The sequence below is a fragment of the Amycolatopsis sp. NPDC057786 genome (assembly GCF_042797905.1).
In the GTDB taxonomy this organism is placed as follows: Bacteria; Actinomycetota; Actinomycetes; order Mycobacteriales; family Pseudonocardiaceae; genus Amycolatopsis.
Window position 1 is genome coordinate 1 of record NZ_JBHVKW010000074.1, and the last position, 43,117, is coordinate 43,117.

Below are 43,117 nucleotides of genomic sequence, written 5' to 3' on the forward strand. Positions count from 1 at the left end.
GTCCTTGCGCCTGGCGCAAGGAAGGGGGCCTTCATGTACTTGCACGCGACCAAGGGCGCCGGAACATCGCGGCTTGGGCTCACTTGCCCTTTTCGGCCCGCATCTCGTGCCACTTCGCGTACATGTCGTTGAGTTCCTTGATCATGAAGCTCAGGAAGTCCCGCATCTCGGCGACCCGCTCACCCGCCGGCGTGTCCTCGCCCAGCGCCGAAACGCCCTCGTCGGCCGCGTCACGCCACATGGTGATCATGCGGTCGCGTTTCATGAAGGTGGCGTACCAGAGGTCGTCGAAGAGCCGGTAGTGGTCGCGGCGCGAGCCGGGTTCGCGTTCCTTCGCGACCAGCCCGATCTGCTCCAGGTATCGCACGGCCCCCGAGATCGCGGCGGGGCTCACCGACAGCTGGTCGGCCAGCTCGGCCGCGGTGAGGCGGCCGGCGTCGGTGGTCATCAACGCGGCGAACACCCTGGCGGGCATCCGCTGCATCCCGATCTGGGAAAGCGTGAGGCCCAGGTGCTCCACGTAACGGCGGACGGCGTCCTCGTCTCTCTGGGTGCTCGAAGCACTCTCAGGCGTCGTCGTCATGAGCACATCCTCTCCTACGTCCCCCAGAGTGATCACACTATCCATACGTTTTCTTAACTTCACAACTTCGTGAAATCACTGTACCTTCAGACACATGGAAAACGCCATCTCCATCTCCGGCCTCCACAAATCCTTCGGCCGGACCAAGGCTTTGGACGGCCTTGACCTGCAGGTACCCGTTGGGGAGGTGCACGGCTTCCTCGGCCCGAACGGCGCGGGGAAGTCGACCACCGTCCGGGTCCTGCTCGGCTTGCTCCACGCGGATTCGGGCGACGTCCGCCTGCTCGGCGGCGACCCTTGGAAGGACGCGGCGAGCCTGCACCGGCGCCTCGCCTACGTCCCCGGCGACGTGAACCTCTGGCCCAACCTGTCCGGCGGCGAGGTGATCGATCTGCTGGGGCGGCTGCGGGGCGGGCTCGATCAGCGCCGCCGCAAGGATCTGATCGAGCGGTTCGACCTCGACCCCAGGAAGAAGGGGCGCACCTACTCCAAGGGCAACCGGCAGAAGGTCGCGATCGTGGCCGCGCTGGCCTCGCACGTGGACCTGCTGATCCTGGACGAGCCGACCTCCGGCCTCGACCCGCTGATGGAGGCCACCTTCCAGTACGCGATCCAGGAGGAACGCGAGCAGGGCCGCACGGTGCTGCTGTCGAGCCATATCCTCGCCGAGGTCGAGGCGCTCTGCGACAAGGTCAGCATCATCCGCAACGGGCACACCGTCGAGACCGGCACGCTGGCCGAACTCCGGCACCTCACCAGGACGTCGATCACCGCCGAGCTCGCCGGTCCGCCGAACGGGCTCACCGAACTCCAGAACATCCACGACCTCAAGGTCGAGGGCAACCGGGTCCGCTTCGACGTCGAAACCCGCTCCCTCGACGAAGCGCTGCGGCAGCTCACCCAGGTCGGCGTCCGTAGCCTGACCAGCCAGCCGCCGACGCTCGAAGAGCTCTTCCTCCGTCACTACACCACCGAAGCGAGCGCGAAATGACCGCGACGCTGGACCGTCCCCTGATCGCCGGACCGACGCACGGACTGGTCGGCACCTGGCACCTGACCAGGTTGGCGCTGCGGCGGGACCGGATCGTCCTGCCGATCTGGATCGTCCTGCTCGGGATCATGCCTTCGGCGTCCTCGGGGACGTTCGAAACGCTGTACCCGACGGCCGCCGAACGAGCCGGGCTCACCGCGAGCATGGGCGCGAACCCGTCGCTTTCGCTGATCTACGGCCCGGCCTTCGACCTCTCGACCGCGGGCGGGTTCACCGCTTGGCGGCTCGGCGGGTTCCTCGCGCTGGTCGTCGGGCTGATGGCGGTCTTCACCGTCACCCGGCACACCCGCGCCGAGGAGGACTCCGGCCGCGCGGAACTGCTGGCCTCCGCAGTGGTCGGCCGATACGCCCTGCTGACCGCGGGCGTGCTCGTGTCCGCCGGCGCGAGTGTCCTCATCGGACTCGTCGAGACCGGGCTGATGATCGGCGCGAAGCTGCCCGCCGGCGGCTCGCTCGCGCTCGGCGCCGCCACCACGGTGACCGGACTGGTCTTCACGGCGATCGCGGCGGTGGCCGTCCAGATCGCCGAGTATTCGAGGACGGCCAACGGGATCGGCGCCACCGCCGTCGGGGTCGCGTTCCTGCTGCGCGCCGTCGGCGACTCGACCTCGGACGCGACCTGGGTCTCCTGGCTGTCCCCGATCGGGTGGGCGCAGCAGATCCGGCCGTTCGCCGACGAGCGCTGGTGGGTGTTCCTGCTGCCGCTGGCCGCGACCGTGGTCGTCGGTGCCGCCGGGTACGCGCTGCTCCCACGGCGCGACGTCGGCACCGGCATCCTCCCGCCGCGTCCCGGGCCCGCCGAAGCGGCGGCGTCGCTGCGCAGCCCGTTCGCGCTGGCGTGGCGGCTGCACCGGGGCCCGTTGATCGGCTGGCTGATCGGCACCGCGGTCTGCGCCGCGGTGTTCGGCTCGGTGGCGAGCGGTATCGGCGACGTCGTCGGGGAAAGCCAGCAGGCCAAGGAGATCTTCCAACGCCTCGGCGGCACGGACGCGCTGATCGACGCCTTCATGGCGGCGATGACCGGCCTGTTCGCCATGATCATCGCGCTCTACGGCGTGCAGTCCGCGTTGCGGCTCCGCGCCGAGGAGACCGCCGTGCGGGTCGAGCCGCTGCTCGCGACGAGCGTGGGCAGGATGCGGCTGCTGGGAAGCCATCTCGTGTTCACGTTCGGCGGCACGGCGCTGATGATGGTCGTCAGCGGTGTCCTTTTAGGACTGTCGAACGGGATGCGGGCGGGCGGTGTCTCCGACTCGGTCGGGGACATGGTGGTCGCTTCGCTGGCGCAGCTTCCGGCGGTGTGGGTGATCACCGGCCTCGCCGTGGCGCTCTTCGGCCTGGCGCCGAAGTTTTCGACGGCGGCGTGGGCGATCGCCGGGCTGGCGTTGCTGCTCAGCCTGTTCGGCCCGGTGCTGAACCTGCCACAGGCGGCCGTGGACGCATCGCCGTTCTCGCACGTTCCGAAACTGCCCGCCGCGGAGTTCACCGCGACACCGCTGGTCTGGCTGGCCGCGGTCGCCGTGGTCGCGCTCGTGGCCGGGCTCATGGGCTGGCGGCGTCGCGACGTCGGCTAGCCACAGGGGATGACCGTGGAGGCCGTTCATCGGGGGCGGCCTTCACGGTCCTTGCCGTACTTCGCCGCCGGGCGTCACGACCAGCTGCGCGACCGGCACGCCGCCTCCGCACGCCTTGTTTATCGGATAGGCGATCGTCGGGGTCACGTCGAGGACTTGGGGCCTTCCCTCGTCGAGGGTCACCGTGGTCCGGACCGGCGTGGTCGGCAGGCCCCGGGTCGGGATGAAGACGCGCTCGCCGCCGGGCGCGGACTCGGTCACGCAGGCACCGGCCCAGCACAACTCCAGTGACACCCGGGTGACACCGGCGGCCACTTCCGGCGGGATGCGGAGAGAGACCCCCTCCTGCAGGCCGATGGCAGCACAGGCCGTCTCGCCGGGATGGCACGCGGTCAAGGACGCGAGCAGGAGCACGAAAACGGGGAGCCGTCGCATACCCGGACAGACGGCGCGAGGGCCGCCCACGTTGCCTCAGTCGCTGCGGAACCCCGAGGTCGTCGACGGCGGCAACTCCGTCGAGGTGGGTGAAGGCGTCACGGTCCTGGTCACCGTGCGCGGCGCCGGCGTCCTGGTGCGGGTGACGACGAGCGGTTCCGGCGCGCTGCCCGGCACGGTCACCGTGACCGGCCCGACCGAACGGGAGGTCGTGGTCGGCGACGGGGTCGTGCCGACTTCGTACCCGCGGCGCTGCGGCTCACGGGTTGCCACCAGGAGGGCGGCGACGAGCAGCCCGGTCGCGAGGCCGGCGATGGCCGCGACCGTGACGGAACCGGTGGTGGGACCCTGACCGAACATCCGGCACCTCCTCGCCACGCGAAGCGCAGGTACGAGGACTTCTCGGGTCGATCTTACGTTTCGTTACGCAGCGTGCGCAAACCGTCGACAATGATCCGCACGAGATGACGCTCTTCGAGTGAATACCGTTCCGCGGCCAGGCATCCGGCGATCAGGGCGCGCAGGTCGTCGCCGTCGATGTCCTCGCGGACCGCGCCCGCGTCCTGGGCCCTCGTCAACAGCGCCTGTGACGCCGCCCGGAAGTCGTTGCCCGCGCCCGCTTTGAAACCCAGCCCGGTCGTCTCGGCGAGCGCGTCGCAGAGTGCCCGGTTGCGCGACGCCTGCTGGACGACGCGTTTGAAGAAGTCGAAGAACGCTTCGCCGGGGTCTTCGGCGGTCAGCAGTTCCCGTGCTTCCCGCGCGAACTGCTCGAGCCGATCCACGACGACGGCCTGGAAAAGCGCTTCCTTGCTGGGGAAATGCCGGTAGACGGTGCCCGCGCCGACACCGGCGATCCTGGCGATCTCGTCGAGGGGGACGGAGAGGCCATCGACGGCGAAAGCCTCTTCGGCGGCCGCGAGCACCTTCGCTCGGTTGCGGCGCGCGTCGGCGCGCAGCACGGGCTTGTCCACTGTTCCCCTCCTCAACCGGGTCCGGCGTTCCGATTCAACGCCGCCGGAGACGAGGGCATTCCTCAGTGCACCGCGGTCTGCGTCCCGTCCGGCGTGAGCAGTCCTTGGACCGTCGTGAACAGGTACTCCCAGACGCCGGGGATCAGCACCACCGCGGCGACCGCGAACACCGGGAAGATCAGCCGGTTCTCCACGTTCTTGCCGGTGCGGAACCGCAGCGGCTTCGGCGGCCGGATCTCGTACCAGGTCTCGCCCGCGATCGGGATCGGGAACAGGAACGGGCAGCCGGACTCGGTCAGCGCGTCGCCGAGGCAGTGCACGAAACACCCGGCCGCGACGGCGATACCGAGCCAGCCGGAGATCTCCGCGAGTTGCGCCGCCTTGTCCGGCGGGGCGGTCCACACCCACCAGCCGACCGCGGCGCCGCTGACCGGCAGGAGCCAGTCGCCGAGCGCGCCCTCGGCGAGCAGCAGGCCGAGGACGACGACACCGAACACCGCCCACGGACCGCCCTCGGCGGTGCCCCAGGAGGTCAGGAAGCCGAGACCGACGGCGAACAGCACGGTGTGTGAGAGATGACGGTGCTTACCGGTGACCTTCTCGTCCCGCGGCCCCTTGGTCAGCGCGTACAGAGCCGCCGAAACCCGGCGGAGCAGCCAGGAGATCGCGCCGGTGAACCAGCCGAGCAGTTTCGACGCGCGGGCGCCCGGATGGTCGAGATCGGGCAGGAGGGCGAATCCGGCCGTGGTCGCGGCGAAGACGACCGCTTGGTGCACCGTGCCCGCCCCGACGACGGGTGCGAGCGCGAGGCCCGCGCACCAGCCGGTCAGGGCATGCGTCCGCCCCATCATCGTACTGCCCCCAGGTGTCGCGGATCACGAGCCCACGACCGTATCGGGGGATCAGGCGGGAGGCTCCTCCGACACGCTGAGGTGCTCGGCGACGCCGGTGAGCTCGATCACTCGGCTCACCTGCGGGCTGGGCACGAGTTCGAGCTCGACCTCCTTCTCGGCGGCCTGACGCTGTGCCTGGAGCACCACGTTCAAGGCCGAGGAGTCGAAAAACGTCACGCCGGTCAGGTCGGCGACCACCCGACCCGACGGTTTGTCCGTGATCAGGGCCCCGAGGGTCTCCTGAAGCTGCGGGCTCGTCAGCAGGTCGAGCTCACCGGTGACCACCACACGCGGTTCAGACGCGTCGGCGTCCAGCGTGATGCTGAAACCGGGCGGCGTGGTGTTCTGGTCCGCTGCGGGCATGCACATTCTCCTCATCAGGTGAGAACCGACGCTCAGCGCCGGAACGCGCCTGTGGTCTCAAGCGACGGCCGCGCCCAGTCCGGACACGGACGCACGCTCTTCTTCGGCGGGTAGGCGTGGCTGTCCCCGCAACGACAGTCCCAACCCTAACCCAGTACGGACGGGGCGCCACGATCGCCGTCGTGCGCGTCGCCGACCGGTGCCCGGGACGCGCTCAATGCGCGGTCAAGGCCTTGCGCCCGGCGCGGCGTTCCCGGAGGAACAGCTCGCGGCGCTCGATCTCGCCCAGTCCACCCCAGATGCCGTACGGCTCCTGCACCGCGAGCGCGTGCTTGCGGCACTGCGCCAGCACGGGACAGGTGTGGCAGATGGCCTTGGCCCGCGATTCGCGCCGCTCGCGGGCCGAACCGCGCTCGTTGTCCGTGTGGAAGAACAAGCTGCTGTCGGCGCCTCGGCACGACCCACGGAGCTGCCAGTCCCACTCTTCCGCCACCACGTTCGGCAGCCGGCTCACGTCAGCCATGTCGGTCCCCGCCTTCCCAGGAGATCGTTTGTCGCCGGTTACATGCCCGCCCCCTGCGCGGCTCAAACGTGGGTTTGGTTTGCTCACACCCAGGGCATCTGACGGATCGGCAGTGCAGCTGGAGAGAGGAACACACGTGGTGGACAACACCCCGCCCGACGGGGAGGGCGCTCAACTCATCGAGGTACGCACGGCCGCGGTACCGCACGTGGTGCCGACTCTCCGGACGATCGTCGCGGATATCGCGATGCGCCAGGACTTCGACCTGGACGCCGTCGAAGATCTCCGGATGGCCGTGGACGAAGCCTGCTCCATGCTGCTCCCCTCGGCCGCCGACGGGCATCTGACCTGCGTTTTCTCGTGGAAGGACGGGCGGATCGAGGTGACCGTCTCGGTGCTTTCGGACTCTCCGGAACCCGACGACGAGACCGGTCTGTCCTGGCAACTGCTCACCGCGCTGGCCACGTCCGCGCGGCGGAGCGTCACCCCGGCCGACGGCGGCTACCTCTCCAGGGTGGAGCTCATCCGGGAGAGCGAGGCGGCCCGGCCGTGACCGAACCCGTCGAGCAAGACGGCGCGAACGTCCCGGCCCTGTTCGAGCGCATGTGCGCGCTGCCCCAGGGCGCTCCCGAACGCGAAGCGCTGCGGGACGAGCTGGTGCGCGCGCACCTCGAACTCGCGCGCAATCTGGCGCGCAAGTTCCGCAACCGCGACGAGTCGATGGAGGATCTGGTCCAGATCGCGACGATCGGACTGATCCACGCCGTCGACCGGTTCGACCCCGGCCAGGGCAGCGACTTCCTGGCCTTCGCGGTCCCCACCATCTCCGGCGAGCTGCGGCACCACTTCCGCGACAACAGCTGGTCGGTGCGGGTGCCCCGGCGGCTCAAGGAGCTGAACGCGAACATCTCGGCCGTGCGCGAAGAGCTGACGATCCGGCTCTCCCGCGCCCCGAAGCCCAGTGAGATCGCCGCCCACCTCGGCGTCCCGATCGACGAGGTCTACGAAGGTCTCCGTGCCGGCCAGGGCCGGTACGGCGCTTCGCTGGACAACCTTCTGGAGAACTCCGCGCACACTCGCTTCGGCGAGGCCGACGCCAACCTGAGCCAGGCGGAGCTGCGCGAGGCGCTGCGGCCGATGCTGGAACGGCTGCCCGACCGTGAGCGCAAGATCGTCGCGCTGCGGTTCGGGTCCGGGATGAGCCAGTCGGACATCGCCCGCCGTGTCGGTGTTTCCCAGATGCAGGTGTCGAGATTGCTGGCCGCCACGCTCAAGAAACTGCGTGAAGGACTGACCGAGACCGAACTCACGGACGGGGCCTGATTCGACCACGGCCCTTGTGGGTATCTGGGAGGCGAACAGCGGATCTGGGAGTCTCTCGTGAGGGGAGGTGCGGAACCATGACGATGTCCAAGACCCGATCGGAGGGCTCGTTGCCGGTGGTCTCCCTCCCCTTGCCGGTCGATGTGACGGCGCCCGCCGTCGCGCGGCAGGCGGTGCGAGCGACTCTGGCCGGCTTCGGCCTCGACGGCCCGGCGGTCGACGACGTCCTCCTGGCGACCTCCGAGCTGGTCACGAACGCCTTCGAGCACGGCGAGAAGCCGGACAGGCTCGAAGTCGAGTACTCCGATGGCAGGCTCACCCTGCGGGTCTTCGATTCCGGATCGGCGCGGCCGAAGCTGAAGGAGCCGTCGCCGATGGCGGCGCGCAGCCGCGGTCTCCAGCTGGTGCACGCGTTGTCCGACGACTGGGGCCATGAGCTCTGCTCCGGCGGGAAGTACGTCTGGGCCGTGTTCAGTCTCGACCGGGCGGACGCTCCAGCTTGAGCGCGGCGTCCGTTTCGGCGATGCGTTCCCGGAGCGACTTCCGTTCCAAGGCCTCGACGGCGGCGACCAGCACCTCCCTGAGCGGGTACGGCAGTTCGGCTTCCAGCTGCGCGGCGGCGGCGCTGGTCGCGGCCCACTCCGCTTCGAGCGTCGGCATCAGCCGCCGTGTCTTCTCGGTCAGCGAAACGATCCGCTGCCGGGCGTCCGTCCCGGGCCGGAGCGAGACGAGGTCTTGACGCGCCATCTGCGCGATCGTCTGGCTGGCCGCCGAATGGGTCACGCCGACTTCGGCGGCCAGGTCGCGGATGGGCAGCGGCCCGTGCGTGACGATCGCGCGGACGAACGGCGTGAACCGCGGGCGGTAGTCACCCAGCCCGATGTCTTCGAAGAACGCGGCGACGTCCGCCTCGGTCACTTCGAGGACGTGCCGGAGCAAAGTGCCCATCCCTCGTTCGCGCGGCGGCCTCCCCACCAGCGGATCATAACGACATAATCGCCGGATGACGCCCGAAGAGCTGCTGACGACCACCCGGACCGTCCGCAAACGACTGGACCTGACCCGGCCGGTGCCTCTCGAACTGGTCAAACACGCCCTCCAGGTGGCGCTACAGGCGCCCAGCGGGTCGAACACGCAGCGCTGGCACTGGCTCGTGATCACCGATCCCGGGCAACGGGCCGAGCTCGGGAAGCTGTACCAGCGTGCGTGCCGGGAGTACCTGGATTCCCCACGGGCGGCGGGGAAACTGTTCGCGGACGACCCCGAACGGTCGAAGGTGCAGAAGCGCGTCGGCTCCAGTGTCGAGTACCTGGCCGACAAGATGGGCGAGGTGCCCGTGCACGTCATCCCGTGCCTGGAGACGAACAGCGCGGAGCTGCCCGCCGGCAACCAGGCGGGCCTGTGGGGGAACCTGCTGCCCGCGGTGTGGAGCTACATGCTCGCGGCGCGGGCCGTCACGCTCGGGACCGCGTGGACGACGCTGCACCTCGCGTACGAGAAGGAGGCCGCGGAGATCCTCGGTCTGCCGGAGAACGTGCACCAGGCCGCGCTCATCCCGACGGCGTTCTACACCGGTGACAGCTTCAAGCCCGCGGCGCGTCAGCCACTCGAAGAGGTCATGCGGCTGGACCGCTGGTGAGGTAGGACTCCAGCCGGTCCGCCAGTTCTTTCGGGTGACTCAAGGGCACGGAGTGGGAGCCGTCGATCTCGTCGGGGGCGAAGCCGAGCCTGTCCTGGACGACCCGGCGCTGGAACTCGGGCGTGAAGAAGCGGTCTTCGCGCCCGATGAGCACCTTCGTCGGGACGTCCGGCCACTCGTCCAGCGGCCACGGCTGTGCCCATTCGGCGCTGACCTGGTTCCGGCCGTGCGAGCCCGCCTCCGCGACGATGTCCGCGGGGACGCCGTTGTAGAACTTCTCCTCGTCGGTGAGGTCCTTCGCGTCCTCGAAACCCGTGTTGTCCCACCAATCCCCCGGTGTCTCGCCCGGTTTCGGGATCATCGGGGTCAGCATCACGAGCAGCCGCGCCGGAAGCTTCCCGGCGACGAGCGGCGCGGTGAAGCCGCCGTAGGAATGGCCCAGGATCACCAGGTCCTCGCGGTCGCCGATCGCGTTCACGACGGCGTCGACGTGCTCCGGGAAACCGGCCTTCTCGTCGTCGATCGGCAGGTTCACCGCGACGACGTCGTGCCCGCGGCCGGTCAGCTCCGCCTCGAGGAGGTGGAAGTCCCAGGCGCTGCCGCCACCGCCGTGGATCAGTACGAAGGTCGCCATCGCCCCAGCCAACCCGAAACCGGGCGGATCAGCAACGACCGAGCATGTCGCTGAGCGCGCTCTTCTCGGCGGTGGTGATCGTGAGGCCGTAGTAGTGCTTCACGGTGATCCAGTCGGTGGCGTAGGTGCACCAGAACGAGACGAGCGGCGGCTTCCACTGGTCCGGCGCCTTGTCGCTCTTCTCCTGGTTGACGTTGTCGGTGACGGCGAACAGCTGCGGGCGGGTCAGGTCGTTCGCGAACTGGCGCCGCTTCTCGTCGGTCCACGACTTCGCGCCGCTGACCCAGCTCTGCGCGAGCGGGACCATGTGGTCGATGTCGACGTCGGTCGGCTTCGTCCAGGTCTCGCCGTCGTAGATGCTCGTCCAGCTGCCGGAGGTCGGGGCGCAGTCCGAACCGGCCTTCACGTCCTTGCCGTCGCGTTTGAGCACGAACTCGCGGGTGTTGCAGTTGTTCCCCTGGTTGTCCCAGTGCGGGTACTTCTTGCGGTCGTAGCCGTCCATCGACCCGCGCGGCGCGACGGTGAGCTCGTCCAGCTGCTTGCGTGCGTCGGCGGCGCTCGCGGGGTTGGCCGGCTTCGGCTGCAGCGCGTCGCCCTTGCCGCTCACGAACCAGAAGACCGCGAGTACGACGGCGGCGAGGGTGATCAGCAGGAGCAGCCGCTGAGCCGTGGTCATCTGGCTGGTACGCGTTGCCACCGCGCGGTTCCTCTCGACGGGGTTGGGAGCGCCCGAGTATCACCTCGCGACGTGAGGGAACCGGGTGCGACACGACGATGACACCGAGCAACGTGATCCAGACCACTTCGCCGGATCGGCTACGGTCAGGCCGTGAACGAGGCACTGGTCGGCATCAAGACGGCGAATTGGGCGACCGTCGCGGTCCGCCGCCGAGTCCTCGTGATCGCGCACAACGTCACCACGGTGACCCGGCTGCTGGACGTGCTTCCCGCCTTCGAGAACGATTTCCGCGTCCAGGTGGTGTTCACCTGCGCCAAGGATCCGTTCCAGCACGGCCTGCGCGAACTTCTCGACACGGTGGGCGTGGCCGTCATTCCCTGGGCGGAGGCCGAACGGTACGAGTTCGACCTGGTCGTCACGGCGAGCCATCACGGCGGGATCGCCGATATGACCGGACCCAAGGTCATTCTTTCGCACGGAATCGGGTATACTAAATACTCGCCCGGAAACCGGAAACCGGAAACCGGAAACCGGAAACCGGAAACCGGAAACCGGAAACCGGAAACCGGAAACCGGCAAATCTTCGGCCTTTCGCCACAATGGTTGCTGTACGACGGCGAACCGATCGCCGAATCCTTCATCCTGTCCCACACCGCTCAGCTGGACCTGCTCACCGAGACGGTCCCCGCCGCCGCGGAGAAGGCCGTGGTCGCCGGAGACCCTTGCTACGACCGGATTCTCGCCGGCCTGCCGTACCGCGAACGGTATCGCGAAGCGCTGGGTTCCGGTGACCGCAAGGTCGTCCTGACCTCGTCCACCTGGTGGTCGAACGCCCTGCTCGGCTCCTGGCCGGATTTCCTCCGGACTCTGCTCGCCGCGCTGCCCATCGACGAGTTCCAGGTGCTCGCCGTCGTACACCCCAACGTCCGGCACGGGCACAGTCCGTGGCAGCTGAACACGTGGCTGGCCGACTGCGTCCGGTCCGGCCTGGTCGTTCTGTCCGAAGTGGACGATTGGCAGGCGGGGCTCGCCGCCGCCGACCTGATCGTCGGCGACCACGGGTCGGTGACGGGATACGGTGCGGCGCTGGGGAAACCGACGGCGCTGGCGGCTTTCGGCGATGACGACGTCGCGCCGGGAACGGCCATCTCCGCACTCGGCGAGACCGCGCCCCGTCTCGACCGGCGACGTCCGCTCCTCCCTCAGGTCCGGAGCATTCTCGACGAGTACCGCCCTGGCGATTTCGCGGGTGTCGCCGAGCTGGTCACCTCGGTGCCCGGCGAATCCCTCCAGCGGCTCCGCGGCGTCTTCTACCGAGTTCTCGGCCTTTCCGAGCCTACGAACGAGATCCCGCTCGGTCCGCCGCCCGCCCCTCGGCTCGCGATCCTGCCCTCGCACCGCGTCGCCGCCGAAGTCCACCACGAAACCGACCGTGCCGGGCGGCTCGTCCGGCTGACCCGGTATCCGGCCGAGCTTCGGCGTGGGGCCGAGGCCGATCCGCACCTGTCCTGCCCGGACGACCACCCGCTCCGCTCGATCCGCTCGGGCGCCTCGGTGCTGACCGGCACGAACGTCGTCGCCGGCCTGCGCGCAGGAGTGGTCGGCGCCGTCCTCGGCGAGGGGAAGAGCGTCGTGACGGCGCCGTCGGGGCGGCGTGTCGAACTCTCCGGCCCCGGCCCCGTCGAGGTGCACGCCTCCGTCGTCCGCGCTTGGCTGGACGACGGGCATCCTCTGGAGGAGCTCGCTCCGTCGATCACGGTCGAACTCGGCTCGGGCCGCTACGGTCTCGACGTCACTCTTCGCTGAGCACGGCGCGGATCTCCTCGGCCTGCTTCGCCATTCCCAATCGTTCGAAGAGGGCCAACGCGTGGACCAACAACTCCTCGGCGTCCTCGCCGAGTTCGCGCAGGATCATGCCGAGCCTGCCGCCCGAAAACGCCTTGTTGGCCTCTTCGCCCTCGGCGGCGCGGAAGAATTCCCAAGCCGCCGCCGCGGGCCCACGGGCGTCTTCGAATCGGCCGAGCTTGAACAATACCCGGCCCGTGTGCATGTCGAGCAACGCCAGCGCTCGCGGCTGCCGCGAGACCTCCATCGAGGCCACCGCTTCCCGCGACTTCCCGAAGAGTTCGAGCGCGAATTCGTGGTCGCCGCGGCCTTCCTGGGCCAGGGCGTACCAGTCGTAGGTGCTCTGCCGTCCCTGCGGGTAGTCGAGCACCAGGGCTTCCTTGACATACGCGTCGGTCCGGTCGAATTCTTCGGCCGCTTCGTGGAGCCCGGTGAGGTCACGGAGGACCTGCCAGCGATCCGGCGGTGCCGTCCAGCGGCCGAGGATCTCCTGATAGGCGTCGATGACGTCGTCGTGCCGCTTCGTCTGATAACCGAAGTACCACAAGGAGAACGGGAAGATCGCGCCGATCTCCTCGGTCGGCAGCGCGCGGGCCTCCTTGGCGGCGGCCACGATATTGGGCCATTCCTTCGTGAACTCCGCCCAGGCGTCGCCTTCGAAGGCCTCGATCTCGGCGTAGTGGCTTTCCGCCTGGAGCGGCGCGGGACGGTTCGACAGCGCCTTGTCCAGGGAAACGGCCAGCCGCCAGTTCCACTGGACGGCCTTCGTGGCGACGCCGACGAAATCGGACTCGTCGAACTCGGAAAGCGCCTTGTCCTTGGCGAATTCGCGAAGGAGGCTGTGGTAGCGGTACCTGCCGGGGCCGGTGCGTTCGATCAGGTTGCCCTTGGCGAGCCGTTCCAGCAGGCGTTTGGTGTGGGGTGCCACCAAACCGAGGACGGCCGCGGCGATGGCCGTCCCGAAATCGACGCCGGGGAGCAGGCTCAAGGCCTTGAACGCGAACCGCTCTTCCTCGGTCAGTTCGGTGTAGGCGAGGTCGAAGATCTTGAGGACCGGGTGCTCGTCGTCGATTTGGAGGGCGAACAAAGGGTTTCCGGCGCTCAGCTCGGCCACGTACTCGGCGGGGGTGCTCCCCGTGTCGCTCAGCCGTGTCGCGGCGACGGAAAGGGCGAGCGGCAGCCCTTCGCAGATCCGGTTGACGGCCTCGATCTCGCGAGCGCCGACCACGGTCCCGGTGCGCTTGACGACCAGTTCGGCGGCCGCCTCCGGCCCGAAGGTCGTGACCGTCGACGTGGTGAAACCGTTCATCCGCAGCTTGTCGAAGCTGCTTCGGCTGGTGACGACGACGGCGAGCTGGGGCGAACCGAACAGCAGCGGCAGCACCTGGTCGGCGGTGGCCACGTCGTCCAGGTACAGCAGCACCTTGCGTCCGGCGAGCCGGTTGCGCAGGGCCAGGATCCGGAGGTCGTCCTGGGCCGGGATGTCGTCTCGGGCCACGTGAAGCGCTTCGAGAAGACGCAAGGCGATCTGCGAGGCCTCCAGACGTCCGTTCGGGCCCTGTGAACCCAACGCGTCGCAGAAGAGCACGATCTCGTAGTGCTCGGCGATTTCGTGACAGGCCTCGGTGGCCAGCACGGTCTTCCCGACGCCTTGGGGGCCGGTGAACAAGATCAGATGAGGCTGCCCGGCGGAACGCGCCTCTTCGTTGCGCTGCCGGAATTCGGCGCGTTCGGGGCCTCGGTCCACGAAATACGGATGTCGCATCTCTGCGAGCACGGAGCCGCTCCTTCCCCCTCGGGCATCGGCACCGACCCTACCGCGAGGCGACCTCGAAGCGTGATGACTTCAGCACTTCCCGTTCGCGGCCTGGAGTGCGTCGGCGGCCAGCGACGCGGCCGGATACGTCGCCAGCCGCGACCGCATCGACGTCGTGTTCGCCAGGACCCGGCCGTCCCGGAGCAGGCGCTCGACGCCCGGCACGAGCGAGGTCGCCGGATCCCAGACATGGGCGAGGCCGAGTTCCGCGAGTCTGCGCGCGGTGGCGCGCTGCTCCCGGCTCCGGGGCGCGACCAGCATCCGCGCGCCGTGGGCCAGCGCCTCCTGGACGGAGTTCATCCCACCGTGGGTCAGGAACGCGTCGACCCTGGGCAGCAACTGCCGCTGCGGCAGCCATCGGCGCGCGATCACGTTGTCGGGCAGCGGCCCCAGCGCGGAGGGCGGGGTGTGCGAGGTCGCGATCAGCACGGTCCATTCCGTGCCCGAGAACGCCCGCGCGATCCGCCGGAAGAATTCCGGCGTTCTGGCGAAGACGGTGCCGGGCGACACCAGCAACGTCGGGCCGTCGGGCGCCGGGCAGTCCTCGGTGGTGACCGGTGCGATCAACGGCCCCACGAAGCTGAAGCGGTGCGCCCGCGGCTGGAGTTCGGGCAGGGCGTTGACCAGCGCCGGGCCGGAACCGGCCGCGGTGCCGGCGTGGGTCGTCCAGAACGTGACCACCGGCAGGGCGTGCCGCCGCGCGAGACGGCGCGCCCACGGGACCATCGGGTCCGCGATCACCAGGTCGGGCCGGGCGGCGGCGAACTCCCGCTCGCAGCGGCGGGCCGCCGCCGACCAGGCGAGCCGACGGTGCGTCCGGTTCCGGATCCACGCGGCGATCTCCGGCGGCCGCGCCGTCGGCGCCACCCGCACGACATGGTCCGGCGGCGAGACCACCGGTTCGGCGCCCGTCCGGCGTACGACGTCTTCGAATCGGGTGCCGGAGAGGACCACCCGCACCCGGTGTCCCCTGGCCACCAGTTCGCCCACGACCGGGAGCATCGGATTCACATGCCCGTGCGCGGTGTACGGCACGAAGACGCAGTCCATCATCGGTCGATCATCACTGTCCGCTCGAGCCCGGGTTCGCCGGGTAGTCGTTGCCGCGATGGTGTCACATCGGGGCCCTGAGCAGCGACTACCCCAGGGACGCTGCCGGAAGGAGCGGGCTTGTGGCCGACGGAAAACGTAAGTGGAACACCAGGGTCGACGACTATCTGAACCGGAAGGCCGCGGAACGCGGGCACGTGATCGCCATGGCGCGGATGGGATCGACCGCGTTGGAGCGCGGCGATCTCGACGAGGCGGAGACGTGGTTCCGGAAGGCCGCAGAGGGCGGGGACAGGGTCGCGATGGGCACCCTGGCGCGTCTCCTGACCGAGCGCGGCGCGCCGGAACAGGCCGAACGCTGGTACCGCGAAGCCGCGACGGCCGGTGATTCGTATGCCATGTCGCATCTGGGAAATCTCTGCGCGCGACGAGGTGATTCCGGCGCCGCCGAGGACTGGTGGCGCCGGGCCGCCGAAGAGGGCCGCGTCGAGGCGATGGTGGAACTGGCGCGGGCGCTGCACCGGCGCGGCGAACTCCAGGACGCCGAGTACTGGGCGGGCGAGGCCGCGGATGCGGGCAATGTCGAAGGGATGATCACGCTCGGCGCCCTGCTCTGTGACACCGGCCGGACGGCCGAAGCGGATCCTTGGTGGCGCAAGGCGAGCGAAGAGGCCGACGCGACGTCGCTGATCAAACTCGGCCACCAGGCCCAGCAACGGGGCGACCTCGCGCGTGCCGAAAGCTGCTACCACGCGGCCGCGGCCGCCGGTGCCCCCGACGCCGCCGTGCGCCTCGGCCTGGTGCTCCACCGGCGCGGCGAGCTCGACGCCGCCGAACGCTGGTACCTCAAGGCCGCCAAACGAGGCGACGCCGCCGCGATGACGAACCTGGGCGTGCTGGCCAACGACCGGAACGACCCCGGCGAGGCCACCGCCTGGTACCGGAAGGCCGCGGAGCTCGGCAGTGTCCCCGCGTACACCAACCTCGGCAGGCTCGCCGCCGACCACGGGAACTTCCAGGAGGCCGAGCACTGGTTCCGCGCGGCCGCGGACACCGGCGACCAGGCGGGGCGACGGGATCTGGAGGAGCTGTACCGCAACCGTCAGCGGTACTAGCTCTGCCAGTTCCGCATCGCCGCGAACCCCTCGCGCAGCCGCTGGAGTTTGCGGCTGCGGTACGGGTCCTCGCCGTCGTCGAGCCGCCACCGCTCCTCGACGCCGGCGCGGAACACCGCGAGCCCCTCGAAACCGAGGCCGGCGGTGAAGTCCGCGATGTTCACGTCGACCCGGCCCGAGCCGTCGAGGTCCAGCCGCAGCAGCCATTCCGCGAGCTCCTTGGGCTCCGGCGGCGAGTCCGCGCAGGCCTCCGCGTACAACGCGAGCGCGCCCGACACCTCTGAGCCGAGCGCGCCGAAGGAGTCCTCGACGAAGTCCAGCGCCTCCACCACCAGCTCGATGACGCGGCACAACAGCGGCCCGTCCATGAGTTCCCTGGCGGTGGCGAGCACCTCGCGCACCTTCTCGGTGTACGCGACCGTCCCCTGGAAACCGACGAAACCCCGCAACCGCAACGTTCCCTCGACATGACGCCGCAACGCGTCGAGGTCGCCGCGGCCCGCCTTGAGCGAGAGTTTGCGAAACAGGACCGGGTCCTCGTTCGCGTGCCCGACCAGCAGCTCGACCAGCTCGTCGCGGTCCAGGGACTCGACGTATCCGCGGATGTCGGCCGCGCCGCCGTCCGCCACGCCTTCGAGGACCAGCAGCCCGACGGCCACGCAGTGCTTGCAGAAGAAGCCGTCCGCCGCGTGCGGGCAGGAGCACTCGCCGACCAGCTCGCCGTCGATGTTGCGCAACCGGACCGTGTACCGGTCGGTGCCGCTGACCACCGCCGTGACCCCGCCCGCGACGTCGTCCAGCGTCTCGACCGACTCCAGGTACTTGGCACCGCGCGCGAAGGAGACGTCACCGGCCTGCCTGCGGAGTTCGTCCTCGCTGAACCACGTCACCGGCCTATTCTGCGCCTTGGCCCGGCGGCCCGAGGAACAACCCACCGCTCGCGTCGAGGACCTGCCCGGTCACCCACCGGGCGTCGTCGGAGGCGAGGAACGCGACGACGTCCGCTATGTCCTCTGCTGTGCCGAGCCTCTGGTGCGCGGTGAGACTTGCTATCGCGGTTGTCAACTCGGGCGTGAAGATCGCCCCGTTGTCCGCGGTCCTGGTGGCGCCCGGCGCGACGACGTTGACCGTGATGCCGCGGGGTCCGAGCTGGTGGGCGAGGGTGCGGCTCATCGTCTCGAGCGCGCCCTTGGTCATCGCGAAGGACGTCTGGGCGGGGTTGGCCATCCTGGTCGCGACCGACGAGACGTTGATGACGCGCCCGCCGTCGTTCAGCGGTGCTCGCTGGATGAGGAAGTACGGCGCCTTCACGTTCACCGCCATCAGGCGGTCGAAGTTCTCGGGCGTGTCCGTCTCGATCGGGCCCGCCGGCTGGGCGGCCGCGTTGTTGACCAGGATGTCCAGGCTGTCGATGCCTTCGAGGGCTCTGTCGACACCCTCCATGGTCGACAAGTCGGCCTGACTGCTGTCTTGTCTCTGGACGGTTATGCCGTCCTTCTCGAGCCTCCGGGCGATCGCCGCCCCGATCCCCCGCGACGCCCCGGTCACCAATGCCGTCTTCATTGCGCACCCCAGATGTTAGTGACTAACACTTTGATAGTGTCTACCACGTGAGCCTCCGAGACCGCCAGCGCGCCGAAACGCGGCTCCTTCTGCAGGAGCACGCGATCCGCCTCTTCACCGACGTCGGATACGACGCGACCACCGTCGCCGACGTCGCCGCGGCCGCGGGCGTCTCGGCGATGACGGTCTACCGGCACTTCCCGACGAAGGAGGACCTGGTCCTCTACGACGAGTACGACCCCGTGACGGCTTCTGCCGTGCTTGAGCAGCCTCCTGGGCCGTTGCCTCTTCGGATCGGGCGCGCGCTGGAGTCAACCGCCGCTTTGGGTTCTTCGCAGGAGAAGGCGTTCTTGCTGGCGCGGCTACGGCTGATGATCTCGGTGCCGGCGCTGCGGGCGCGGCATCTGGACAGCCAGTACGCGACGGCCGATGCCATCGTGGCCGCCCTCTGTCGTTCTTCGCCCTCGCCGGACGAGGAGTTTCAGGTGCGGGCTACGGCTATGGCATGCCTTGGGGCGGCGCATGTGGCGCTTGTGCGCTGGGCGGAGACGGACGGGGAGGCGGATCTGGCGGGGTTGATCCGCCAGGCGCTGACCAGCGTCTTTGACAATTGATTTTAAGTGTAGTGCTCCCGATGATAGTCGAGATGATCCTTATCAATGCGGTGATCTACATGCTGGCGCAGCTCGCTCACCACCTCGCCATGCACAACCACTTTCATATCCTCACTAATCACCATGGCTCCATAATCAAACAACACATGGCAATTAGGACATAGACAAAGGACGTTCGAGTAGACATCCGGGCCATTATGCGGGCGCCCAAGGCCACGAATATGAGCCCCTTCAGAATAGGCCTTGTCGCCAATTCTAAGTCGAACCCCACAAGTCTGACACACGTCGTCATGCACTTGTTTCACATAGTTGACCACCTGGGTGGACCTAATCAAGCGCTGAACCTTGGCCGCAAGCCGGACAGGAGCATCGTTACCTGCGGGAATCGGCAGCAATGCCTGAGTTGGCGGCTCCACAGCCACCACGGTCCCTACTGGCAGCTTTATCATACGGAACTGGCAGACCACGAAGCCGTCCGCACCAGGCTGACGCCACACCTCAGCAACCCGATAAAGACCGTCATAGCGAAGACCCGAATCTGGCGCATAGGAGGACTTCTTGTCAGCGCCACGAATTACCCGAACAGGCTCACCAGTTACACTGCTTCTCACCAATGCAGCGTTTCCACTGGCCTCGAAGCTTTGATCTTCAATCTGCTTACCCGACGGCCCCCGTCCGCCATGGCCGGTGTAGATGATCTCGTCACCAAAGTCTTTGTCGTCCGAGTATCCACCTGAGACAACGATGGACTTCGCTCCAGTGTCGCCTGTTCCAGAAATACCAGCCTGAAGCTGCTTGTGGACTCCACGATCAAAAGCGTCTCGCCTGTTGACGAACGTAGTCCCCTCAGGAATACCGGGGATCTCACCGAACCCTTCTCCGCCGACAGCTAGCCGGTGGGTTTCGACATTCCGGAACTCGAACCCGAGGCGCCCCACGCATGCAATCAGCTTTTCCTCAGCTGCCCCAAAGTCAGCCACACTAAGTTCCGCACCGACCGCCGAGCGGTGCGCTGACACCACAAGTGCTTTCGCGTCGTAGTCCGCCCCCTCGTGCATCACTACGTAGCGAGATGCACGCGTCACACCATGCAGGTACCTGAAGCGCTCGGCGCCAACGTCGTCGTGCTCAGCGATCGCCGCAAGCACCGCTTCTCGAGAGATATCTTTCAAGCCCACAACAAGACGTTAGGCCAAGTTGCGGCAGCGCAACACCCTCAACCGGACGAACATCAACTTCGTCCTCGTCTCGCGGCTGCACGCTCGCGGTCCTGCCGCCGCACATACCCCTTGCCCGAAGAGCAGGATTGAAAAATAGCATTGCACTACATTGACTCATCAGTCATAGTGAGTGCACTCGACCAATCTCAGGGGCAGCCATGATGAACATGCACGAGCGAAAGGCGCAGCGTCGGCATTCGGCCGCCGCGCCCATCGTCGTGTGTTCGTCGTCCTGTTCCTGGCGACGTTCACGACGCTACGACCAGCGAGTTCTGGTCGACAAGGGCTCCCCATCATGACGTCATAGCGCGCATGATGCCAGGGAGCCGCCCATCGGGAAACCGATCCGGGCGGCTTCTCTCTTTTTGCTGCGCGAAAGCAATTCCCTATCGGCGAGCTTGGGAAGCGGAACGGTCTCCAAAACCGTGCCCAGGGGGTTCGACTCCTCCCGCCGGTGCTCGACGCTGCCTATTCAGCGCGAACCTTGATAACAGAAGACTTTTCCCAAAGCTCGTCCCCGTCGCCGATAGAGGCGGCCAGGACGAGCGCCGGTGGAGGCGTGCACTCGTCTCCACCTCACCCCTGTAGCTCAGGTGGACAGAGCGCCGCACTACGAATGCGGAGGTCCCAGGTTCGAGTCCTGGCAGGGGTACTGGTCGGCGTATCGGAGGGGGATACGCCGGTCGACGGATGCGAGGGGCACTGGCGACCCCGCCTGATTTGGGATCAGGAGTCACCGCGTTCGACTCGCGGGCGTTCGACCAAGCTGCGCAGCAAGGAGGATTGGCCGAGTCCGGTAAGGCAACCGTCCCGAAAACGGTGGTCGACGCGTGAGCGTCGCGCAGGTTCGAATCCTGCATCCTCCGCAAGCCCTCGTGGTCCAACGGATACGACGCCGGCGTCCGAAGCCGGGAACGCAGGTTCGACTCCTGCCGAGGGCACGATGAGCGAAACTTTGGCCCACTTCACGACGGTCGTGCGGCGGCTTGCAAAGCCGTTGGACTCCGGGTTCGACTCCCGGGTGGGTCTCCACCACAGTTCGCCCCTTCTGGCGACACGGTCGTGTACGCGGCAAAAGAGTTCCACTCCCGCAAGCCCCTGCGCTACATTCGGACGTACGTTCGAATGGGGGTATCAAGGTGTCCTTGAAGGAGCTCACGAGTCGCGACGCGGTACTCAAGGCGGCACAGCAATGTGATGTCATCGACCTCGGGGCACCCGAGGCCGGGCCCTCCCGCGCGCTGGCCCTCGAACTCGACGGCAAGTACTACCACGCCCAGAAAGTTCTCAGTCTCGCCTACAACGTTCAGCACCCAGGCCGCGACAATCTCTCTGCCGCTGACCTCACTGAAAAAGCCACAGCACACAGCCTAAGCCGGCTTGGCTTTGCAAGTGCCACAACTGCCCAGTTGTGGCCGCCGCGTCTTGGCGCGGAGTACCCCAACCGAACCGCCATCCGGAAGATCTTCGGCGGTAACGGGGTTGCTGGGATCACCAGCTTTTCCGGCGACAGCGTCACCAACATCTTCTCGGATGAGGAGGGGCCATACGCCGATGAACCACCAGACGCGATAAACCCCTTCGAGTATCGCGGCGAGGGACGCAACGGCAACCAGAAGCTGACACGTGGGAACAAGGCACTCGATACCGCTCGTAGAAATCTTGAGGCGGTGCGGTACTGGTACCGCCCGGCAGGTGGCACCTTCAAGTTCACTACGTGGGTAGCAATCCTTAGCCGGACGCAAGTGTGGTCACCCGACAACAGCAAAGAACTCCGTCTCGAGTACGCGTTCCAAGTGATGGCGGTCCCCGGCCCCGAGCTAGACACTTGGCCGACTCGTGTTCGCAGGCTCATCGACGACGAAGACATCAAAGACGTACCTCTGCCGCAGCTCCCAGATAAGGACGCTACAAACAACCAGCGCAGGAAGACGTATCAGGAGTACCTTCGCCTTATCGACCGGTCGTCGAAGACTGGACAAGCTGGACGTAAGCCGGCCAAGGGGACCCGCAATCTCTATCCCCGCAGCCGCGCGGTGCGCGATGCGGTGCTCGTCCGCGCACACGGCAACTGCGAGAACGACAAGTGCACAGGCATGCCCTTCGACACCGCACCTGGTGGCGAGTCGATCCTTGAGGTGGACCACGTAGACGATCTCGCACTCAACGGGCTTGACCACCCGTCAGTCATGATCGCGCTCTGCCCTAACTGCCACGCAGCGAAAACTCGGGGGGCAAACCGAGCCGCTATCAAGCGCCGCTTTCGCGTCAGGGCTGCCGAACTGCATCACAAGGCCGACCAGTAACACTCCACCCAGGACAGACAAAAAGGCCCTCCCGCGAACGGGAGGGCCTTAGTGCTGTCTCAACCAGACGTGCGCCCGAAGGGATTCGAACCCCTGACCTTCTGATCCGTAGTCAGATGCTCTATCCAGCTGAGCTACGGGCGCTTGTTCAGTTATCAATCTAGCACCTGCCGGAACAGGTACCAGCGGAGGCTCCGGGATTTGAACCCGGGAGGGGGGGTTACCCCCAACCGCATTAGCAGTGCGGCGCCATAGACCAGACTAGGCGAAGCCTCCCAGGCCCAACGACCACTGCTCAAATAGGTTACACACCCCGCGGACCCCCTTGGAAGGCACCCCCCTTAGACGCGTTGCAGGGCTCTGAGCAGGGCATATGGACGCCCGCCGAGTCCTTCGGCTTCGAAGACGGCGACGCCGACTCGGGGGAGGTCCCGGGCCGCGGGGTAGGCCAGGTAGCGCGGGACCCAGCGCGGCTGGAACTTCGCGTTGAAGCGGTAGAGGGTCTCGATCTGGATCCAGCGTGAGAAGAATCGCAGTGCCCGCGCGGACAGGCGGGCGACGGGGCCGGCGCCGATGCGCTGCCCTTGTTCCAGGACGGCCCGGAAGGCGGCGAAGTTCAGTGAGACGTGCTGGGCCGGGGTCGTCAGGAGGAGTTCGGAGATCATCAGTTCGTTGACGCCGTTGTCGGCGGTCCGGTCGCGGCGCATGACGTCCAGGGAGAGGTCCTTCTCGCCCCACGGAACGAACTGGAGGACTCCGCGCACCCGTCCGTCGTGTTCGGCGGTCACCAGGATCGTGCCGGGGTCGCCGATGCGGCCGAGCGCCATCGAGAAGCCACGTTCCGTATCGGTGCCGCGCCAGGTGGCGGCGAGGGTGCGGAGTTCGTCGAGCTCCCCCGGCGATAGCTCTTCGGCTTTCCGGATGCGCGCGGTGTAGCCGGCGCGCTTCGTGCGCGAGACGGCTTGACGGACTCCGCGCATGACGCGGCCTTCGAGGGTGAAGGTCTCGGTGTCGACGACGGCCTCGTCACCGATCTCCAGCACCTCGAGTCCGAAGCGCGCCCAGACGGTCGCGCCCAGTTCCGAGCAGCCCATGGCCGCCGGGGTCCAGGCATACCTGCGGCAGACGTCCAGGTACTCCTCGATCGCGCCGGGCCACGCTTCCGGGTCACCGAGGGGGTCCGCCGAGCACAGCGCGACGCCGGCGATCACCCGATAGGTCACCGCGGCCTTCCCCGACTTCGAGAAGACCACGAACTTGTCCCGGCGCAGGGCGAAGTACCCCAGCGAGTCCCGCTCCCCCAGCAGCCTGCGGAGCCGCTCGACCTCGTCGTCGGTCAGCTCCGGCGCGGGTTCGGCCGAGCGAAGCAGGAAGTACGCCGCCAGCAGCACGGCGCCGATCCCGAACAGCAGGCCGACGGCGGCCGACAGGTCTTCCAGCCATAGCGCGGGGAACACGACCGGACCGCTCACGCCGATCAAGGCCAGCGTCGACTGCGCCAGGCGGTCGCCGGAATCCGCGACGACCGGTGCGACCGACAGCAGCACGAAGTTGATCGCGACCCCGGCCACCGTCAGCTGCAGGAAGACCCGGACCGCGCGCCACCGGCCGGTGACCGGATCGGGCAGCGCGATGAAGTGGCGCCGCGTCGCGACCAGGGCGATCAGCAGCGCGAGCGACACGAGCCCCGCGCCGAGGGCGTGCCGCAACCCGAGGTGCGACACGGTCAGCAGCGCGGCGGTGGCGACCGCCAGCTGCCAGGCCCGCCGCTTGCGCCGTTTGAGGCCGGTGGCGAGCAGCATCAGCAGCACACCGGTCACCAGCACGACCGTCGCCGCGCCGACCGTGGCCTCGTGCGGCAGTTCCAGCCATTCGGCGACGCGTCCGCGCAGGGTGCGCCCGGCCGGGACCAGCACCGAGACCAGGGCCAGCAGCCCGGCCAGCCGCGTCACCCAGGTGATCACCGCCACCGAGGTGGCCCCAGCCACCCGCCAAGCGCCCGCCAAGTCCCGTCCCTACGTTCAGCTCCTCGCCAGCTCCACGAACGGTACAAGGGCGTCGGGGTTCAGCAGGGCGTCCCGGCTGACGGCGCGGTCGGGGGAAACACCCGAAAGGATCTTCTTGACCGGAACCTCGCATTTCTTGCCGTTGAGCGTCCGGGGCACCTCGCTCACCTGGACGAACCGGTCGGGCACGTGCCGCGGCGACAGGGCACCGCGCAGTTCCTTGCGCAGGGCGGGCTCGACCTCGTCGAGCGACGCGCCCTCGGTCAGCACGAGGAAGCACAGCAGCTGCCCGTCCTCGTTGCCCGCCGCCGACGTGTCGATCACCAGCGAGTCCGCGACCTGGTCGAACGACTCCACGACGCGGTAGAACTCGGCCGTGCCCATCCGGACGCCGCCGCGGTTCAGCGTCGAATCGCTGCGCCCGTAGATGACGGCGGAGCCGCGTCCGGTGATCCGGATCCAGTCGCCGTGCCGCCAGATCCCGGGGTACATCTCGAAGTACGCCTCGCGCAGCCGCGACCCGTCCGGGTCGTTCCAGAAGAACACCGGCATCGACGGCATCGGCTCGGTGATCACCAGTTCGCCGACCGTCTCCACCACCGGCTTCCCTGCCTCGTCGAACGCGGCGACGGCGGCGCCGAGCGCGCGGACCGAGAGTTCGCCCAGCCAGACCGGGACGTCCGGGGCGGACGCGACGAACGCCGCGCACAGATCCGTGCCGCCGGACACCGAGCAGATCTGGACGCGTTTTCCGACCTCGTCGACGATCCACCGGAAGCCCTCGACGCTCAGCGGCGCGCCGGTGGAACCCAAGGCGCGCAACGCGGTGAGGTCGTACCGCTCGGCCGGTTTGATACCGGCCTTCAGACAGCTCTGGATATACGGCGCCGATGTCCCGAAATAGGTGACGCGGTGCTGCTCGGCCAAGTGCCACAACACGTTCAGGTCCGGATGTCCCGGGCTGCCGTCGAACAGCACGATCGTGGTGCCGGTCAGCAGGCCGGAGATGAGGAAGTTCCACATCATCCAGCCGGTGGTGGTGAACCAGAAGAACCGATCGCCGGGCCCGAGATCGCTTTGCAGCGCAAGGGCTTTGAGGTGTTCGAGGGTGATCCCGCCGTGTCCGTGGACGATCCCCTTCGGCAGGCCGGTGGTCCCCGAGGAGTACAGCACCCACAGCGGGTGGCCGAAGTCGACGGGCTCGAACGCCAGCTCCGCGCCGTCGTTGTCGGCGAGCAGCGTGTCCCAGTCGAGCGTGCCGTCGAGGCGGCCACCGGCGTAGTCGACGAGCACGGTGGCTTCGAGTGTGGAGATCTCGTCCCGCAGGGCGTTCACCGTCGACCGGCTGTCGAACCACCGTCCATTGTAGACGTAGCCGTTGACGGCGATCAGCACCTTCGGCTCGATCTGCGCGAAGCGGTCGGTGATCGCGCGGACGCCGAAGTCCGGCGAGCACGACGACCAGATCGCGCCGAGGCTCGCGGTGGCGAGGAAGGCGATCAGCGTCTGCGGGCAGTTCGGCGCCAGCGCGACGACCCGGTCCCCTTTGGACACTCCCAGCTTGCGCAGCCCCTCCCGCGCCGAGGCGACGGCGGACCGCAGAGCGCCGTACGTCAGCTGCGACGAGAGGCCGTCTTCGCGATGGAAGATCACGGCGACCTCGTCGTCGGCCTTCGCGGCGCCCGCGACACCGGGCATGAGCGAGTGCTCGGCGTAGTTCAGCGTGCCGCCTTCGAACCAGCGCGCGTCCGGCATCCCGCCGGTGAGCACCTCGCCGGGCTCGTCGTGCCAGCGCACGCCGAGGAAGTCGGCGACGGCGGACCAGAACTCCGGCACGCGCTGGACGGAGAACTCCCACAACGCGTTGTAGTCGTCGACTTCCACGCCGCGTTCGGTGCGCAGCCACTGGCGGAACGCGTCGATCTTGGTGTCGGACAGGCGGCTCGGCTCAGGGCGCCAGAGCACTTCTGGGGCGTCGGCGGTGTGCGTCACCCCGCGATGTTAACCCTCGTTAACCGCTCTGGCGAGCCCCCGTGAACAGCTCGTACGCCATCGACTTCAGCCGCGACGCGTCGAGCGGGGTGACGGTCAGCCAGCCTCGATCGCGGCGAAGCCCGTAGCGGCCGTCGGGGGTGTCCACCCAGGTCAACGTGCCTTCGCCGCGCACCCAGCGGCCCTCCCACGACTTCCTGGCCGCCCCGAGCCGTCCGCCGCCGATCCGCCGCGTCGCGATCCGGACCAGCACGATGACCTCGGGTTCCCGCAGGCCGGCGTCGCGCAGGACGTCGGAGAACGCCGGCTGCCCGCCGCGCTCCCCCGCCTCGCACGCGGCCGTGTAGTCGTCGACACGCAGGTTGACCGAGAGGCCCCGACCCTGCTCGCACGGCGGCAGCGCCTGCAGCAGGGTCGCGGCGACGAGCGGCTCCCGCAGCGCGGACAGCTCGACGTCGGTACCCGAAACGCCGATCGCGACCGCGCCGCGGTCGGACACGCAGCCGACGGCCCGGTACGCCGGTTCGCCGTCGAGCCGCAGGTCCAGCGTGAGTTCGCTGTTCGCGACGGTGTGCAGCAGGCGCACCAGCTCGGGCGCGGGCGACTCGACCGTGCCGAGGCCGCGTTCGGACAGCGTCGCGCTCGCCGTGGCCACCAGTTCCGCCCGGAACTCGGGTGTCCGCCCGACGTGCGGGACCTCCAGTACCGCGGGCAGCTCGTCGCGTCCGTGCGCCGACCAGAGCAGGAAGAGTTCGCCGACGTGCAGCCGGATCCAGTCCATCAGCGGTCGGTCCTCGGATCTTCGCCGATGACCGGCGGGGTCACGTGCCCGCTGAGCCCCCAGACGTCGGAATCCTCGACGAGATAGCCCGGGGACTTGCGGCCTTCGCCGCCCTGCTGCCCTGGCGGCGGCATCATGCCCATCGGCATCCCGCCGACGCCGCCGATCCCCGCGGCAGCGGCCCTGGTCCCGGCGATCTGACCGGGCTGCTGCCCCGACGGACCGAACCCGCCGACACCGGATCGGTTGCCCTGCCCGAGCTGCTCCTGGGTCCCACCGGAGGTGCCGGGTGGCGGTGGCACGGAGACCCCGCTGCTCGCGCCGGGCTGACGCGGCGCCTCGACGACCGGCTCCCGCACCTGGATCGGACCGGCGTCGTCGGCGCCGCTGCTGCGCGTGGAATCGTCCGGCGGCGCCTCCGGTTTCGGGTCGGGTTCGGGATCCGGCTTCGGTTCTTCGGGCTTCTCGAGAATCTTCGGCTGTTCGCCGTACGAGACGAACTGAGGGACGTTCTCGTAGACCTCGCCGGAGCTCCGCTGCATCCGTGTCATCACGTCGGCGGCCTGACGGTGCAGGTCCTGCGCGTTCTCGTCGGTGGGTTCGGCGACGATCCGCCCGGCTTCGGCGAAACCGCCTCCCGACGGCGGCGAAGCGGACATGGCCTGCGTCGAATCCGAATCCGCGACCGGAATCGGACGAGGTGTCGGCCGCTCCGGCAGCTTCGGGCGCGGGGAATATCCCGGCGGCTCGGGCATGGTGCGCCGCGCGGTTTCGGCGATATCCGCCTGGCGGCGCACGCAGTTCGCGACGTTGTCCGCCCGCAGGCTCGTCTCACTCGCCCAGTCGACGAGCTTGATCGCGACGTCACGCGCCCGCTCGGCGCCCTCGCCCGTCCAGCCGTCGGCGGTCGCGACGATGGCCGCCCTCAGCTCGGAACCGATCCGGTCGAGGACCACCCCGATGGTCGCCCACTGCCCGGCCGCGGCTTCCGCGCTCGCGAGGTCCAGCTCGTTGTGGACCATCTCGTAGAGCTCACGGTGCGGGATGGTCATGTAGTCGATGTCGGCGTAGAGACTGTCGGGGCCGGGCTCCGGATCGGGCTCGCGCGGCGGCCACGGCATCGGCAGGATCCGCATCAGCGCTCTTCCTTCCGCTCGTGGTCGACGACGTCCTCCATGTCGAACCGGCGGGCGATCCGCTCGATGCGTTCCTGCCCCTCCTCGTCCGCGGCGACGTACAACTTCCGCGCCGCCTTCACGGTGAGCTGGAAGTCTTCGAGGACACCGGCGAAGTCCTTGAGGACGGGCACGGCGGCTTCGGTCCCCTTGGTCGCGGCGCCCTGGAAACGCTCGCTCATCGTGTGCCCGACGAAGTTGTCTCCCAGTTTCAAGGGTGCTTTGAACTCCGTCGAACCCTTGATCAGGGCGTCGAGCTCCTGACGTGCCTTCAGCAGCGCGTCGATGAGCTTCTTGGCGGCGTCCTCGGTGACCTTGACGGTCCCCTTCTTGGCATCGGTCTTGGCCGCCCGGACCTTGCTCGCCAGCGGCACCAAGGCGGGCGCCGAAGCGCCGAACGCGGCTTGTGCCGTCACGCGCGTCTCGGGTGTCTGTGCCATCGGACCCTCCCCTGTCACATCTCAGGGGAATGCTAGCGCGAACGGAGTCATCGCAGGTGGGCGTCGAACCAATTCAGCGTGCGCTGCCAGGCCTCCGCGGCCGCGTCCGGGTCGGCGTCGAAACGGTGGTTGGCGCCCGGGTAGTGGACGACGTTCGTCGCGACGTTCGCCGTCGCCGCCGCGTCGCGAAGCTGCTCGACTTCGGCGCCTCCGGCCTCGTCGCCCGCGTCGCCGTACATGCCGAGCCAGGGGCTGGTGAGCCGTCCCGCGATCTCGATCAGGACCGGCAGCCCGGTGACGCCCTGCCCGCCCACGCTCACCGCCGCGCCCAGCCTGCGGTTCGACGCCACGACCAGCGCGGCGGTCCCGCCGAGGTCGAAACCGACCACACCGACGAGATCCGCCTGGACACCGCGCTCGGCGAGCCAGGAGAGCGTCGCGTCGGTGGCTTCGAGCAGGTCCTGCTGCGTGAGATCGTCCCGGTCGAGATGCGGGGTGACGGTGAGCCAGCCTTCGCCGGCGAGCCCGGCCAGGAGCAGGCCCAGACCCTCTTCGACCTCCTCGGCCTCCTCGTGCAGCACCACGAGCCCGCCGCGGACGACACCATCCGGTTCGGCGAAGGTCAGGCGCAGCGTGTGGCCGTCGGCGTGCTGGTGTTCCACGGTGGTCGTCAGGGTCATTCCTCCATCAGACCACTCTTAGGTAAATATTCGGAGCTTGCGCTCGCGCGGGAGGATACGGTGTCGGAGCCGTCCCCCAGACGTAGGAGCGCCGAAGATGTCACCTGTTTCGCCGCGTGCGGATCTCGAATCGTTGCCGAAGTACGTCCCTGGCCGGACAATCCAGGGCGCGATCAAGCTGGCGAGTAACGAGGTTCCCGGTGGGCCGCTGCCGAGTGTGGCGCAGGCCATAGCCGAGACGGCGCAGGGCATCAACCGGTACCCGGACATCACCGCTTCCGCACTCGTCGAGCGGCTGGCCCGCGAGCTGAACGAGCCGGTCGAGCGGATCGCCGTCGGCTGCGGTTCGGTTTCCCTTTGCCAGCAAATGATCCAGGCCCTGTGCGGCCCTGGCGACGAGGTCGTCTTCCCGTGGCGTTCGTTCGAGGCGTACCCGATCGTCACGCAGGTGGCGAACGCCGTCAGCGTGAAGGTGCCGCTGACAGGTGGACATGGGTTGGACCTGGACGCGATGCTGGCCGCCATCACGCCGAAGACGCGGCTGGTCTTCGTGTGCAACCCCAACAACCCGACCGGGACGGTCGTGCGGCGAGCGGAACTGGAGCGCTTCCTCGACGCCGTGCCCGCAGGTGTGCTCGTCGTGCTCGACGAGGCGTACAAGGAGTTCGTGACCGACGCCGAGGTGCCGGACGGCGTCGAACTCGCGCGCGGCAGGGACAACGTCGCGGTACTGCGGACTTTCTCGAAGGCGTACGGCCTCGCCGGTCTTCGCGTGGGTTACGCGGTGGCCCCGGAAGCGATCACCGTCGCGCTGAAGCAGGTCTACGTCGCGTTCTCGGTGAACATGATCGCCCAGGCGGCGGCCATCGCCTCGCTCGACGCGGCCGATGAGCTGCTGGAACGCTGCAAGGAGATCGTCTCGGAGCGCACGCGTGTCCGGGATGCCTTGGTGGCCAAGGGTTACGAGGTGCCGGAGACGCAGGCGAACTTCGTCTGGCTGCCGCTGGGCGAGCGGACGACCGAGTTCGCGGAGCACGCACTGGAGCGCAAGCTGATCGTGCGTCCCTTCGCGGGCGAAGGCGCGCGAGTGACCATCGGGACGCCTGAGGAGAACGATCTCTTCCTCGAAGCGGCCGGGGATTTCCCGCGCTGAGCACGCTTTTGGCCGGCCCGCGCTTCGTCGACCCGCGTTTAGTCGGCTGAGTGCGGGCCGTTCCCTACTTGAGGAGCAGCTGCACCATCGCGGCCAGGCCGATCACGACGATGACGCCGCGCAGCACCTTCGGCGAGAGCTTGCGGCCGATCTTCGCGCCGATCTGGCCGCCGATCGTCGACCCGACCGCGAGCAGCGCGACCACGGGCCAGCTGACCGGCGCGATGAAGGCGTAGATCGCGCCGGCGACGATGTTCACGACCGCCGACAGGGCGTTCTTGACGCCGTTGAGCCGCTGCAGCGACTCCGACATCAGCATCCCCATCACGGCCATCATCATCACGCCCTGCGCGGCCGTGAAGTACCCGCCGTAGATGCCGATCAGGAAGATCAGGAACAACAGGAGCGGCCCGATCTTGTGGACCGTCCCGTTCTCCTCACGGCGTTTCGCCACCCAGGCGCCCACTCGCGGCTGGACGATCACGAGCACCACCGCGAGGCCGACCAGTGCGGGGACGACGGTCTCGAAAGCGTCCTTCGGCAGCGAGAGCAGCAGGATCGTCCCGCAGATCGCGCCGAGGAACGACGCCACGGCGAGTTTGGCGACCTGGGGCCAGTAGCCCTTGAGCTCCGCCCGGTAGCCGATCGCCCCGCTGACCGTGCCGGGGGCGAGGCCGATCGCGTTGGACGTCGTCGCCGTCAGCGGCGAGTAGCCGAGGGCGACCAGAACCGGGAAGGTCACCAGCGTGCCCGAACCGACGACCGTGTTGATGGTGCCCGCCCAGAGCCCCGCGACGAAGATCACTACCGCGTGCCACCACGTCATAAAGCGCTCACGTCCGCACCCTAAGCACCGTTACCTCCTTTCGCGCTCCGGATGTGTCTAGTCGAACATTCAACGAGCCCGTTATGTCTCGTTCGGTGCGAAGACGCAGAACTCGTTGCCCTCGGGGTCCCCGGCCGCGGCACCGAAGACGTCGATGTGCATACGGTTCTTCACGGTCTTCGCTTCGGGCACCGGGTCGATCCAGATCAGCGGGCCGCGACCGGCCGCTCGTCCCGGTGGCGGCGGACGTACCCCAGCGCGGCGCACCACCAGTCGGCGAGGGCCATTCAGTTCCCTTCCGGTAGATGAGCCGCGGTGATCTCCGCGGCGACCGTCCAGCCGAGCGTCAGGTACAACGCCCTGCCCTCCTCCGTCGCGACCAGGACCGCGCGCTCCGCCCCGGCGGCGACCGCCACCTCGTCGAGCCTGCGCATGACGAATCTGCCCAGGCCTCGCCGCTGATGCTCGGGCTCCGTCACGACCTGATCGATCACCGCTGTACCGCCCGCTATCGCGACCCGGCCGGTGGCCGCGCGTGAGCCGTCCGGCGCGCGCACCACCACGTCGGTGACCACGCCGTCGCCGACCAGCTCCGCCCGGTACGGCTCCGGCGCGGCCATCACGGGCCGCAGCGCTATCGGGGCGCTCATCAGATACTCCGGCGGGCCGACCTCCCACTCCGGCGGCACCGTCTTCGCCACCTCGTCCCGTGAGCCGCTCACCTTCAGCCAGGTTCCGGGCTCGGTCAGCGCACGCGCCCGGCGCGCGACCGCTCCGGCGTCCGCCAGCACATATCTCACGCGGTGCCCGGGACGCCCGACGTCGAGCCGGTAGCCGTCCGGCTCGGCGACCGGGAGCCCGACGCCGCGCGAAAGCGCCCAGCCGTGCACCCATGCCTTGATCAGCCCTGCCACCCCAGTCATCTTCGGATGATGACACCCCTCACCGACAATTCCGGGCGTTCCGCCGAACCTGCGAGGATGGCACCGTGGCGGGCGACGAGCGCGAACAGGTGTGGAGTGCGACGGTCGATCATCTGCGCACGATGATCGACTCCGGCAGGCTCCCCGCCGGGTCGAGACTGCCCGCCGAACGGGCGCTCTGCGAGCAGCTCGGCATCAGCCGCGGTTCGTTGCGGCAGGCGTTGCGGGTGCTGGATTCCATCGGTTACGTGCAGGTGCGGCCGGGGTCTGGCACGTATGTCCGAGAGAAGCTCGACGAGCGGCCCCTGCGCGGCTGGTTCTCCGAGCACGAGCAACTGGTCGAGAAGCTGTTCGACCTGCGGACCACCGTCGAGCCGACGCTGGCCGAGCGGCTCGCGCTCGACCACACGCCACGGGTGCTCGAGCGACTGGAGGGCACCGTCGACGAGATGGACCGGGCCGCGGCCGACGACGACATGCTGCGCGTGATCGCTGCCGACGCCGAATTCCACCGGGTGATCGCGGAGAACGCGGGCAACGACGACGTCACCGATCTGCTGCGTTCGGTGCTGTCGCTGGTCGGCGAGGAGCGGCGGGCGGCGTTGCGGCTTCCGGGGCAGATCAGGAAGGCCGTCGACGAGCATCGCGCGATCCTCGAGGCGATCCGCGGTTCGGACGCGGCGGCCGCGCGGGAGATCACCCTGCGGCATCTGCTCGACGCCAAGACCTACGTCCACGACTACACGGCCCGGGATTGACGCTTCCTTGATGGCGCTCGCGGGTCCGCGCGAGTAGAGTTTTCAGAAGGTTGTGAAACTTCTGACGGGGGTGTGCGGTGGAGAAGGTCCGGTTCACCGAAGAGAAGGCGACGATGCTCGCCACGCTGTACGGCCGGGCGCTCGACGCCCGCGGCGACCGGCCGATCCTCGGCGACAAGGCCGCCGACGAGGCCGTCGGGCAGATCGACTACGACTTCGCTTCGCTGGGCGTGAACGCCGACATGGGCTTGACCGTCGCGATGCGCGCCAAGCCGATGGACGACTGGGCGGCGGCGTTCCTGCGGGAGCATCCGGACGCGACCGTCGTCCAGCTCGGCTGCGGGATGGACAGCCGTGTGTACCGCGTCGACCCGCCGCCTTCGGTGCGGTGGTTCGACGTCGACTACCCGGAGGTCGTCGACCTGCGCGCCCGGATCTACCCCGCGCGGGACGGCTACCGGACCATCGGCTCGTCCGTGACCGACTTCGGCTGGCTCGACGAGATCCCGTCGGACAAACCCGGCCTGGTGATCGCGGAGGGGCTGACGATGTACCTGCGGCCGTCCGAAGGCGAGGAATTGCTGCGGCGGCTGATCGCGCATTTCCCGCAGGGCGGCGAAATGGTCTTCGACGTCTTCAGCAGGTTGGGGATCAAGCTGCAGAAGTTGAATCCCGTGGTCCGCAAGGCCAAGGCGACGCTGTACTGGGGTATCGACGAGATCTCCGAACTGGAACGGCTCGGCCTGACGCTGGTGTCGAAACTGGACTCCACGGATTACGCGACGCCCGAGGTGAAGGCGCGGATTTCGCCGTCGATGCGGGCGCAGTTGTGGTTCGCGGGGCTGTTCCCGGCGTTCAAGAAGATGGGGCGGATCCTGCGGTTCCGGTTCTGAGGCAGGGTCCGGCTCGGTTTCGGGTGGGGTTTCGGGTGTTGCGCGAGCGGACGGACATCCGCGCCCCTGCCGTGGCCGCCGATGCAGAAGAGCCACATCTTGTGCCGAGCTGCCATGGCACGAAGGGGACACGACTCGCGTGATTGAGCGCGTAACTCGCGTGCTGGGAGGCGATACGCCTCTGATCACGCGAGTTACGCTTCCCATCACGCGAGTTACGTCTCTGATCACGCGAGTTCCCCATGCCACAGCGGCCGGCGGGCGTCAGCGTGACTCCAGCACCCGCTCGACGAACCGGTGCAGCTTGTCCTCCAGCCGGAAGACACGCTCCTCCAGCGTCAGCGACTCGAACGGCTGCGGCACGTCCGACGTCAGCTCACCGCGGATGTACTGGCTGCATGCCAGATTCGCGCACGCGTAGATGCCGAGCGTGTTCCCTTCCCGCCCGGGTTTCCCGGCGCGGCGCCCGGAGAACAGCGCGATGTCCGACAGCGGATGTGTCGTGCTGCACAGGCCGCACATGTTGCTCAGCAGGACACGGCCCTTCGGCCGGGGAGCGGCGCGAAGGGACAGTCCGATGGTCTCCCCGCGGTAAGGCAGCACGAGATACGCCCGTGAGGCGGCCTTCGGATCACGCCAGCCGAGAAATTCCCTGTTCTCCCAAGGGATCTCGTCGGGCCGGGCGGGCAGCGTGACCCCCTTGGCCTCGCCTCGGGTGCAGTTCACGAAGGACGCTCTGATCTCGTCCTGGCCCAGCGGTTCCATACCCGCACGGTAACCATCGCACCGGAGAACGGGCGAACCGTTTTCCGCCGGAGGTCATACGATCACCGGGTGCGCGGGAAGACGATGTCGAGCCGGTTCCGGCTGGTGCTCCGGACCAGTCTCGGCTTCGCCGCGCTCGGCGTCGGATCCAGTGTGTGCGGTGCCGGCGTGGTCGCGTTGCTGCTGCTCCTGCAGGGCCTGCCGAGCGAGGTCGGCGATCGCGGCTGGATCCTCGGTGTCACCGCGGCGGGCATCGTCGCGCTGTCGCTGATCGTCGGCACCTTGTGGACGGCGTGGCTCCAGCGGCGCACGGCGGTCTGGTTCGTGTTCGGCCGCCCGCCGACGAAGGCCGAGGCCGAGCTGGCGCTCCGGCTCCCGGTCGACATGGGGATCGTCAGCGGGACCCTGTGGCTGATCGGCACGATCGTGCTCGGCGCGCTCGCGCGGGTGCTCGGGTCCTGGATGGACGCGCTCGGGATGGCGCTGGTGATCGGGCTCGGCGGGCTGACCACGGTCGGCCTCACCTATCTAGCCGCCGAATGGGTCGCGCGGCCGGTGATGACGATCGCGCTCAAGGTGACCCCGCCCAAGGGGTCGCTCAGGGTCACCGTGCGGACCAGGGTGGTCGTCACCTGGTCGCTGGCGAGCGGCGTGCCGTTCCTCGGGGTGCTGCTGGTCGCCGCCCCACCGGACCTCGGCCAAGGCGACCACGTCGCGAGCCTGATCATGCTCTCGGCGATCGGCCTCGGGGTCGGCGCGATCGGGACGGTCCTGCTCGCGAAGGCCGTCGCGACGCCGCTGCACCGGCTGCGGGTCGCCCTCGACGAGATCGCGCGCGGCAACAAGGAGATCGTGGTCGAGGTCGACGACTCCAGCGAGATCGGCCTGCTCCAGACGTCGGTCAACGACCTGGCCGCCGGGCTCCGCGAGCAGGAACGGATGCGGGATCTCTTCGGCAGGCACGTCGGGGACGAGGTGGCGCGGCACGCGCTCGAGTACGGCGCCTCCCTTTCGGGTGACGTGCGCGAGGTGACGGCGCTCTTCGTCGACGTCGTCGATTCGACGGCCTTGGCGAGCCGCACCCCGCCCGAAGACCTCGTGAAGACGCTCAACCGGTTCTTCACCAGCGTGGTGCACGCGGTCGGGGCACGCGGCGGGCTGGTCAACAAGTTCCAGGGTGACGCCGCGCTCTGCGTGTTCGGCGCCCCGACCCGGCTCGCGGACGCGGCCACGGCGGCGCTTTCGGCCGCGCGGGCCATCCGGGACGCCGTCCAGGAGACCGGTGAGCTCGACCTTGGCATCGGCGTCGCGAGCGGGCGGGTCTTCGCCGGTCAGCTGGGGACCAGCAGCCGGTTCGAGTACACCGTCATCGGCGACGCGGTGAACGAGGCCGCGCGCCTGACCGAGGACGCGAAATCCGCCGACGGCCGGATCCTGGCGAGCGAGACGGTGCTCAAGGCCGCGTTGGAGAGCGAGCGCGCGCACTGGAAGCCGTACGCGGAACTCGAGCTGCGCGGACGCCAGGAACCGACGTACGCCTGGGAGGCGAGCGTGCTCAGCCCGGAATGACGTCCGGCCAGCGCAGCAGCGTCGAGCCCCAGGTCAGCCCGGCCCCGAAGGCCCCCATCACGACACGGTGCCCCGGCTGGAGCGCGCCTTCCTTGGCCGCGTCGGCCAGCGCGATCGGGATCGACGCCGCGCTCGTGTTGCCCACCTTCTCGATGTTCGAATACATCACGTCCTCCGCGAGCCCGAGCTGCTTCGCGCAGGTCTGCAGGATGCGGATGTTCGCCTGGTGCCCGATGAACCGGTCGATGTCGCCGACCGCCCAGCCCGCGGAGTCCAGCACCGCGCGCGCGGATTCGGCCATGCGGGCGCAGGCGTGCCGGAAGACGGTCTGGCCCTGCATCACCAGATAGTGGTCACGGGGGTCGTCCGAACGGCGGTTCTTCGCGCCACCCGCCTCGACCCAGAGCAGTTCCGCGAGCGCGCCTTCGCTGTGCAGGTCGAACGAGCCGAGCGCGCCGAGCTCGTCCGGGTCGCCCGCGCGCAGCAGGACGGCGCCCGCGCCGTCGCCGAAGATCGGCACGGTGCCGCGGTCTTCGGGGTCGACGAGCGAGGTGAAGACGTCGGCGCCGATCACCAGCACCCGCCGCGCGATCCCGGCGGCGATCAGCCCGGCGCCGGTGGCGAGCCCGTAGACGAACCCGCTGCACACGGCGTTGACGTCGAACGCGGCGACACCGTTCAGCCCGAGCCCGGTCGCGACCTGCGGCGCGCTGGCCGGGCACAACTGGTCGGCCGTGGACGTCGCGAGCACGACGGCCTCCGCCGCGGTCTCCCCGGCCGACGCCAGCGCCCGGCGCCCCGCCTCGACCGCGAGGTCCACAGTGGACGTTCCGGGATCGACGACCCGGCGTTCGGCGATGCCGGTCCGCGAGCGGATCCACTCATCGGAGGTGTCCAGCCGCTGGGCGATCTCCTCGTTGCCCACCACGCGCGGAGGCAGCCATGAGCCGAGACCGGCGAGAACGGCGGCCTGAGATGAGGGCACCAAGGAATCCTTTCGCGGGGGAAATGAGAGGTCTGCCATTCACTTGTAAGCGCTACCATTCAGTAGACCCGTCAGTTGTGTTCCGGGTCACAATTCAAAGAATTCTCATCTTCTCCCCGGAGTGACCGGGCACACGGCCCGAGCACCCGAATGGGTGACGCACACCGCGTCGAGGCACGAGCGGAGAACAGGCGTCCCGGAGAGCAGTCCGGCTAGCCTGACCTGGTGCACACACCCGACCTCGACCGCATGGACGTCGCCATCCTCGCCTGCCTCCAGTCCGACGCCCGCACGATCGCCGAGCACATCGGCGCGAAGGTGGGCCTGTCGGCGGCCGCCGTGCAGCGGCGGATCAAGCGGCTGCGGGAGACCGGGGTGATCGAACGCGAGGTGGCGGTGCTGTCGCCGCGGGCGCTCGGGCTGTCGATGACGTTCGTGGTGATGGTCGAGATGGAACGCGAGAACCTCGCGGTCCTCGACGGGTTCCGGCGTCAGGTGCTCGCGGACGACAACGTCCAGCAGTGTTACTACGTCACCGGCAACGCGGATTTCGTGCTCGTGGTCACCTGCCGGGACATGGCGGATTTCGAGACGTTCACGCGGCGGATGTTCTTCGACAACCCGAACGTGCGGCACTTCACGACGTCGGTGGCGATGGACCGGGTCAAGACCGGACTGACCCTGCCGCTGGAGCACTGAGGATCCAAAGAGGACAGTCTCGGTCACCACGGGTGTCCGTCCGAACGCAAGGGGTCTGTGCCCGGCGTTACACCACTATGGACATATGCAGCCGATAGCGTGAACGTCGTCGCAGTCGCGTCATCCGGCGTACGTCCGGGCATCTCCTCCCCGAGACGAAAAGTTCGCGCCGCGCGAACCACGAGCACCGAGGAGTGGCCGTGCACACCGACGCAATTCACCAGAGCCAGTTCGTTCTGCTGAACAACAGCAGCACGCCCGTTCTTTCCCGCCTGTCCTTCCACGCCGGCGAACCGTTCGCGGTCACCGTGTCGTTCCGGACTGAGCGCGGCCGGTGGGTCGAGTGGACCTTCGCGCGTGAGCTGCTCGTCACCGGCCTCACCGACCCCGCCGGGCTCGGCGACGTCCGCGTCCGCCCCGACCTCTCGGAGGACGAGGCGCTGCTGACGCTCGAAATCGAGTCGCCCGACGGTTATGCGTCGTTCGAGCTCGAGCGCGAGGACGTCGAGTCGTTCCTCGAGTCCACGTACGACCTCGTCCCGCTCGGCTCCGAGAGCGAGCACTTCGACGTCGAGGCGCTGATCGAGGAGATCAGCAACGTCTGAGACTTTCCCGCGGCACGAAGACGAAGGGCGGCCCGAGTGCGCTGGAGGCACTCGGTCCGCCCTTCGTCCTGTTCACGGTCCCCCGATGACCGGGGCTGAGGTCAGCCGAGGACCAGGGAGGTCCCGGTCGCGGACAACGCCGGCCGCACCGGGAAGAAGTACGTCACCGAGCTGTTGCCGCCGGACAACATGCCCTGTGCCTGGTTGCCCGCGATGAACGAACCGCCGGAGTCGCCCGCCTGCGAGCGGACGTTGGTGGCGGTCATGCCGTAGACCGTGCCCTCGGCGTAGCGGACGGTCTGGTTCTTGGCGCCGACGGTGCCGCAGGTCCAGCCGGTGGTCGAACCCGACTTGCAGACCGACGCGCCGGTGGCGGCCTCGGTCGAACCGCTCACGCGGGTGCCGTTGTTGATGACCCCGCGCGGCACCCAGTTGCTGTTGACCCGGACGTGGCCGTAGTCGTTCCCGGGGAAGCTGGCGCGGGCGAACGAGCCCATCGCGACCCGGTTGTAGCCGGTCACCGTGCCGGGACCGCAGTGGCCGGCGGTGAGGAAGCCGCCGTTGACCGAGAAGCCGATCGAGCAGCGCGAAGAACTGTTGATGTAGTAGGCGTCCCCACCGCGGACGTCGTACTTCAGGGTCGGCACCGAAGTGGTCTCGACCACCGCGACGGCGCTCTTGTCCACCTTGACCTTCTCGAGGTACGAGTCGACGACGCCGCTCTTGCCCGGCAGGACGTTCACCGTCACGCGGTTGGTCTTGGTGTCGACACCCCAGCCGGTGATCGCGCCGTCCGCAGCGCGCTCACCGGCGTTCAGTTTGTCCACAGTGGAATCCAGCTCGGCGGCCGAGAAGCGCACGAGTTCCGCTTCCGCGCCGCTGGCGAGGACCTGCCCCAGCTTCGCCGCGTCCGTGACGCCGACGCGGAGCTTGCCGGTGGCCTCGTTGTAGCTGGCACCGCCGAAGCTGCCGGCGAGCGCCGAAGCGAGCGACTGTTCGAGCGTGCCGGCGGCGGTCTCGCTCTGAATCCTGGCGAGTGCCTGGTCGGCGGTCAGGCCGAGGTCCCGTTGCAGGGCGGGAATCATCTCGGCGTTGAGCGGAGTTTCCGAGGTCGCTGCCGCGGGGGTACCCGTGACGAGCGCGCCGGTGGCCAGTGCTGCCGTGGCGGCCACACCGAGGAGCTTCGTGATCTTCATGCTTCTCCCTCGTCATCACGCACGGCTCCGGTTCGCCATGCGATGTCCCTCCCCTGACGGGTGAGCGTTCTGGACTCGGACGAAGGCCGCAATCCGGGTCGGCGCGGGATAGGTATACCCATTCTTCGGACCCCGGATCCCCTGCTCCAGGGGCGGCCACCTAGTGCAGGCACCCGGACGGGCACGTCCGTAAGTAGGGTTTCGAAGCAAATACCTTGCGTAGTCATGGCCACCCCCTGAACGTGGGATGAATCGCTGAATCGGGTTTGTCGCCGACGTTTCGGGTGTCCGGTGATTTTCCAACCGACGATCCATCAGGCAACCGGTGACACTGCGTCCGCGAACGGCCCCGGCGGGTGCCCGGGGTGTCCGTGTTGGGTGGTTTACGACCCGGTAGGCAGTGCTTAGGCTCCGCAGGACAACGCACAAGATCGTGTCGGGCTCAGCGGGAACTCCCCACCGAGGAGCGCATGATGTGGCTTGCCACCCCTCGCCCGACCTCGGTTTCGGTCCGCGCCGGATCGACGGCGCTCGTGGGCCGCGACGTCGAGGTCTCGGCGATCGTGAAGATCCTGCTGCGCCGTCCCGCCGCCGTGCTGATCGAAGGCGAACCCGGGATGGGCCGCAGCAGGCTGCTCGAAGAGCTGGCCGGACGCCGTGAATTCGCGGCCACCCGGGTGCTCCGGGGTGCCTGCCAGCCGATGCGCGAACCGTTCCCGTTCGGACCGGTGCTCGAAGCGCTGCGTTCGGCGGGCGACCGGCCGCTCGGTCCGCTCAGCCCGGTGGCCGGAGTGCTGAGACCCTTGCTGCCCGAACTCGCGGAAATCCTTCCGTCCCAACCGGAACCACTCGCCGACCCGTGCGCTGAACGGCACCGCCAGTTCCGCGCCGTCCGCGAGCTCCTGATCGCCTGCGGGCCCGCCCTCGTCCTGATCGACGACCTCCAGTGGGCCGACGAGGGCACCCGTGACCTCATGCGGTTCCTCGCCGCGACCATGCCCCCCGAACTGGCCGTCGTCGCGGCGTACCGGACCGGCTCGCCGTCGGGACACGGAAGCGCGGGGATCCCGTTCCGCACCCCGCCGAACGTCCAGACCGCCCGCGTGACGCTGGGCCCGCTCGACGTCGAAGCCGTCGGGAAGCTGGCCGAGGAACTGCTGGACCTGCCGCGGGTGTCCGCGCCGTTCACCGCGAAGCTCCACGAAAGCACCGCCGGGATCCCGTTCGTGGTCGAGGAGACCCTGCGGGCGCTGCGCGACGCGGCCGGCCGTCTGCCGATCGGGGAAGTGCTGAGCGACCGGCTGCTGGAAAGCCTCGAAGTCCCGATCTCCCTGCGCGAGGCCATCACCGAACGGCTCGACGCGCTGCCAGAGCCCGCCGTCCGGCTTGCCCGAGCGGCGGCGGTGCTCGCCGTCCCGTCCGAGCCGTCGGTGATCGGCGAACTCGCCCGTCTCGACGGCGACGCGCTGCGCGCGGCCCTTCTGTCCACTTTGGATGGCGGTGTGCTCGGCGAACTCGGCGGTGACCGCTACGGCTTCCGGCATCCGTTGGCTCGCAAGGCCGTCTACGACACGGTGAGCGGGCCGGAGCGCACCCTGCTGCATTCGCGCGCCATCCAGGTACTCGCCGGTCAGCCGGCCCCGCCGCTCACCCTGCTGGCGAACCACTCGCGCGCGGCGGGGCGGACGGAGCAGTGGCGCCACTACGCCGAAGCCGCCGCCGACGAGGCCATCGCCCACGGTGACACGTCACGGGCCATCGACCTGCTCCAGTCCGTCCTCACCGAGGCGGGGCTCGGTGAGGACGACATCGCCCGGCTGGCCACGAAGCTCAGCCAGGTCGCGCTGCGCGGGTTCCGCCCGGACGTCATCGAGACACTGGAGCGGATTCTCGAAGACCTCACCGATCTGCGGCCGAGCGTGCGCGGGACGATCCGGCTCAGCCTCGGGATGCTGCTGGTCCGCACGATCGGGCGACTCGGCCGCGGCCGGGTCGAGGTGGAGAAGGCGATCACCGAACTGGTCGACGAGCCGGAGCTGGCCGCCCGCGGGATCAACCTGCTCGCCCAGCCGATCGACGGGCTGACGCCGTTGTCCTGGCACGAGGTCTGGATGGAGCGGGCCCGCGAGGTCTTCGGCCGGATCGAAGACCCGGAACTGCGGCTCGCCCTCCTCGGCGACCGGATCTCCACCCAGGCGCATATCGGCGACGGGTCGGCCTGGACCGAGTTCACCGAGCTGCCGGAGCAGGGGAGCGGAGTCGCCGAGCGGGTCCAGCTCGCGCGGCTGTGGTGCAACCTCGCCGACGCGCAGTCCTGGGCCGGTCATCTGTCCAGGGCGGAAAAGCTGGTCACGGAAGGCATCCGCCGCGCGACCGACGCCGGCGCGCTCTATGCCGCCGGGCTCGCGCAGGGCACTCGCGTCCGGCTCGACTGGGTGCGCGGCGACTGGTCCGGCCTCGCGGAAACCACCGAACAGCTGCGCGACGCCTATCCCGATCTGGGCCCGATCGTCATGGAGTGCTCGCTCGTCCTCGGCGGTTTGTCCGCCGTTCGCGGGGAATTCGCCGCCGCGCAACGACATCTGGCCGCGGCGAGCGTCCACGCCCCGGAACACGGGCCGATCCCCGTCGTCCTCTCGGCCGCGGGTGTCCTGATCAGGGTGCTCCTCGCGACGGACGACGTCGACGGCGCGTGCGCGGCGGCCGACAACGCCGTCGCGGCGGCCCGCCGGAAGGGTGTCTGGGTGTGGGCGGCGGCGCTGATCCCGGCCGCGGCCGAGGCCTACACGCGGGCCGGGCGCTGGTCGGAGGCGGACGCCGTGGTCGAGGAGTTCGCCCGAGGGATCGACGGCAAGGATTCGCCGGTCTCCCGGGTCGCGCTGCTCGCCGGCCAGGCGATCCTGCTCGACGCGCGCGGCAAACATCCCGCCGCGGCAACGGTTTTCGACGAGGCCGCGGCGGGCTACGAGGCGCTGCCGATGCCGTACCAGGCGATCGGCGCGCGGGAGCGGGCGGCCCTGTCCCGGCTCAACGCGGGCCGTCACACCGCGGGCGACCGCAAGGCGATCGAGGAACTCGCGGCGGCCGCGGAGGCCTACGAGCGGCTCGGCGCGACCAGGGACGCCGGCCGCTGCCGCCACCAGCTGCGGGAACACGGCGCGTGGGCCCCTTCGCAGCGCGGGCGGCGCGGCTACGGCCAGGAGCTTTCGCCCCGTGAGCTGGAGGTCGCGCGAATGCTTTCCGACGGCCGGACGAACCGGGAGATAGCGGACGGCCTGTTCCTTTCCCCACGTACGGTCGAGCAGCATGTCGCGAAGGTGCTGCGGAAACTCGGGGCGCGTTCGCGGACGGACGTGGCTCGCCGGATGACGACCTACGCGCCCGCTTCCGCCGACCGCTGACAGCGGCCCCCGAGGTGTCCTGCCTCCACGTGAGGTACATGAAGGCCCCCTTCCTTGCGCCTGGCGCAAGGAAGGG

At 68.8% G+C, this 43,117-nt stretch carries 43 protein-coding genes and 7 tRNA genes; 22 read left to right on the forward strand and 28 right to left on the reverse strand.

Features of this window, described 5'->3' with window-relative positions; translation table 11 throughout:
* Nucleotides 1–79: 79 nt before the first annotated feature.
* On the reverse strand, nt 80–583 hold the full coding sequence (locus ACFVM3_RS29685; protein WP_192747577.1) for a GbsR/MarR family transcriptional regulator: 504 nt from the start codon (nt 581–583) through the stop codon (nt 80–82).
* Nucleotides 584–677: 94 nt separating this feature from the next.
* Between ACFVM3_RS29685 and ACFVM3_RS29690 the strand changes: the two genes are divergently transcribed.
* Together ACFVM3_RS29690 and ACFVM3_RS29695 are read left to right on the forward strand one after the other, a co-directional pair.
* A complete protein-coding gene (locus ACFVM3_RS29690; RefSeq protein ID WP_378443250.1) occupies nt 678–1,574 on the forward strand; it encodes an ATP-binding cassette domain-containing protein in 897 nt (298 codons plus the stop codon).
* Complete coding sequence (locus tag ACFVM3_RS29695; RefSeq protein WP_378443251.1) at nt 1,571–3,205, forward strand: ABC transporter permease; 1,635 nt, start codon at nt 1,571–1,573, stop codon at nt 3,203–3,205. Before ACFVM3_RS29690 ends, ACFVM3_RS29695 begins: the two co-directional genes overlap by 4 nt.
* Before the next feature lie 42 nt (nt 3,206–3,247).
* On the opposite strand, the gene ACFVM3_RS29700 is transcribed toward ACFVM3_RS29695, so the two are convergent.
* From ACFVM3_RS29700 to ACFVM3_RS29725, 6 genes are all read right to left on the reverse strand, one after another.
* Complete coding sequence (locus ACFVM3_RS29700; RefSeq protein ID WP_378443252.1) at nt 3,248–3,640, reverse strand: hypothetical protein; 393 nt, start codon at nt 3,638–3,640, stop codon at nt 3,248–3,250.
* Between the two features lie 36 nt (nt 3,641–3,676).
* Nucleotides 3,677–4,000 carry a hypothetical protein gene (locus ACFVM3_RS29705; protein WP_378443253.1) on the reverse strand — a complete coding sequence of 108 codons (324 nt, stop codon included), beginning with the start codon at nt 3,998–4,000 and terminating at the stop codon, nt 3,677–3,679.
* 53 nt (nt 4,001–4,053) lie between these two features.
* Complete coding sequence (locus ACFVM3_RS29710; RefSeq protein WP_378443254.1) at nt 4,054–4,611, reverse strand: TetR/AcrR family transcriptional regulator; 558 nt, start codon at nt 4,609–4,611, stop codon at nt 4,054–4,056.
* A 62-nt stretch (nt 4,612–4,673) separates the two neighbouring features.
* Nucleotides 4,674–5,459 (reverse strand): metal-dependent hydrolase, encoded by a 786-nt coding sequence (locus ACFVM3_RS29715; protein ID WP_125679801.1) that lies wholly within the window; start codon nt 5,457–5,459, stop codon nt 4,674–4,676.
* A gap of 54 nt (nt 5,460–5,513) precedes the next feature.
* Entirely contained in the window at nt 5,514–5,867 is a 354-nt protein-coding gene (locus ACFVM3_RS29720; RefSeq protein WP_126732363.1) for an STAS domain-containing protein, read from the reverse strand.
* A 214-nt stretch (nt 5,868–6,081) separates the two neighbouring features.
* On the reverse strand, nt 6,082–6,390 hold the full coding sequence (locus ACFVM3_RS29725) for a WhiB family transcriptional regulator (protein ID WP_016330769.1): 309 nt from the start codon (nt 6,388–6,390) through the stop codon (nt 6,082–6,084).
* A 136-nt stretch (nt 6,391–6,526) separates the two neighbouring features.
* On the opposite strand from ACFVM3_RS29725, the gene ACFVM3_RS29730 reads away from it, so the two are divergent.
* The 3 genes from ACFVM3_RS29730 to ACFVM3_RS29740 all read left to right on the forward strand — a co-directional run bounded on the left by ACFVM3_RS29730 (nt 6,527) and on the right by ACFVM3_RS29740 (nt 8,216).
* Nucleotides 6,527–6,943 (forward strand): ATP-binding protein, encoded by a 417-nt coding sequence (locus tag ACFVM3_RS29730; protein WP_378443255.1) that lies wholly within the window; start codon nt 6,527–6,529, stop codon nt 6,941–6,943.
* Entirely contained in the window at nt 6,940–7,713 is a 774-nt protein-coding gene (locus ACFVM3_RS29735) for a SigB/SigF/SigG family RNA polymerase sigma factor (protein ID WP_378443256.1), read from the forward strand. The genes ACFVM3_RS29730 and ACFVM3_RS29735 overlap by 4 nt, the downstream gene beginning before the upstream one ends.
* 77 nt (nt 7,714–7,790) lie before the next feature.
* Nucleotides 7,791–8,216 carry an ATP-binding protein gene (locus ACFVM3_RS29740; protein ID WP_378443257.1) on the forward strand — a complete coding sequence of 142 codons (426 nt, stop codon included), beginning with the start codon at nt 7,791–7,793 and terminating at the stop codon, nt 8,214–8,216.
* On the opposite strand, the gene ACFVM3_RS29745 is transcribed toward ACFVM3_RS29740, so the two are convergent.
* Complete coding sequence (locus ACFVM3_RS29745) at nt 8,185–8,661, reverse strand: MarR family transcriptional regulator (RefSeq protein ID WP_378443284.1); 477 nt, start codon at nt 8,659–8,661, stop codon at nt 8,185–8,187. The genes ACFVM3_RS29740 and ACFVM3_RS29745 overlap by 32 nt on opposite strands.
* A 55-nt stretch (nt 8,662–8,716) precedes the next feature.
* Between ACFVM3_RS29745 and ACFVM3_RS29750 the strand changes: the two genes are divergently transcribed.
* A complete protein-coding gene (locus tag ACFVM3_RS29750) occupies nt 8,717–9,352 on the forward strand; it encodes a nitroreductase family protein (protein ID WP_378443258.1) in 636 nt (211 codons plus the stop codon).
* On the opposite strand, the gene ACFVM3_RS29755 is transcribed toward ACFVM3_RS29750, so the two are convergent.
* On the reverse strand, nt 9,330–9,986 hold the full coding sequence (locus ACFVM3_RS29755; RefSeq protein WP_378443259.1) for an alpha/beta fold hydrolase: 657 nt from the start codon (nt 9,984–9,986) through the stop codon (nt 9,330–9,332). The genes ACFVM3_RS29750 and ACFVM3_RS29755 overlap by 23 nt on opposite strands.
* Nucleotides 9,987–10,014: 28 nt before the next feature.
* Nucleotides 10,015–10,683, reverse strand: coding sequence for an HNH endonuclease family protein (locus tag ACFVM3_RS29760; RefSeq protein ID WP_038507695.1), 669 nt, complete (start codon nt 10,681–10,683; stop codon nt 10,015–10,017).
* A gap of 132 nt (nt 10,684–10,815) precedes the next feature.
* Here ACFVM3_RS29760 and ACFVM3_RS29765 point away from each other — a divergent pair, with 132 nt between their 5' ends.
* Complete coding sequence (locus ACFVM3_RS29765; protein WP_378443260.1) at nt 10,816–12,471, forward strand: hypothetical protein; 1,656 nt, start codon at nt 10,816–10,818, stop codon at nt 12,469–12,471.
* Here ACFVM3_RS29765 and ACFVM3_RS29770 read toward each other — a convergent pair.
* Nucleotides 12,458–14,287, reverse strand: a complete 1,830-nt coding sequence (locus ACFVM3_RS29770; RefSeq protein ID WP_378443261.1) for an NB-ARC domain-containing protein — start codon at nt 14,285–14,287, stop codon at nt 12,458–12,460. The genes ACFVM3_RS29765 and ACFVM3_RS29770 overlap by 14 nt on opposite strands.
* A 69-nt stretch (nt 14,288–14,356) precedes the next feature.
* On the reverse strand, nt 14,357–15,379 hold the full coding sequence (locus tag ACFVM3_RS29775; RefSeq protein WP_378443262.1) for a nucleotide disphospho-sugar-binding domain-containing protein: 1,023 nt from the start codon (nt 15,377–15,379) through the stop codon (nt 14,357–14,359).
* A gap of 119 nt (nt 15,380–15,498) precedes the next feature.
* On the opposite strand from ACFVM3_RS29775, the gene ACFVM3_RS29780 reads away from it, so the two are divergent.
* Nucleotides 15,499–16,491 carry a tetratricopeptide repeat protein gene (locus tag ACFVM3_RS29780; RefSeq protein WP_378443263.1) on the forward strand — a complete coding sequence of 331 codons (993 nt, stop codon included), beginning with the start codon at nt 15,499–15,501 and terminating at the stop codon, nt 16,489–16,491.
* Here the strand turns inward: ACFVM3_RS29780 and ACFVM3_RS29785 are convergent.
* Nucleotides 16,488–17,381 (reverse strand): SWIM zinc finger domain-containing protein, encoded by an 894-nt coding sequence (locus ACFVM3_RS29785; RefSeq protein WP_378443264.1) that lies wholly within the window; start codon nt 17,379–17,381, stop codon nt 16,488–16,490. The genes ACFVM3_RS29780 and ACFVM3_RS29785 overlap by 4 nt on opposite strands.
* Nucleotides 17,382–17,385: 4 nt before the next feature.
* Complete coding sequence (locus ACFVM3_RS29790) at nt 17,386–18,054, reverse strand: SDR family oxidoreductase (protein WP_378443265.1); 669 nt, start codon at nt 18,052–18,054, stop codon at nt 17,386–17,388.
* 47 nt (nt 18,055–18,101) lie between these two features.
* On the opposite strand from ACFVM3_RS29790, the gene ACFVM3_RS29795 reads away from it, so the two are divergent.
* Nucleotides 18,102–18,668 (forward strand): TetR/AcrR family transcriptional regulator, encoded by a 567-nt coding sequence (locus tag ACFVM3_RS29795; protein ID WP_378443266.1) that lies wholly within the window; start codon nt 18,102–18,104, stop codon nt 18,666–18,668.
* Nucleotides 18,669–18,670: 2 nt separating this feature from the next.
* Here ACFVM3_RS29795 and ACFVM3_RS29800 read toward each other — a convergent pair whose 3' ends face one another.
* Complete coding sequence (locus ACFVM3_RS29800) at nt 18,671–19,846, reverse strand: YDG/SRA domain-containing protein (RefSeq protein WP_378443267.1); 1,176 nt, start codon at nt 19,844–19,846, stop codon at nt 18,671–18,673.
* A 620-nt stretch (nt 19,847–20,466) separates the two neighbouring features.
* On the opposite strand from ACFVM3_RS29800, the gene ACFVM3_RS29805 reads away from it, so the two are divergent.
* From ACFVM3_RS29805 to ACFVM3_RS29830, 6 genes are all read left to right on the forward strand, one after another.
* Nucleotides 20,467–20,540 (forward strand) — tRNA-Arg (locus ACFVM3_RS29805).
* 35 nt (nt 20,541–20,575) lie between these two features.
* Nucleotides 20,576–20,652: transfer RNA gene (locus ACFVM3_RS29810), tRNA-Pro, on the forward strand.
* A gap of 13 nt (nt 20,653–20,665) precedes the next feature.
* A tRNA-Ser gene (locus ACFVM3_RS29815) sits at nt 20,666–20,754 on the forward strand.
* 3 nt (nt 20,755–20,757) lie between these two features.
* A tRNA-Arg gene (locus ACFVM3_RS29820) sits at nt 20,758–20,829 on the forward strand.
* Nucleotides 20,830–20,845: 16 nt separating this feature from the next.
* Nucleotides 20,846–20,920: transfer RNA gene (locus ACFVM3_RS29825), tRNA-Cys, on the forward strand.
* Nucleotides 20,921–21,033: 113 nt separating this feature from the next.
* The gene (locus ACFVM3_RS29830) at nt 21,034–22,194 is read left to right on the forward strand and encodes a hypothetical protein (protein WP_378443268.1); all 1,161 of its coding nucleotides are present in this window, start codon (nt 21,034–21,036) and stop codon (nt 22,192–22,194) included.
* Between the two features lie 70 nt (nt 22,195–22,264).
* Here ACFVM3_RS29830 and ACFVM3_RS29835 read toward each other — a convergent pair.
* From ACFVM3_RS29835 to ACFVM3_RS29870, 8 genes are all read right to left on the reverse strand, one after another.
* Nucleotides 22,265–22,338, reverse strand: a tRNA-Arg gene (locus ACFVM3_RS29835).
* Between the two features lie 42 nt (nt 22,339–22,380).
* Nucleotides 22,381–22,470: transfer RNA gene (locus ACFVM3_RS29840), tRNA-Ser, on the reverse strand.
* A gap of 65 nt (nt 22,471–22,535) precedes the next feature.
* Complete coding sequence (locus tag ACFVM3_RS29845) at nt 22,536–24,182, reverse strand: phosphatidylglycerol lysyltransferase domain-containing protein (protein ID WP_378443269.1); 1,647 nt, start codon at nt 24,180–24,182, stop codon at nt 22,536–22,538.
* A gap of 33 nt (nt 24,183–24,215) precedes the next feature.
* Nucleotides 24,216–26,192, reverse strand: a complete 1,977-nt coding sequence (locus ACFVM3_RS29850) for an acetoacetate--CoA ligase (RefSeq protein ID WP_378443270.1) — start codon at nt 26,190–26,192, stop codon at nt 24,216–24,218.
* A gap of 19 nt (nt 26,193–26,211) precedes the next feature.
* A complete protein-coding gene (locus ACFVM3_RS29855; RefSeq protein WP_378443271.1) occupies nt 26,212–26,973 on the reverse strand; it encodes an ESX secretion-associated protein EspG in 762 nt (253 codons plus the stop codon).
* On the reverse strand, nt 26,973–28,109 hold the full coding sequence (locus tag ACFVM3_RS29860; protein ID WP_378443272.1) for a PPE domain-containing protein: 1,137 nt from the start codon (nt 28,107–28,109) through the stop codon (nt 26,973–26,975). The genes ACFVM3_RS29855 and ACFVM3_RS29860 overlap by 1 nt, the downstream gene beginning before the upstream one ends.
* Nucleotides 28,109–28,588, reverse strand: a complete 480-nt coding sequence (locus ACFVM3_RS29865) for a hypothetical protein (protein WP_378443273.1) — start codon at nt 28,586–28,588, stop codon at nt 28,109–28,111. The genes ACFVM3_RS29860 and ACFVM3_RS29865 overlap by 1 nt, the downstream gene beginning before the upstream one ends.
* A gap of 47 nt (nt 28,589–28,635) precedes the next feature.
* Entirely contained in the window at nt 28,636–29,268 is a 633-nt protein-coding gene (locus tag ACFVM3_RS29870) for a dienelactone hydrolase family protein (RefSeq protein WP_378443274.1), read from the reverse strand.
* Nucleotides 29,269–29,365: 97 nt separating this feature from the next.
* Between ACFVM3_RS29870 and hisC the strand changes: the two genes are divergently transcribed.
* The gene (hisC, locus tag ACFVM3_RS29875; protein WP_378443275.1) at nt 29,366–30,421 is read left to right on the forward strand and encodes a histidinol-phosphate transaminase; all 1,056 of its coding nucleotides are present in this window, start codon (nt 29,366–29,368) and stop codon (nt 30,419–30,421) included.
* A 64-nt stretch (nt 30,422–30,485) separates the two neighbouring features.
* On the opposite strand, the gene ACFVM3_RS29880 is transcribed toward hisC, so the two are convergent.
* Together ACFVM3_RS29880 and ACFVM3_RS29885 are read right to left on the reverse strand one after the other, a co-directional pair.
* The gene (locus ACFVM3_RS29880) at nt 30,486–31,247 is read right to left on the reverse strand and encodes a sulfite exporter TauE/SafE family protein (RefSeq protein ID WP_378443276.1); all 762 of its coding nucleotides are present in this window, start codon (nt 31,245–31,247) and stop codon (nt 30,486–30,488) included.
* Between the two features lie 287 nt (nt 31,248–31,534).
* Nucleotides 31,535–32,161: a GNAT family N-acetyltransferase gene (locus ACFVM3_RS29885; protein ID WP_378443285.1), complete on the reverse strand. Its 627-nt coding sequence runs from the start codon at nt 32,159–32,161 to the stop codon at nt 31,535–31,537.
* 74 nt (nt 32,162–32,235) lie between these two features.
* Here ACFVM3_RS29885 and ACFVM3_RS29890 point away from each other — a divergent pair, with 74 nt between their 5' ends.
* Nucleotides 32,236–32,928: a FadR/GntR family transcriptional regulator gene (locus ACFVM3_RS29890; RefSeq protein WP_378443277.1), complete on the forward strand. Its 693-nt coding sequence runs from the start codon at nt 32,236–32,238 to the stop codon at nt 32,926–32,928.
* A gap of 77 nt (nt 32,929–33,005) precedes the next feature.
* Nucleotides 33,006–33,821 carry a class I SAM-dependent methyltransferase gene (locus ACFVM3_RS29895; RefSeq protein ID WP_378443278.1) on the forward strand — a complete coding sequence of 272 codons (816 nt, stop codon included), beginning with the start codon at nt 33,006–33,008 and terminating at the stop codon, nt 33,819–33,821.
* A 264-nt stretch (nt 33,822–34,085) separates the two neighbouring features.
* On the opposite strand, the gene ACFVM3_RS29900 is transcribed toward ACFVM3_RS29895, so the two are convergent.
* Nucleotides 34,086–34,586 (reverse strand): FBP domain-containing protein, encoded by a 501-nt coding sequence (locus tag ACFVM3_RS29900; protein WP_378443279.1) that lies wholly within the window; start codon nt 34,584–34,586, stop codon nt 34,086–34,088.
* Between the two features lie 84 nt (nt 34,587–34,670).
* Here ACFVM3_RS29900 and ACFVM3_RS29905 point away from each other — a divergent pair, with 84 nt between their 5' ends.
* Entirely contained in the window at nt 34,671–36,155 is a 1,485-nt protein-coding gene (locus ACFVM3_RS29905; protein WP_378443286.1) for an adenylate/guanylate cyclase domain-containing protein, read from the forward strand.
* On the opposite strand, the gene ACFVM3_RS29910 is transcribed toward ACFVM3_RS29905, so the two are convergent.
* Complete coding sequence (locus tag ACFVM3_RS29910; RefSeq protein ID WP_378443280.1) at nt 36,142–37,140, reverse strand: beta-ketoacyl-ACP synthase III; 999 nt, start codon at nt 37,138–37,140, stop codon at nt 36,142–36,144. The genes ACFVM3_RS29905 and ACFVM3_RS29910 overlap by 14 nt on opposite strands.
* A gap of 225 nt (nt 37,141–37,365) precedes the next feature.
* Between ACFVM3_RS29910 and ACFVM3_RS29915 the strand changes: the two genes are divergently transcribed.
* Together ACFVM3_RS29915 and ACFVM3_RS29920 are read left to right on the forward strand one after the other, a co-directional pair.
* On the forward strand, nt 37,366–37,839 hold the full coding sequence (locus ACFVM3_RS29915) for an Lrp/AsnC family transcriptional regulator (RefSeq protein ID WP_378443281.1): 474 nt from the start codon (nt 37,366–37,368) through the stop codon (nt 37,837–37,839).
* 200 nt (nt 37,840–38,039) lie between these two features.
* Entirely contained in the window at nt 38,040–38,444 is a 405-nt protein-coding gene (locus tag ACFVM3_RS29920; protein ID WP_378443282.1) for an SsgA family sporulation/cell division regulator, read from the forward strand.
* Nucleotides 38,445–38,545: 101 nt separating this feature from the next.
* On the opposite strand, the gene ACFVM3_RS29925 is transcribed toward ACFVM3_RS29920, so the two are convergent.
* A complete protein-coding gene (locus ACFVM3_RS29925; RefSeq protein WP_378443283.1) occupies nt 38,546–39,640 on the reverse strand; it encodes a S1 family peptidase in 1,095 nt (364 codons plus the stop codon).
* A gap of 473 nt (nt 39,641–40,113) precedes the next feature.
* Between ACFVM3_RS29925 and ACFVM3_RS29930 the strand changes: the two genes are divergently transcribed.
* On the forward strand, nt 40,114–43,041 hold the full coding sequence (locus ACFVM3_RS29930) for a LuxR C-terminal-related transcriptional regulator (protein ID WP_378443287.1): 2,928 nt from the start codon (nt 40,114–40,116) through the stop codon (nt 43,039–43,041).
* Nucleotides 43,042–43,117: the final 76 nt, after the last annotated feature.

Bases quoted from the DNA above. Each gene is read 5' to 3' on its own strand.
- ACFVM3_RS29860 (WP_378443272.1), bottom strand. From the start codon at position 28,109: ATGCGGATCCTGCCGATGCCGTGGCCGCCGCGCGAGCCCGATCCGGAG.
- ACFVM3_RS29750 (WP_378443258.1), top strand. From the start codon at position 8,717: ATGACGCCCGAAGAGCTGCTGACGACCACCCGGACCGTCCGCAAACGA.
- ACFVM3_RS29925 (WP_378443283.1), bottom strand. From the start codon at position 39,640: ATGAAGATCACGAAGCTCCTCGGTGTGGCCGCCACGGCAGCACTGGCC.
- ACFVM3_RS29725 (WP_016330769.1), bottom strand. From the start codon at position 6,390: ATGGCTGACGTGAGCCGGCTGCCGAACGTGGTGGCGGAAGAGTGGGAC.
- ACFVM3_RS29880 (WP_378443276.1), bottom strand. From the start codon at position 31,247: ATGACGTGGTGGCACGCGGTAGTGATCTTCGTCGCGGGGCTCTGGGCG.
- ACFVM3_RS29905 (WP_378443286.1), top strand. From the start codon at position 34,671: ATGTCGAGCCGGTTCCGGCTGGTGCTCCGGACCAGTCTCGGCTTCGCC.
- ACFVM3_RS29685 (WP_192747577.1), bottom strand. From the start codon at position 583: ATGACGACGACGCCTGAGAGTGCTTCGAGCACCCAGAGAGACGAGGAC.
- ACFVM3_RS29745 (WP_378443284.1), bottom strand. From the start codon at position 8,661: ATGGGCACTTTGCTCCGGCACGTCCTCGAAGTGACCGAGGCGGACGTC.
- ACFVM3_RS29700 (WP_378443252.1), bottom strand. From the start codon at position 3,640: ATGCGACGGCTCCCCGTTTTCGTGCTCCTGCTCGCGTCCTTGACCGCG.
- ACFVM3_RS29690 (WP_378443250.1), top strand. From the start codon at position 678: ATGGAAAACGCCATCTCCATCTCCGGCCTCCACAAATCCTTCGGCCGG.
- ACFVM3_RS29695 (WP_378443251.1), top strand. From the start codon at position 1,571: ATGACCGCGACGCTGGACCGTCCCCTGATCGCCGGACCGACGCACGGA.
- ACFVM3_RS29870 (WP_378443274.1), bottom strand. From the start codon at position 29,268: ATGACCCTGACGACCACCGTGGAACACCAGCACGCCGACGGCCACACG.
- ACFVM3_RS29755 (WP_378443259.1), bottom strand. From the start codon at position 9,986: ATGGCGACCTTCGTACTGATCCACGGCGGTGGCGGCAGCGCCTGGGAC.
- ACFVM3_RS29715 (WP_125679801.1), bottom strand. From the start codon at position 5,459: ATGGGGCGGACGCATGCCCTGACCGGCTGGTGCGCGGGCCTCGCGCTC.
- ACFVM3_RS29705 (WP_378443253.1), bottom strand. From the start codon at position 4,000: ATGTTCGGTCAGGGTCCCACCACCGGTTCCGTCACGGTCGCGGCCATC.
- ACFVM3_RS29775 (WP_378443262.1), bottom strand. From the start codon at position 15,379: ATGATGGACTGCGTCTTCGTGCCGTACACCGCGCACGGGCATGTGAAT.
- ACFVM3_RS29855 (WP_378443271.1), bottom strand. From the start codon at position 26,973: ATGGACTGGATCCGGCTGCACGTCGGCGAACTCTTCCTGCTCTGGTCG.
- ACFVM3_RS29720 (WP_126732363.1), bottom strand. From the start codon at position 5,867: ATGCCCGCAGCGGACCAGAACACCACGCCGCCCGGTTTCAGCATCACG.
- ACFVM3_RS29930 (WP_378443287.1), top strand. From the start codon at position 40,114: ATGTGGCTTGCCACCCCTCGCCCGACCTCGGTTTCGGTCCGCGCCGGA.
- ACFVM3_RS29900 (WP_378443279.1), bottom strand. From the start codon at position 34,586: ATGGAACCGCTGGGCCAGGACGAGATCAGAGCGTCCTTCGTGAACTGC.
- ACFVM3_RS29865 (WP_378443273.1), bottom strand. From the start codon at position 28,588: ATGGCACAGACACCCGAGACGCGCGTGACGGCACAAGCCGCGTTCGGC.
- ACFVM3_RS29740 (WP_378443257.1), top strand. From the start codon at position 7,791: ATGACGATGTCCAAGACCCGATCGGAGGGCTCGTTGCCGGTGGTCTCC.
- hisC (WP_378443275.1), top strand. From the start codon at position 29,366: ATGTCACCTGTTTCGCCGCGTGCGGATCTCGAATCGTTGCCGAAGTAC.
- ACFVM3_RS29790 (WP_378443265.1), bottom strand. From the start codon at position 18,054: ATGAAGACGGCATTGGTGACCGGGGCGTCGCGGGGGATCGGGGCGGCG.